Here is a 57,671-nt window from a genome sequence, read left to right on the forward strand (position 1 = left end):
TTATCTAAAATTGAAAATAGATGAAGTCAGATCCGGACCTGGTCGAATGCGAAGTAATAGAAAGCACTAAAACTGCGTACGAAAAGTATCTTAGCGCTCTGTAGCCTGCCATATCATAATCTATCCTCTTAAAAAAGAAAACCAGCAACTCAATCATTAAAAAGAAGGCGACGTACTTGAATGAGGAGAGGTAGTCGGCCGTAAAATGGAGGGACAGATGCCTTACGTAATCAAATGCTTTCGCCAAACTCTCCGATCTAAAAAAAATCCAGGCAAAGCAAACGATGAGGAAAGTCCATGCTGTTTTTAATGGCATCAGAAAATATGAGTTTTTACCCCTTATCAGCCCTACTTTCTTCTGCTTTAAGTAGAAGGATGGGATGAAGTATAGGGCATGTAAAGCCCCCCATACCAAAAAAGTCCAGTTGGCACCATGCCAAAGTCCACTGACCAGAAACACAACAAAAACATTTCTTATCGCCATTTTTGTCGCCACCCTTGACCCTCCCAACGGGTAATAAACATAGTCCCTGAACCAGGTAGAAAGTGAAATATGCCACTTCCTCCAAAATTCAGCTATCGAAGACGAAAAATAGGGGAAGCTAAAGTTCACCATTAGCTTTATACCAAACAGCTTTGCCACACCAATAGCTATGTCGGAATAACCACTAAAGTCGCAGTAAATCTGAAGTGCAAAGAACAGCGCTCCCAAAACAAGCGTTCCTCCAGCAAAACCAGAGTAGTTAGCGAATATTTCATTTACAGGTTCTGACAATGAATCGGCAATCACCACTTTCTTAAACAGCCCGAAAAGAATTTGCCTCAATCCCTCCACCCCACTTCGATAGTCCCATTTCCTTGCGTTCTCAATTTGGGGCAAAAGATTGGAGGCTCTCTCAATGGGGCCAGCCACCAGCTGCGGGAAGAACGATACAAAGGCGGCAAAGTTGATAAAATTCGTTGTAGGTTTTAGTCGTTCGTAATAAATGTCCAATGAGTAGGACATGGTTTGAAAGGTGTAAAATGAAATACCAACTGGCAGCACAATATTCATTGTCCAGGGATCCATGTAGATGCCCATCTGGCTAAATAGTTCAATCCACGAACCGACAAAAAAGTTGTAGTACTTAAAAAAGCCCAGCAGCCCCAGGTTGAATACCATGCTGACAGTGAGCCAAATCTTCCTTGTATGTCGTTGCTGCGATGCGTCAATCCTCAGCCCTGTGATGAAGTCGACGACGGTACTTAAAAAAATCAACGAAAGGAATCTCCAGTCCCACCAGCCGTAAAAAACATAGCTGGCCAACAGCAACAGCATGTTCTGAAGCCTAAGGCTTTTGCCAAACACAAACCAGTACAGCGCAAAAACGACTGGAAGGAATAGAAGAAATTCTATCGAGTTAAATAGCATAAAACGTGGCTATGGCCACATCAGTTTCTTTTCCCTTTTAATACTAACTCAACCATCCATCCGTAGGGATTGAAAGCTCCCTGATGCCATTTTAATTCATGGTCCCAATAGCCAGGACAGGCATCATAGCCCGAAGGAGCAAAACCATAGTTGATTTCTATCAGCACCGGTTCATTTTTTTGATTGAAAACAAAATCGTAAGCCACACATTGTGCCTTCAATTTGTTGGTATAGGCAAATGCAAGCCTGATGCAGCGTTCATCAAATTCCTCTTTTTCATATTTAAAAAAGCCGCTGCCCGATGCCCTGAAGTCATTCTTCCTTACAAACCGCTTGAGGGCAAATGCTTTCTGATCGATCACGATGATTCGAATATCAAAATCATTGGCCGGAAAAAACTCCTGAAAATAAATGTAGCCCCGTTCTTTGCCCATTACCCTGGCGTAAGGGGGCGAAACAAAAAGTCGTGCGAAGCCTTTTGCGACCTCAAACAGGCTGACCTTGCCCATCCGATACTTACGGTACCGCTCCTTTAAACTTCCCCATGCATCATAGGGGCTGAACCCCTTGCCAAATGCCGTATGAATAAGTTTTATGCATTCCGCATGATTTTTGACCAGGCTTACATTCTGCGATCCTGCCCCTCCCCTGAGCTTAAATACCTTCGGAAACGAGGTGCTGCCTGCCCATTCAAGCGCTTTTGCTTTCTCATAGAACACCCAGGTAGGGGCAAATTCTGGAATCCCGAGCGCTTCCAGCAGGTATTTCTGCCCTACTTTATCGTCGAAATGCCAATTGGTATTGAAATCAGGAAAAACAGTTTTTCCACTTTGCTCAAGAGCGAACAAGAGTTGTTTGGCAAAAAGAATGTCCCGGGGGCTGCCCTGCTGGTGGTGCCATAACAAGGCTTCACAGTCGCTTACCTGCTCCACAATATCGCTGGCATAACAGTCGACCGTTTTGTACTCGATACTATTTGCCTGGCAGTAGGCCATCCAGCGTTGGCTGAACGAATCGTTGGTTTGATGTATGGCTAGCTTCATCACATGTTGTATTCCAGTGCCCAGGCTTCGAAGGCTACCATTACCCATAGTGCCTCCACCTCCTGCGGAGAGATGCCCTCTGGGGCAGATACCCAATGGTTAATTACCTTAGCATTAAAAATGCCCCTTTGCTTAATGGACGGCATAATTTTATCATTGAGATACACCTTGAAGCGTGGATCTGAGAAAAAATCTTTTAGAGGAATTCCAAATCCGCCCTTGGGCCGATAAGAAAAGTTTTCGCCGAAAACCTTACCGGATAGCTCTTTCAAAGCAAACTTGGTTTGCTCTCCTTTTGCCGTTTTTCGTACCAATTGATCCTGGGGTATCTTAAAGCTATCCGCTACCAGGTCATTGTCCAGAAAGGGTACCCGGTTCTCGATGCTGTGCGCCATCGACATTTTGTCCTGCCTCATCAGCAAATCAGGCAAATAAGTTAATATTTCATATTTGACTTGTTTATCGAAAGCAGAACCGCTTAAGGCAGCATAGGTTGTTCTTCTGGCAGAAAGCGCTGACTCAAGGTCAAACCCTGGCTTTAATACAGCAGCCTGTTCTAAAGCCATGAAAGAGGATCCCATGATAGCCCTGTAGTCGCCTCCCGAATAGGCCAAAAGATGTTTCCATAAACTTCCTTTGTTTTTCCGAAGGCTCCGAAATAAGGTTTCGGGCTGATAGGGGTGTGTGACAGCAGCGAACCGATCATACCCTCCGAAAACCTCATCAGCTCCCTCACCGCTGAGCAGCACTGTCACATACTTTTTTGCCTCTTGCGACAGCAAGTAAATACCAATCGTGTTTGGGTGGTTGAGTGGTGCTTCGAAATGCCGGGTAGCATGTTCAAAATGCTGCAGGTAGTACGATGGATCCAGCTTAAATTTGTGAGCCTTCAGCCCCAGAAGGTTCACTACCTGATCGACATACGGTTCCTCATTGAAATGGACATTGTCGAAAGTGATAGAAATAGTCTCCAGAAGGTCGTCTTGCTTTATCTCTCTGGTAAAATAGGTAACCAATGATGAATCGATTCCTCCAGACAATTGGCAGCCCAGTTTAACGTCACTTAACAGCTGTCGTTGCACGCTGCACAACAGGGAAGATCGTAAGTCTTCCATCACTAGAGCAGAATCGGTGGAAGGGCTCCTATGGTATTCGTTGATGGAGAAGAACTTTTTGACATAACTTTCCGTCGGTGTATACACCAGGTAGGTTCCCGGCTCCACACCCTGCACACCCTCGTATAATGTTCTGTTGATCGTGTTTCTGAACAATAAATATTCATCGACCAGTGTGCTGTTCAGCCTCGCTTTGAATTCGGGTAATGCCAGGAAGCTCTTAATTTCAGAAGAAAAAGCAACAAGACCACCCGCCTCAAAAATATACATGGGCTTGATGCCAAATCTGTCCCGGGCAATATATAGCTCCTGCTTTCGAAGGTCGATCAACACGATAGCGAACATGCCATTGAGCTTTTTGACCATCTCGTCGAAGCCGTCCCGTAGGTACAGATTTAGAACCACCTCTGTATCCGACATACTTTTGAATGTGAAACCGTCTTTTTGCAGACCGCTTTTAAAATCGAAAGCATTGTAAATTTCGCCGTTGAATGCCAAAATGACCTGGCCGTCGGCACTGCACATAGGCTGATGCCCATTGGCCGAAAGGTCAAGGATACTAAGCCTGTTAAATCCCACGATGCCTTCATAGCTTTCCTCCACCTGCTCCGTTTTTTCATTAGAAAACTCCCGGGAAGTCTTGGAGCGGATGGAAAAAGTGCGAACCCCGCTATCGTCAGGCCCTCTGTGCTTTTGCTTTTGAAGCATAGCCAATACTGTAGAGGTATCGCTAATGTGCTTCCCTGATCTATAAAAATACCCTGCTATACCACACATGCCTGTCTGTTTCCTGTAAAAGTCGCCGGCTAATCGGCTATTTATTATTCAATGCATTCAATAATACTTCCCTGTGCGACTCACACCTGATCAAATTGGTCATCAGTCTTTTCTTTCTGGACGAGTTGAGCGAGGGTATCCAGCCTTTGAACCGCAAGCCCGGCAGTATACGTCCCGCATAGGGCTCAAGCCACGTGAGCATGAGATTGGCCAGTGTGTCGGCATGCTGCACAAATGCTTTTTCCAAATATTCATCGTCCTGAATAAAGGTGTTCAATTTTTCTACGCTGTCCATTAGTTCCGACAATCGGTCTCCGGCCAATGGGTACACTCCAGGCTTGGTTGAGTTTTGCTCCACATAGGCCGTTTCATAGCCCACGGGTTTCCCCTTCTCAAAAAGCAATTGCGGAACCATGCCCAAATTCCACGGAGAGTCAGCTTTGCCAGGCCAATCGAAACAAAAATTGCCCAGGCTATAAAAGATGGGTGCTTCGTTATATACCTCGAAGCCCGAAATAATATGTGTGTGGTGGTTGATCACAGCGCTGGCTCCTGCGTCTACCAAAAACCTGAAAAGCTTTTTCATTCTGGGGCTAGGCAAAGGATAGTGTTCGTGCCCGCCATGAGAGATCACAATGACAAAGTCCGACTTCTCTTTTGCGTACCGAATTTGATTATAAATAGCAATCTCATCCAGGGGATTCACCCCTGCTCCGGCTCCATGTGTGGTCGACCATTCATTCTCAGCAAAGTTGATAATGCCGAAGGTAAGCCCCTTTATTTCCACAAAATGCGGGGTGGATGCTTCCTTCAAGTTACAGCCAGCACCCAACCACTGAATATTCCGTGCTTTTAGTGCGCTGAATGTATTTGTCATTCCTTCCTCTCCATAGTCGAGAAAGTGGTTGTTGGCTGTGACAACCAGCCTTATACCGAGAAAAGTAAGGATATCAGCAGTATCCGGATGGCATTTCAGGTGTGGCCCTGTCTTTACTATTCCCTGAGATGATGTGGTCAACGGGCATTCAAGGTCAGCGATGGTCAGGTCGTTCTTGCTCAGTTCGACACGAATCTCTTCGAAATATAGCTGCCATTCACCCTGATGGTAAGCTTTTTCTATTCTTTCCTGCGGGCAAAAATCACCAGTGAATCCTATTTTAACCATCGTTTTTTGCCATTTGATCAGCCAGCTGATCGGTGAACATAAATTTTACTTCCGGCCATTTTTTCACCACCGCCTTCATCAACCTGCTGAGCTCCCTCAACCCTCTGTCCCGGTTCTTTTCTTCAATGAAGCCAATATAGTTGACCCTGTGGGAGCAGATGACGGCAGGCTTGTGGAAAGCAAAAGCAGTACCGATCTCGGCCAAGCAGCTATCTACCCAGTCTTTAGCCGGATTCATTGTTGGTTCAAAAAAACAGTTGCGTACGTTGTAGCGGGGGCACCCACTTTGGCGCTCACCAAAAAAATGAATCTTGTCCGTATACTGATCAAATAGCCCTGTTGGTACAAGCTGCCTTCTCGTACTCTGCAGCATGTCAATACCCATTTTTGAAAACTCAGCGTCAAGCGCAGGGTCCCAATTGTAGCAGGGAGCGATGAAGGACTTTGAACGAAAGCCAAGTGTTTTCTCAAACATGTCAAGCCCGTCGGCGATGATTTCCCGATGCGTAGCAATGTCATCCCGGTGATCCCAATCGAAAGCTTCCATGAAGCTATAGTCCCCCGCTCCCGAAAATGTGGTACGCTGATCGAAGCAAAAGCGCACCTTGTCGTCTCCGGACTGTAGTCTCTTCATCCACCGCTTGATATTAAGATGTTCCCGGCCGTGAAATTGTGGTCGGAAAATGTCAGACATCATCGCTTGTTGCCATTTGGCAAAAGACTTACCGTGCTGAGGGTATTTCTCAAGCGTCGTGGTGAAGGGCTCGAAGTGATATCGTTCGAAATTGTCCTGCCTTATCTTATCAAAATCAGGGTTGGCCATGATGGAATTGCCAGTTACCTTCACTGCCTCTCCATCGCTGTTTCTCACATCCTGCAGCACATTAAAAAGGAGGTCAAGATCCTGCTCGCTGGCCAGGGCATCGTGCCGGTAAATGCTCGATGATAAGTCCATGCCGGCAGCCTCAAACTTTCTCAATACCTCCATCGATGGCGTCCGGATGGCTCCCCAATCGTCTGACTCAATGACTAAAATCTTGTCTTTCAAACGAACGCCGGCGGCGTTTACCCGGGTAGCGTTTATTCTCGATTTCCATCTTTTCAGTAAAGTGGTGGGATAGCCTGCCATTGCCTTCAAATTATTTTGTTACACCGTCGCCATCCATCAGCTGCCCCAGCTCTGTGGAGGTCATAAATTCAACCTCGGGCCAAACTGAAATTATCTGCCTTGCAAGCTTGCGAAACGCCGCCAGGCCATTTTTTCGATTTGATTCATTTAACCCTCCTGTAAAGTTCACTCTGTGGGTGCTTATGACAGCGGGTTTTTGCCAGCGAAATGCAATTGATATATCATTCAGGCAGGATCCAACCCAATCGATACCGGGAATGCTCGGTTCAAAAAAGCAATTGCGGGTGATGTATGATTGCCCCCATTTGTTTTTCCTGCCTAACCACCGGAAGTTTCGCTTCGTGAGTCCACCACCCAATGGTTCAATTTGAATTTTTGGTGACGAAATGTATTGAATCCCTTCGCTTGCTATAATTTTCTCAAGCGAATTGTTCAATGGGCCATTTGGGGGAACAAAATAGCTTGCCTTATAGCCCCACTGCCGCTGGAACAAATCCAGTCCACTCCGCAAAATCTCACTTTGGCCTTCAATGTCACTTGCCAACTCAAGATCAAACGCAGCCTGATACATCACGTTAAATCGATTTTTGTTGGTATAGCCCCAGACGCCGAGGTCAAATGCCTGCCTTGTCTCCCGGTCGTTTTCCTGCAAGGCCCTCATCCATGCGGCAACATTCAGGTGTTCCCTTCCATGAAACTGAGGAACAAATATTCCCTTGTTAATTCCCTCCTTCCACAAATCCAGTGCGCCACTTAATCCAAAGCGGCTGAACGTAACAGGTAGCGTCTCAAAAAAATACTGGCTGAAACCAGACTCCCGGATTTTTCCAAAATCAGGATTGGCTGTGAGGCTCACCGGCGTGAATACCATTGGCCTTCCATTGCTGTCATTAACACTCAAAAGAACCTCAAAAAGTTCGGATAAATCCGCTGCCGAAGCCAGCGTGTCATTCTGATTATACCTGGCAGAATCGCCTGATTCCATGTCAAGTCCGCCAGCCTTGAGCTTTTCAAGAATATCGAGAGAGGGCATCCTAACACTTCCCCAGTCGTCGGACTCGATAATCACGATCTTCCGGCCGGTACGCCAGCCTGGCAGATTCGATAAGTTTCTCAGAAGTTTCCCTATCAACTTAATTGAACAATGAAATGATGGATATGTGAACGTCTATCAGCAAGGCAAAAATTGGATTCCCCAAAACGCTCATAACGGTGATCGTTTCCAGCGAAATCCGGAGGCTTACTATCAGGAACAGAAAAAGCATGGGATAGCTGGCATATCTAAACCAGAACCGAAACTTGTCGGGCTCAGCCGTTTTCAAATAGAGAAACATGAAAGCAAAGGCAAATATCTGCCCTATACTAAGGAATCTACCACCTGAAGGTACTAGTGATGCGATATTACCAAAAATCAAAATAATCAGCGAAATGGCAAACAAGTCTTTGAGGTAGGGGTAGGCGACCAGGTTCTTAACCCTTCTAAAAAAAATAAACGAGAAAAAAACGACGATTGTCCAAACAATCACTTTTCGATAGTAGATGATATGAAAACTTGCGCCTTGCATTGTTTCATTTACTTTGTCGATGTATACCTCGCCGGTATAACTTTGAACCCTGGGAATTAAAAATTCGGGCGAATAAGCCATGAGCACATTGCGGAGCGCCCCAATGTTTAATTCCGAAATGGCAAATGAAAATACATAAGCATAGTAGAGCAGCGGCCAACCCAGGCGCAAAAACCGGAAACAAAAAAACAAAACCACTGGACCAACAAACGAAAAATGAAAAAGTACTGATATCAATATGAAAATGTAGCCACTTCGCTTTTGGTACAGAATATAGTTAAGCACGCCAAAGGTAAAAACATGGGCTGCTGTCCACATTCTTACGCCATTCATATGCCAAAAGGGAATTATTAAAGCAAATGATAAAAAGATTATCCATAAAAAAGTAGTCATTTGCCCTGGTACAAACCGAAGGATCATCCAAAGATTTCTTGAATAAAAATAACCAAACACCACCCCAAACACTGCAAAAAGCAAGTCGCCACTCTCTGTAAATCGGGACATAAAAAAGATCACTGTAGGCTCATATAAATCCACCTGCGCACCCTCCTCTGTGTAAAACCCCCTGGCAAAACTTTCCCAGCTGCTGGAATAATAATTGTTCTTAAGCCGTTGAACATAGCGGCTCGAATCCATGCCCTCCGGCTTGGCCATAGTGAAGCCGTAAAAAATAACGAAAAGCCAAACCGCATTCACCGACCATCTTTCGTGGTTGTACTTGAATGCGTGCAAAAAACCTAAAAATGGATTCAGCAAAAAAAACAGAAAGGTGTTATCTTTCTCCCGTCTCATCGATAAGGTTTAAAAAAAGCTGCGCTACATTTTCAATTCGGTACTGTTCTCGGTCGGCTACTACATATGAGTTGCTGAAGTCCCGATCAAGAAATGACAAGACATCGGCGGGCCTGAGCTGTCCAGTCACCACATTTAGGATAGGCTTGCCTAAAATAGCATAATCAATGAGTTTGCTAGGCGTTTGCGATGTTCCTATGTTGGTAAAATTAACAACAAAGTCCATTTTTGAAAACTCATGCATCAGTTCGGTTCGGCCCACTACCTGGTGTATCAAAATACTTTTTGAGTTGGCAGTATAGGGCAACACCCATTGAGGTGTGCTGGTGTAAATGTGGAATTCAAACTGATACCTCTCCTCGATAGACAGTAGAAATTCAATCAATTCTTTAGGGTCTCTTTTTCCAGGAATAAACATACCTCCATAGCCAAAAATTACTTTTTCGGATGGCTTGAAATCAGCCATTTGATAGTCTTCAAAACGGAAACCCTGAGGAATAACCCTGATTTTGTGACGAAACTCCGGGTAGTATCCGCCGATGGACCCCTGAGTGGGCACGCTCAGGTAATCTGCTTTTCGGCAAAACCATTTCTCGACCCACCCAAAGTAAAAGGGCGCTTGGAAAGTGTCGTTCTCCTGCCCCATATAGGGGTCGCCACAGTCAGCAACCCAGGTGGCTGCTACCGGATGCTTACTACTTCTGAACCAGGCCACCCCCCAGTGGATCGGATAAGGCACAGCCACAGAAATCAAGAGATCAAAACCTGACTGGCTGGCAAGTGCCTTCCTGACAAGGAAAAGGAGTTGAATATTTGGGTATTCCAATAGCAACGTTGTGAGGCGAACCACCACCCTCGAAACAAGCCTCTTTAATCCCGTTCCTGACACCACAGGTTTGGGCCACGACATTGGCCCCATGTCCTGAAAGCTAAAACCATGCCTCGTGGAAAATTGCTTTACATCGCCCCGGTCATGTGAAATAACTTTTACCTCATGGCCTTGCCTGGCAAACTCTTTGGCTAGCTCAGTTGCCCTGAACGACCGGGGTGAAATCTCCGGGTAGAACCCATTGGAAACGATCAGTATCTTCTGCTTATGCATGCAACCTGATCAGCTGCTCCACAATTCGCCCGGCTGCCTTCCCATCCCACAACTCAGGAATGCCCCCCTTTTTCCAGTTGCCCGCAAACAAACGACCGAGCGCCTCGCCAATGGCTTTTGGCCCGGTCCCTAACAATTCATTGGTGCCTATCGTCACCGTTTCGGGGCGCTCGGTGCTGTCTCTCAGGGTGAGGCAGGGCACCCCCATGACGGTTGTTTCCTCTGTGATGCCTCCAGAGTCGGTAATCACCGCTTTGCTGTGCTGCACCAGATAGTTGAATTCCAGATAACCCAGCGGGTCAATGATGTGCAGGTTTTCAGGCAGGGCACCCAATGACTGAAAAATGGATTTCGTGCGTGGATGGATGGGAAAAATGATCGGTAATCCCCGGGTGTTAGCAATAATTGCCTCTATCAACTGTATCAGCTTCTGCCCTTCATCCACATTGGATGGTCGGTGTAGCGTTAACATGAGGTATTGCTGCTTTTGCAGCCCGACCTCCTCCCATACAGGCGGTTGCCTGAATCTTTGTTTGTTGGCCAGCAGCGTGTCGATCATCACATTGCCTACAAAAAAGATATTGTGTTCGGCAACCCCTGCTTTCAGCAGGTTGCTATTGGCCGTTGTGCTTGTGGTAAAAAAATAATCGGTAATGCTATCCGTCACCATTCTGTTAATTTCTTCGGGCATGGTGAGGTCAAAAGACCTGATGCCAGCCTCCACATGTGCGACCTTAACTCCCTGCTTTTTTGCAACGATAGAACAAGCCAGGGTAGAAGTTACATCGCCTACCACAACGACTAGATCCGTCGGGTGCAGAATCAAATCTTTTTCAAAAGCAATCATGATCGCTGCTGCCTGTTCTGCCTGAGATCCGCCGCCACACCCCAAATTCACATTTGGCTCAGGAATGTTCAACTCCTGAAAGAAGGTGTCACTCATTTTGGTGTCATAGTGCTGTCCGGTATGAATCAACCTGAATTGTATCTTTTTCCTTCCATCCTGATCATTGTTCTTCTGTATTGCCTGTATAATAGGGGCAATCTTTATGAAATTCGGTCTTGCGCCCGCAATAATTGTAAGTTTCATTTACATTCTTTAAGAGTGTAGGTATTCGTTAACCCCATTCTGAAGCCTTGAGACTACTTTGTCTGACGAAATCTCGGCGATTAATATCTTGCGATTATATTCAATTTCAGGCAGGGACAGTGGTTTGAATGCTTCCCTGTTTTCTGCATTCAAATCGCTCTCCACTGAAAAAATAAGGCACCCGATTCTTTGCAGGAAGGAATAAAGGATGCTCTCCTCGCTCAGGTAGACCTTGCATCCCAAATATATCGTCGACAGAATATTTCCTATACCTTGCTGCCGATAGTGATTCATGATAACAATACTGCAAGACGATAGTATCTCGTTATAGCTTTCGATCGTCAAAAACTTTGTCAGGGGATGAAAAATATCCGGAAACTGCTGGTACCCAATTCCACTGATAGCCTTCACATATTGTGGATCTCCGTAACTTAAGGGGGTAATCAGTTTTCTTCCTGTCAAATCAAAGTTCCGTAGCTTTTCAAATACCTCTAAGTGATTATTGGTATAAGATGCGGAATTGCCTATCAATATATTCTCTCCACGAGGCGGCACAACACTTGCTCCCTTACCTTTGCCAATAAAATACTCTATTGGGTAAAAAGTAAAAGGTAAATAGTAAGCTCCATCTGCCAATTTTTGGCGATTTTCCAGGTATTCGAACTCCTCCTTCAATAGGGAAGCACAGCATTTTATCCTTCCAATTGATCTGGCAACATCTTTCAGTTGCTCCTCCACCGATACCTCGGAAATGGCCAGTCTTTTGTACTTTACTCTTCTATAAATTTTCCTCAAGAAATCCGTAAGACTCACTTTTCTTTCTGAGCGCCCCCGCAGATTTGTGGTTAAGCTTCCAAACAAATCGCCAGTATAAATGTGTTGGTTTTGATACAGCTCTGCTCCCAATATGAGCCACACAAATTTTTCAGGTTTATCAAACCTCTCAATCAAAAGTGCTACACTATGAGTAATTCCATGGAGAACCACCAGGGTGTGTTGTTCACATACTTTCAATAACAGCTCGACTTCAGACCCGTCAATAACAACTATTGTGAGGTTTGAGGCCTTCCTGATATATCTTATGTTTTGTGCCCCGGGGGGGACAAGCACATAAAATTTATTTTGCCCGGGAAAGGCCAAATCGAAAGAATGAAAGGCTCCATCTATGAACTTTTCATCCTGGCAAATGTGGGCAATTGAAATATCCTCAATAGCCATTGAATTCAGCGATAGATTTCACGATAAACTCCACTTCTTTGGTTTCCAGCTCATTATAAAAGGGAAGTCTAAGCAGTGTGTCAGCATATTCATCGCTCTTTTCAAGTTTCGCTCCTTTGTACTTCCCTTTAAAAAACGGACTCTGATGCAGGCTTAGGTAGTGGAAAACTGATAAGATACCTTTTTCTTTAAGAAACTGAATAAGGCCTTGCCTATGCTCAAAATCGGGACATAAAATATAAAACATATGCGCATTGTTGCTGGCATAAGTGGGGATGATGGGTGTTGAATAAATATCATTCAATCCGGAAGAGCTAAAAAGCTCCAGATAAAGCTGCCAAAGTGCGTGCCGTTTGTTTTGGATGTCCCTGAGGTGCTCCAGCTGAGCATATAAGAATGCCGCTGTTACTTCGGAAGGAAGAAAAGAAGAACCGATATCGACCCATCCATATTTATTCACTTCTCCCCTGAAAAATGCCGATCGATTGGTGCCTTTTTCCCAGATAATTTCCGATCTGGCAGCAAACCTCTCATCATTTACCACTAGCATACCCCCTTCGCCGGCTATGATGTTCTTGGTCTCATGAAAAGAAAAGGCCGACATATGCCCTATAGAGCCGAGGGGTTGTTTTTCTCCATGCTTGTTCGTGTAAAAAGAATCGATTGCCTGTGCGGCATCCTCAATCACAATCAGGTTGTATTTCGTTGCCAAATCCATTACCGTATCCATGTCACATGAAACCCCTGCGTAATGAACCGGCACAATAACCTTTGTTTTAGGCGTGATGAGCTTCTCGATGTCAGCTTCATTTAATCCCGGGTGATCCGCTCTGGAGTCAGCGAAAACAATGTTTGCTCCCCTCAATGCAAACGCATTGGCGGTTGACACAAAAGTGTAGGATGGGATGATAACCTCATCACCTGGCTGGATGTCGGCAAGTATGGCAGCCATTTCAAGGGCATCTGTGCAGCTGGTCGTTAGCAGGCATTTTTTAAAATGGTATTGGCTCTGGAAAAAGTCGTGGCACTTTTTTGTGAAATCTCCGTTTCCGGAAATTTTCCCAGAATACACCGCCTGATAAATGTAGTGAACTTCCTTACCTGTCAGGTAAGGCTTATTAAAAGGGATAGTTATCGTCATTTAAACCTATATCTGAAGTTTTTCGGAAAGCTCAACGGCTGCCCGTCGGCGCCAGCAATTTTATTAATTTTCAGAAGTCCTTCTCCACAAATAACCGTCGGCAACTCGCCGTCCTTAAATAGCACTTTACCAACGCCTCTGTTTTCAACAAAGTAGGGCTGAGCGACTTCAGCTTCAACTATGATTATTTCCTGATCTCCCAAAGTGGCCCTCGCTCCTTTATATGGATATCCTACTGCGTCAATGAATCGTTTTATCTTATCCGAGGACTCTTGCCAGCAAATTCTGTAATCCTCCTCATCCCGCCAAACTGAGTACGTAGCCTCTTCTTCGTTCTGTTTCAAATGATGCAGCCCCTGTGCGGCTTTTATAGCATTTAGCAGATCCGAGAAAAGAGAAGCATATCCTTCTGACACTAGTTCAATCGCCTCCTGGATCTTGATAGGGTAGTCAATTCTGCTGCGATATTGACTTATTATTTCTCCCCTGTCATAATCGTCTGAACCCAAAAGACATGTTACTCCTATCTCTTTTTCGCCGTTGATCAGTGCAGAAACCAGTGGGTTAAATCCACGGTACTTAGGCAATAGCGAGTCATGGAAAACGATCAGCTCCTGATTATCAGATACCTTCACCATCCACCTCCACCCGATAGCGACAACGTATCTGGAACTCTCCAGCAGCTGCTGGCTGCTCGTCCGTGTCGAAAACCTCAATCCATTGGCTTCACAATAGACTTGAATCTCCCTTGAATAATCGTTGACAACTCCTTTGTCGCTACCAACCACAACACCGTTAATAATGCCGAGGTTGTTCGGATCGATTGCCTTCAGGCACATCAGCCCCTTCAGGCCAATAGCCAGAATGGTAACTTTCTCTTGGAGTGTCGCTTGTGGCTGCATTTTTTCACGCTAGTCGTTGGTAGCCGAGTTCATGCCCAACCTTTTCACACTTACTTGCTATTTTCTCAAAATTCTTTTGTCCAAAAAATTCCACCAGGCTGTCGGGGCTTGATCCCTTCGGCTGAAACTGTTTGTCGACGATATCGCTGATATCGTTCATACGGCCAAAGCCAAGTTGGTTCGAAATGTGGCCAATGACTCCTTCTTTATCGGCATTGAAGTCTTCATACCGGATCAACAGACATCCCGGATGGGAAGTCCAGCCAGGTTGGTCATTGGCTGCAAGCCAGTTGGCTATTAACGTGTCAATGTAATTTGCCTGGCCCTCACTTTTAAAAATATACCGCCAGTTCGGGTGAATCCTGCTTGGGTCAATGTGATCCTCGTCTCCCGGCAAGTTTAGTCTGTTGAGAATGCTCCGTATATTGTCAAAAGGATTTCTGACAATAAATATAAACTTCTCGAGGCTGAAGAACTCACTAACCTTGTCGATAAAAAAAGTGGCGGAAGGTTCTTTGATAATCTCTTTTGAAAAGGGATAACTAAATCGATTCACTAATTGCTTAATCGTCAATTCGTCCTCCAGAAGTTGAGTCCTATAGGGTTCCCAAAGGTATTTCGTATCGATGGTAGCCGATTTTCCAGTATATGCTGCCAACAGCCCGGTTATCGCCGAAGTGCCACTTTTTTGCAGACCAAAGACAAAGGTTGCATTTTTATTTGGCTTCTTAATTTTATTTAAAAGGCTCAGTTTAACTCCCAGGCTATACATTCTTCTTGGTAATCTTAAAATAAAAATAAGGGAAAAGAACAGCGGAGCGGTTAAACGCCCTGGCATATTCCAGATAGACAGATCTGACTCCAGCGCAGTCGATTTTCTCTACACCAAGTTTTCTAAGGGAAAATATAATTATAAAATAGCCCAACCACCTGTGATTGGAAATGGTGATAGTTAAAGGCAGTAATATGAACTTGGCTTTCAGGTGATTGAGAAGTTGCCGGCTTTGCTCTGAGTGGTTAAGTTTCGTCAGGAACAAGTCGACATCCTGGATGGCTACAAGGAAGCCATCCAATCCTTTTTTAGTCTTAATCAATGACGAGTGCGTAGCCGACCCCGGTCGGGTAGTCCTTTGATAGAAAACTTCGTTGTCAAACCCTACCCTGCTTGCTACAGAAAATACCTTGCCTACAAATAGCCCGTCTTCCAGATACGGCACGTCCCGGGGATAATCAACCTCAGCTTCTTTCAAAAAGGAGCGACGGAATAATATTCCCCACGACCTGTCGGGATCTTTTACCCTTGGCCCTCTGGCAGCAAAATACGCATCAACCCCACTCCAAACCTCCTCTGCCTGCGCCTGATATTGCGTTTTCCATTCTGAAACCCCCTCCCTGTCGAAAATTTCAAAGCCCCCAAAAAGCACATCCACCTGCAAAGTGTGCGCCTTGTTATACAGGTTTGCTAACGTATTGGGCCGGACATAATCGTCGGGGTCTATCGGCAGAATATACTCACCAGTTGCTCGTGCTATCGCATTGTTCCTTGCCATGGAAACCCCCTGGTTCTCCTGGTCAATTAAAATAATGTTCGAAAATTCGAGTTGGAGTTTTTCAATGAGCTGCTTTGAGTTGTCGGGAGAACCATCGTTCACCACGATAATCTCATACTCATCTTTGGCCAAATCCTGGTCTTCCAAACTTCGGACACACCTTTCCAGGTATTCCTCCACGTTATAAACAGGCACAATGATACTCAGCTTCATTGATAGAATATGTTCCCTTTGTTGGCTGGAAGTCGCTTTTTGGCTGCATATGCATACTGCCAGGGGTTCAGATAAACTGACAGCAAACGGAAAAACGTACGGGCAATGGCGGTGTTCTTGTTGGCACCGATCGCCAAAAAGAATTTCTTCACACCCTGCTCCCACTTTTCTTTGCCAACAATATCATTTGGTAAATGAGGGTGCGCCATTTGCTGTCGGATAGCAAATGCTTTCACCGACAGTGGTTTGAACAATCGAGCATCGCCAATATTATTGAGGGCCTTTGCATGCATGCGATAACCAACCGTGGGTGTGTGGAAGTAATACAATCGCTCACCAGCCCCGGTCAATTTAAGCCACATGGGGTAGTCTTCCACCAGCCTGTTGCTTTCATCATAGTTTCCTACTTGAGCCAGGGCCGTCCGATTGAAAAAATAGGAGGGTGTGTAATGCATACGATCCGATACCAGCAGCCTCTTCCATTGGTCATTGGCGGAAAATTCCGGATGCATCAGGTTGTCGGGAAACTGTGCCGGTATCACTCTCAGGAAGTTCCCCTTTTGAAAATTGTCGACATACACTTCGACCTGGGAGAAAATAACCCGGGCGTCGGGGTTCTTATTGGCGAACCGCATATTGTCTTCGATGCAATTGGGCATTAAAATGTCATCACCGGCAATAAATTTGATCCAATCAGCCTGAGCTGCCCTAATGCATCGGTTACAATTGGCAGATACACCGGTGTTGTGCGGAACTGTTATTATTTTGGTATCAACAAACCGCCGGCTATTGTCGGGGCTTTCAAGCCATTTTTTTGCCAGCTCCACGCTATTATCAGAAGAAGCATCGTCAGAAATAATCAGCTCCAATTGTTGATAAGATTGCTCTTTCACACTATCAAGTGTGTCGACAATTGTTTTTGCCGAATTAAAAGCAGTAACAGCCACAGTGACTAGCTCAGGTTTCGCCATCTCTAACGTTTTCTAAACCTGGTTGCCACGTTTTGTATCGCACCCCTGATATCCATCAACTGGTTAAGCTTTTGCAAAGAGAACCACCCTACTAAAATTAGAAAGAATCCCCCACTCAGGTAAGCCATGGGGTAGTTCAGGTATTTGGCTGAAAGCGCCGATGCCAGCACAAGCACAAAGAGAATCAGCACTATCTTCCATTGGCTACTATTGAAAGAAAATCCATAAATCCATTTCATAACCACCAGCAGCGTGCAAAAACTCAACAAGTAGGAGCAGCCAAGTGCTACCCCTAATCCTTCCAGACCAAACTGCTGATAAAAGAAAATATTTAGTGCCAGCTGAATGAGAGCGGCAGATGCTTCTGTCACAAGAAATACCCTATTGTTGCCTGAAGCAATAAATATATAGCCCAACACCCACACCGGGGCTTTGAGAAACACGCCTACGACTGCCCACAATAAATAAGGTATGACCGACAAAAACTGCTCACTGAGGAGGAGTTTTATAAAAACAGGAGCTGTCAATATCAGAACAACCAGTAGGGGAGCCAGAATCAGGAGCATGAGCTCCAGTTGCTGGTGAACCACCTGTTTCCATTCCTCTGTCTTTAGATTGATTTTTTCTGCCAAGCGGGGGAAATAGTCGGTGGCCAGGGCCGTAAACACCAGACCCACATAGGTATTGGTGATGGTGAGGCCGGCATTGTACAAACCCACGTCGGCTTCAGACCCCTGCCGATTGATAAACGTGAGAAGTACGAAGGAGATTCCTGAGGTCATGAGCATGCTGGCGGACAGACTGATGCCCAATTTTGCCATGTCGAGGCCCTGAAAGAAGGTTCGCTTGTAGTTCAGGTTGGCTGATTCGATCTTAACTTCCCGATTTTTGAAAAACAGCGCTATCACGAAATTGGCCATGGCTGTGGCTAAGATGGCAGGAACAATCCCCTGAATTCCAAAAAAGTAAAAAAGAGGTACTGCCACCAGCAATCCAGCCAGGCTGCCCAATACATTGGCGCTGGCGAGGGCTTTCAGGCGTCTAAGGCCTCGCAAAAGGGTGTAAATCCCACCACTAACCGCACCAAAGACAAAAGTCACTGAAAGAAGCCTGAAAGCCCAGGCGTAACTGTCGTTTTGAAAGACATATTGGCTCAGGAATGGAGCGCCAAAAAAAGTAAGGCTCCCGCCAAGTAGCGCAGTGAACCAAATCCATCTTTTAAAGACTGTATAGGTGACAGCAATTTTTCCTGGGTCATTGCTCGAGGAAGCAATATCACGCACCGCTGACTGTGGCAAACCAAGATTGGTGATGTTCTGCAGCATTTGAATGGTGGTCATAAAGAGCCCGTTAATACCCATTCCGGCCGGTCCAAGCAGCACCGCTACAAATTTTCCTCTGATGATGGTGATGATGATGTTAAATACCTGAACGCCTCCAAACAGCGAGGTTGATTTAAAAATCGATCTGTAGGAGGATTTATCTGACATTAGTGTTTCTGGTAGCCAAAGTAACAACAGGCGAAACAGCCCTCTGGAGCAACAAGGTTATGCACTAAATTCATTGACAGCTTGTATGACAAAGTCTGCTTCCTCCCCCGCCAATACCTGACTGATCGGCAGGCTCAATACCTGTTCCGCTATTTGCTCACTGACAGGATAACTAAAATGGCCGTATTCCAGGTAGGCCATTTGCTTGTGAGGAGGTGTTGGGTAATGAATAAGGGTTTGGATACCCCTGGCAGTGAGGTGATTTTGCAAGGCTTCCCGTTGCTTTGCTTTGATCACAAAAAGGTGCCATACGTGTCCATTTCTATCGGCGCTTCCCTCCTGCGCCTGCGGGTACGAGGGCAGTTCAATAAGCGGGTTCGTGATGCCAGCCAGGTAGCGATCGGCCACTTCCCGCCTTCGCTCATTCCCGGCGTCGAGCGCTTTCAGTTTCACTAATAAAAAGGCGGCTTGTATTTCGTCGAGACGGCTGTTGATGCCCTTGTACAAGTGTTCGTATTTTCTTCCGCTGCCGTAGTTGGCAATGGCTTTTACCTTTTGTGCCAGGTCTGCGTCGGCTGTAGCTACCGCTCCCCCGTCGCCTAAAGCACCAAGGTTTTTTCCCGGGTAAAAGCTGAAAGCAGCAGCATGCCCGAGTGAGCCGGTCTTTCTGCCTTTCCACTCGGCCCCCACGGCCTGTGCATTGTCTTCAATAATTTTTAGCTGATACTTTTCAGCCAGGCGTTCCAGCTCCTCCGACCAGCACACCCTGCCATAAAGATGAACCACCAAAATAGCTTTGGTTTTGGGTGTGATTAGCCGCTCAATCAAGCCAATGTCCATATTGAAACTGGCCGGATCCGGCTCCACAAATATAGGAACCAGCTTATTGTCGGTCACTGCCAGTGTGGAAGCGATAAAGGTATGAGCAGGTACAATGACCTCGTCGCCATCGTTTAAAACTCCCTGCTCTTTATAAGATTGAAAGATGAGTTTGAGGGCATCCAGCCCGTTGGCTACGCCAATTACATGCTTCGCACCGGTGTAGATCGCAAATTCCTTCTCAAATTTTGTCAGGAAGTCCCCATTTAGAAACCAGCCAGAATCAATCACTTCCGTGACCGCCTGAATCAATTCAGCTCTATGCTCCTGATTGATTTTTAGTAAATCGAGAAACTTAATTTCACTCATGCAGCTTGCCTATTTCCTTATCAGTCAGCGCCCTTATCAGCTTTGCCGGGCTTCCCCCAATAATGGAATAGTCGGGAAAGCTCTTTGTTACAAAACTGTTTACGCCTACAATACAAAACTTGCCCAATTCAACACCAGGCATGATAACCGAGGATGCACCAATCCAACAATCATTGCCAATTATGACAGGAATTCGTTCAATAGGGAATATCCTTTGAAAGGCCTTCGACGCATTTGGCCCGGAGGCCGACATGATGTGCACATTTTGTGCAATGCTAACATTCGCTCCAATCGTCACTTTCTCCAAGTAACCATCGATGGTGGTGTTCATTCCAACGTAACACTCTTTCCCTATCTCGAGAATGAACTCAGGGCTACCAAATATGCTACATCGTTTAGCTATACGGGTGTTGTCCCCAATATCTACATTATTAAAATTGGAAGAAGGATCAATTTCAACGTCTTTTCCCAGAATGATGTTGGAAAATTTCATTTCAGGTTGATTTTTATGTTGTTTAAAAAATAGGTCAAATCAGGCTTTTTTAATGCCTGATGCACCGGAATAAAGAATGTATCTTCGCCGTAAAAGATGCTACATTGAATCCCTTTTTCCCATAATGCTTCCTTGAGTTCGGGCAGGTTAAGCAGACCGTTAACGCTAAAGAGACAAGCTCCTGGCACTATTCCGTCACTGAGAGAAATGCGTTCACTGAATCCCATGCTGGTGAGCCCGTTAATGAGAAAATGATAGTTCTCAATTCGTTGGCTCGCAATGTCAGCGGTTTTTCGCAAGAAGTGGGAAGCCACCTTTTGTATGTAGTTGTGCTCTTGGTTCGGCAGAGGATGCTGAGAAAACTTCTCGTCATCCAGGCCCTCCTTCATTGTCAGGAGCCCCCCTATTTGAACGGGGAATATCTTGGGAAAACTGTAAATGGTGAAGTCTCCCAAAAGCCCCGTGTTTCCAGCTGTATTGTGAGACAAAAAGGAATAGGCACAATCCTCAATAATTGGCAAGCCATGCTCTTGCAGGCCAGCTACGTCCTCCAAAGGGTAGCCAAACTCGTGATTGACAAAAAGCACTTTTGTAGCCTGCTCAATTTTTCTTGACCATTTACAAAACCGCTCGATCTCATTTGTCACGCAACTGCTGATATAGAAATTATTGGTGGTGGTGATAATGGTGACCACATCATCCGGCTGCAAATGATAATGAGAAAGCGCCTGGTGAATGGCGGCTCTTCCCGACATGCAATACTTGTAACGACGAGAGGCGAATCGTTCTCCGAAATACGTTTCAGCATAGTCGTCGGATGGTAATTCATGATTGAGCGCCACATCAGCAGTGCTAAATGGACTTAGCCGGTAAGTTGGAAGAAGGTATTTGTCGGGGTTAGTTATGACCATTCTTTCAAACTGACCAAATATAAGAAGGCTTAATACTCACCTCACAACCAATACTCTCTTTGAAATCACACAAACCGTAGTTAGGCAGAGAGTCTTCAGTCGATGGGCCAATGTCCAATACCTTTTTTCCAGCGTTTCGATAATGCTCAAAAAGCTGACAGGCCAGGAAATTAACGGGTCGCAAGTGAGAGTACTCTACCATATCACCCCAGTAGATCACCTGCATGATGTCGTCCGTTACAGCGAATACAATAGCAGCAGCAACAGCTGCGTCATCTTTTGTCGCCAGAAAAAAATCAGCTTCAATAATTTTGGTGGTGCTGAGCATCTGCTGCCAGGTCATTCGCAAAGGATAGCCTTTGGCTGCCCTGTTGGTCGCTATCACCCTGTAGGCTGCCTCTTGCTCATTTGGTGTGGTGCACACCCTGAGCGCCAGTTTGTTGGCCAGGGCGTTGTTCAGGTTTTTTCTGGCGTTTTTCCGCAATAGACTGGCATAGGGCAGCTCCGTTTCCAGGTCGAGAGCGTAATTGAGATCCATATTTTTCTGGACAAACTCTTTTCTATAAAGCACATTGGTCACTTTCGATAGCACCGAAGGGTCGTAAAGCAGTGGCGGTGGAGTGATAACCAGCTCCGTAAGGAGGTTGCCGGCTATCCAGCTTTTCAAAGCATCGACGGCTTCGTCGAGTTGCTCCAGCGACGGACTACCGGCCATAGAAAACCCTCCAAATGGCGCCGAAAAAGGAGATTTTGCTGTCGCTCCTTTTACGCCGAGAATCAACCCCATGCGTACTTTTGAATCCTTAAATACTAAGAATTTTATGTCGTCTACCTTGTCAGCGTTGAGGGTATTAAAGCCGACGGTATTGAACACGTGAGCAGCGCTGAGCAGCGTGTTGTATTCTTGTCCCGATACCTCAACTATTTCCATGTAATTAAAAGCTTTGGCGCTACAATGATTTATATGCCAGAAACTGATCGTATTCTCTTATATAATCCTCTTCGGTATATAATTCCGAGGCGAGTACCAAACAGATGGCGCCGTTTGAAAAATTGGAAAGCTCCCTCCACAAACCAGGTGGCAAATAAAGACCAATATTGGGTTGATTCAACTGGACAGTCCTTTTCATTCTTTCATCCTGCAACGTCACATCGAAGCTGCCACTTGCAGCAATGATGAGTTGGTGAAGGTCCTTGTGAGCATGCCCCCCTCTGGAAGAAGCACTTGGTAAATCATACAAGTAGTATGTTCTTTTTATTCCGAAGGGAATTTCTTTAAAATTATTGATGGAGGTAATACTCCCCGATGCTGCCTTTATCTTCGGGAGCTCCAGCAAACTACAATCAAAAACAGTTGACTTGTTCACTTTGTCAGTTTTAGAAAAGAGGTGAAGTCTCTCACATAATCACTTTCCTGATACTCGTGGCTGGAGATGTGGAAGCTCAACGCATTAGTGCTGAAATTTTCCATGTGCCTCCAGGTCATCGGGGGCAAATACAAGCCATAATAAGACCGATTTAGCTGGATTTTTTCCGTTTGCCCGTTAGCAGTTGTAATTACCACATCAAAAGACCCCGACAGGGCAATAATCACCTCATGTTGCTCTCTGTAGGCATGTGCTCCCCTGGTCTCTCCCCCAGGCACATCATAGGTCCAAAATACTCTTTTAATATCAAAAGGGATGTAGTGCCCATTTTCCATGAAGGTCAGATTCCCCCGTTCATCGAGAATTTTGGGGAACTCTATGATTTTGTGATTTGAGGCTTCGGAAACATTCATATCCAAAAGTAGTTCGTTTTCAATGCTGGTATCCTGTGAATCAAATTACACACTGCTTCACAACTTCTGCAAGCGACGTTTTGCTCTTATACCCTACCACCCCTTTAAGCACCTTTGTGCAGGCCCAGGTTTTTTCTTCGTCACCCGGCTGCATGGCCATCATGCTCAAAATTGCCTTTTCCTTCCCGGCAAGCAACGAAGCCCATCAATTTCACGGAGTTGCCACTGCTTATATTATCGATGGCATATGAGAGGCTGATGTTGATTTTATCAAGCATCCTATTTTTCTTCCTCCGTTGAGGTAAGGAGCCGAACTCCTGCCTTTAAGTCAATAGTTGATTGAAAGCCTAATTCCGTTTTAAGCTTTCCCACATCGGCCAGGCTATGGCGAATGTCGCCCTCTCTCGCTGGTTGATATTGAAGTACCAGTTCTCTGCCAAAAACAGAAGAGAATATTTCGGCTAAATGGGTGAGGTCACACGGCTCACCGGTTCCAACATTAAAGACATTCAACGATGCAGGAGACAACATAGCCAATTCAATAGCTTTTGCCACCTCTGTCACATACACAAAGTCTCTTGTCTGCTTTCCATCTCCAAAAATGGTTACAGGTTGCTCATTTTGGATCAGGTGTTTGAATTTGGCAATTACACCTGAGTAGGGTGAATCGTTGAGCTGCCTGGGGCCATATACATTAAAAAACCGCAATCCGATGGCCGACACTCCAAACCACTCGTGATACTTACCGGCATACCATTCGTTCAGCAACTTACTGGCTCCATACGGCGATAAAGGATTTGGTGCGTCGCTCTCACTTATTCTTCTTTCTCCCTGGTCGCCATAGATGGCCGAGCTCGAGGCGTACACTACTTTCTTCACCTTGCTCACCCGGGCAAAATCCAGCATATTGAGGAACCCGCTAACATTAACACGATGGCAGTAGGCCGGGTCTCCAAAAGAAGCGGGCACGCTTACCTGAGCGGCCAGGTGGATTATATAGTCTGGTGTAAAGTTTAGCGTTTGCCATGAAGACGAGTCGGAAATGTCGGCGTTGATGAGAATAACGGCCTCACCATGGTGCATGAGGTTGTTGGGCCGGCCAGTGACGAGATTGTCCATCACCATCACTTCGTAGTTGCCTTCGCTCATGAGTTGATCCACCACATGAGAGCCGATAAAACCTGCTCCGCCTGTGACTAATACCTTTGATTTAGTTGACATGAAGTGTTTTTAGGACGTTCAGATGGTTCGGACGATACAGATGTTCGGGCAAATCAGATGTTCGGGCAAATCAGATGTTCGGACAATTCAGACATTCGGATTGTTCGGATGTTCGGATTGTTCGGATGTTCGGATGTTCGGATGTTCGGACGATTCAGATGTTCGGACTTTCGGACAATTCGGACAGTCGGATGGTTCAACCTACGCCAAGGCTTCGGTTGACAAGTCGGACTTTCGGATGGTTCAGACTTTCGGATGGTCGGACTGTCAGCACAATACTAAAAGACTTAAAATATTCTGTGTTAGTTGAGTTCAATGATGGCTGTATCAGTGTTCGTAAGCAAATCAATACTGTTTAATAGTCGCTTGCGAATGAAATCCCAAAGCTTTTGATTGTCGCAATTCCCAATCCGGATCTTAATTAATTTAGGAGGAGCGCCCAGCCTACTTATCAAATCAGAAAAATCAGCATCCTTGGATATAAGAATTATATGGCCGTAGTCTTTTTGGCTATCTGAAATATTTCCTGATCCCCTAGTTGATTAAAGTTGAGCTTATAAGATGATTTAACTGGCAATTCAACATAAGCATCCATCCATTTTGCAATCGCTGGAGAAATGTTGGCATCAAGCCAAATTTCCCATTCAGGCTTCATGAATCACCACAGTGTTTTTCAGCTTGAGCGAGGCATACAAAAGAGCTGCTTTTATATCCGCTTCTTCTAACATTGGGTGCTGCTCTAATATTGCCTCATGAGTCATATCGTCAGACAATAGTACAATGATATCACCCACAGTAAATCTCAAGCCTCTGATAGTAGGTTTCCCACCCATAAGGCCGGGCTTCAGCGTAATCCTTTCAAGGAGCTTATGAGTATCCATTTGATTTATAGTTGTTTCCAAGTTACAAATTTTCGAGATACCAAACTGGTAGCATTTTGTTTGTCTCGAAGAATGAGGTAGTGGATACCCTCCTACTCCTGAGGCTTCGGAGGGCGAGGAAGTTAGCGAATAGAGGGTAGATCGACCCGTGTAACTTGGCGATCAGAGTCCTCATTGAATCATGCCTTTCATAGTTCGAGACTGTAGATTTCGTTTCATTGCGACAGATTGCTGCGGACAATGAAGGATTCCATTCTGGCTTTGAATATGGTTTCACGCTCACTTCAGGGAGATTCTCACGCTCGTATCAAATGCAGGCAATCGATAGCATTCTTTCAACTCGCTCCCGCCAAAAGGCGGACAGGCAGAATGACGTTCTAATAAAAATGATCGTCACTTCGACGATTTATATTTAGATTGATACCATTCGTATACCAACTCCAATCCTTCCCGGAAACGAACCGTGGGTTGATAACCGAGCAGGCTGGTTATTTTGTTGATGCTGGCCTTTGAGTGCTTCACGTCGCCGGGGCGCTCGGGGCCGTATACCGGCTTTATGTCTTTACCTGTCATTTGCTGCAGCATCCCAATCATTTCGTTCAGGGTGATCTGGTCGCCGCAAGCGGTGTTCATTACCTCATGCTGTTTTAGCTCAGGCAGCAGCATCGCCCGGATATTGGCCTGCACAGCGTTCGCTACAAAAGTAAAGTCCCGGGTGGTTTTGCCATCCCCATTAATCGTGGGCTGCTTGTTTTCGATAAACGCCTGGCAAAAGATGGGAATCACCGCAGCGTAGGGATTGTTGGGGTTTTGGTTGGGGCCAAATACGTTGAAATACCTTAAGCCAATGGTGTGGAACCCATAGGTTTTGCTGAACACGTCTGCGTACATTTCATTCACTGCCTTGGTGACGGCATAGGGAGAAAGGGGCTTGCCTTCTCTGCCTTCTACTTTTGGAAGATCGGGGCTGTCGCCATAGGTAGATGAAGAGGCTGCATACACCATTCTTTTTACACCCTTGTTCTCTTTTACTGCCACCAACATGTTCAGATGACCAGCAATGTTTACCTCATTTGAAGTAACAGGGTCTTTGATAGAGCGGGGCACGGAACCCAGGGCTGCCTGATGGGTGACGTAGTCCATTCCATCGACGGCTTTTTGGCAGGTAGAAAGGTCACGGATGTCGCCTTCAACGAATTCGAAATTGGGAAGCGACATGAACTCTTCGATGTTTTCGAAGTAGCCATTGCTCAGGTTGTCGAGCACCCGAACTTGACCTGCTCCGAAGCGAAGGAGGTATTCGGCTAAATTAGAGCCAATGAAGCCGGCACCTCCGGTAATGAGGAATTTCTTGTCGGAGAGAGAGCCGGTATGGAAAGGGGTGTTGAATAATTTAGTATTCAAGAGATATGGATTAAAGGACGGTTCGGACAATTCAGATGCTTCAACCTACGCTACTACCTTCGCTGAAGCTTCGGCAGTTGAAAAAAGCTTCGGTCGACGGGTCGGGTGGTTCAGACAGTTCAGATGTTCGGACAGTCGGATGTTCGGATCGTCCGAGTGTCTGAGAGTCTGAATGTCCGTTTGTCTGAGTATCAAACTTCCAGTTTTTTCTTAAACGCATAAATCTGCGAGGACAACTTCCTATAGCGATCGACAAGGCTATCTGCTTTGCTCTCATCGATTTGATTGATCCTTTTGGCGATGATCAACTGTGTACGCACTTCGCCAGCACTGCCTCCGGAAATATTCAGGAAACGACTAAATTCTTTCGGCGTCTGTCTTTCACACCCTTCAGCAATATTACTGGGTACAGAAATTGAAGACCGTGTCAATTGATCCTTAAGGGCGAAATTTCTGGAATTATCTACTTCTAAACATACTTCAACCGCTAAATCCACTGCTTCCTGCCAGATATTGAGTTTTTCAAAGTTGTGTTTCATGTTACTTGACTTTCGGACGAATCAGATGGTCGGATAATTCGGATATTCGGACGGGTCGGATGTTCACACTATTCAGATGGTTCGGATAATTCAGATATTCGGACAGTTCGGACTTTCGGATTGTCCGAGTGTCTGACTGTCTGTCTGTCCTTTTCTTGTTCACAATCTACCATCAACAATTGCTTTCGGTAAAATTCCTTTTACATCGTATACCACCCCATTGTCGGAGACCAGGGAGCGGATGTCGAGCTGTGCAAATTCTTTGTGAGCTACAGCCAATATGACTGCATCAAATTTTCCTTCCGGAAGCTTGTTCAATATGTCTATGCCATACTCCGCTTTTACCTCATCGCTGTTGGCCTGCGGGTCGAAGACGATGGGCTCGGTGTGGAAAGACTTTAGCTCGTCAATAATATCGATGACCCTGGTATTGCGTACGTCGGGACAGTTTTCCTTGAATGTAAAGCCCAGTACCAGACAGCGAGCATTCGCCACCGGCACACTCTTTTTCACCATGAGTTTAACCGTTTCTGATGCCACATACCCTCCCATGCTGTCGTTCAGCCTGCGGCCCGCCAGAATAATCTCGGGGTGATAGCCCACTTCCTGTGCTTTTTGTGCCAGGTAGTAAGGGTCTACGCCAATACAATGCCCCCCGACAAGCCCTGGCTTGAAGGGTAGGAAATTCCATTTGGTGCCTGCTGCCTGCAATACCTCGTGTGTGTCGATGCCCAGTTTGTTAAAAATCTTGGACAGTTCATTCACAAAAGCGATGTTAATGTCTCGCTGGGAGTTTTCTATCACCTTGGCGGCCTCGGCTACTTTCATGGAGGACGCCTTATAAGTGCCAGCTGTGATTACCTTACTGTACAGCGCATCGATGAACTCAGCCGCCTCCGGTGTGCTACCTGAGGTTACCTTGAGTATTTTTGCCACAGTATGCTCCTTGTCGCCAGGATTGATCCGCTCAGGGCTGTACCCTGCGAAGAAGTCTTTATTGAATGACAACCCAGATGTTCTTTCCAGCACAGGCACGCATTCATCTTCAGTCACGCCCGGGTAAACTGTGGACTCATATACTACCACCGCACCGGGTTTCATCACACTCCCGACTGTTTCGCTGGCTTTGATAAGCGGCGTAAGTACCGGCCGGTTGTGCTTGTCGGTAGGTGTAGGCACAGTGATGATGAATACATTGCAGCTGGCCAGGTCCTCTTTGGAAGCGCTTACTAAAAGGCCTTTGCCAACAGAAAGCTCCTTCGATATTACCTTTTGAAGGTCAGCATCACTTACTTCCAGGGTATGGTCGTGGCCCTGGTTGAGTTCCTTTACCCGTGCCTGATTGATGTCAAAGCCAACGGTAGGGAATTGTTTGGCAAATTCAACGGCCAATGGAAGGCCAACATAGCCCAGGCCAATGAGGCCTATTTTAGAGTTGGAGGGGAAGTTGGTCATGGAATAGTGGATGGCGGATTTGAGAATATTTATTTAAGGTAGTGGTTCTGTTTCTTGGCCGTGCCGACATGCACACCTCCTTTCAGTGTCCTCTGCGAGAGACAACATGTACACCTCCTTTCAGTGTCCTCTGCGAGAGACACCAAAAGGAGGGAACCGGTGTCTGACGGCTTCCGCCAGCGGTCGGACACGGTCTACAGGGATGGCTATGGCCGTACCGACACCTTTCCGACTCCTACTCATCGGCGGCCCAGAGGAGTAGTAAAGGCTTGCGGTCTAGTTCGGATTTTAAGTTATCCATTTCGAACAGGCTGAACATAGTATAATTGATCTTTCTGTGAATAAGTTGTTCCGCTTTGTCCACCAAAAGCGATAAATACTGCGTATCAATATCATCACCTACAATCACCATGTCGATATTGGAACTATTTTTTCCCTCTGCCAGCTCGTTGATCAGGTATACGCTGTGCAGGTTACCCAGCTTATCCACTACCTTCTCCACGAGGATGTCGAGCCCGAGGTAGTTTCGTACCAGCTTGTTGAGTTCGCCGAACAAGGGGTGCTGTTCGTTGGCACAGTACACCTTCTTGTTGCCTTCCAGCTCCGCTCTCAACAAGTTAGCGCCCTCAAGCCTGTTGAGCTCCAGGCGAATGGAATTGGTGCTCTCGCCAAACTCTGTCTCCAGCGACCGCAAATACGATCTACTGCCAGGGCTCAGGAAAAACCTGACGAGCAGTTTGATGCGTGTTTTGGAAGTGATGAGGGTATCGAGCAAGGGGGATGATGGTTCGGACTATTCGGACTATTCAGATGGTTCGGATGTTCGGATTATTCGGATGGTTCGGATGTTCAGACTTTCGGATGATTCGGACTGCCGGATTGTCGGATGTTCAGACTTTCGGACGGGTCGGATTTTCAACCTACGGCGATGCTTAGGTCGACAGGTCGGATCGCCTGAGTGTCTGAACTGTCTGAGTATCGGACAATCTGACTTTCCAGTCTCCGGCACAGCTTCGCCTCCTCAGTCACACATCGTGACATCCGCCAACCATTTTATTTTCATGTTAGGAAGAAAAAAACTTCCTTTATTCCACTCAACGAGCCTGTTGCAAATGCACAGCAGGCACTTCAGCCCGGATCACCTGACCCAGAGACTCTATATGTAATATGATCTTGTTACCTTGCCTCGCAATGCATTCTCCTTCCATGCCTTTAAAAGCACCCCAGTCTATTTTAACAGTTGATCCTTCTTCGAAATCGAAAGAAAGCTCTGACACATTGTTCGAGGCTAGCTCCTGCGTGAAAATGCCAATGGCTTCAATTTCGTTTTGCCTTACAATGGCAGGCTTGCCTTGCCAGTACACAAAGTTAATGACGCCAGGCGTTTGAAGAATAGGCAAACGTTCTTCTTCTGTAGCATTAACAAATACATAGGATCTGAACAGGGGTTCCTGCACCTTCTTTTTCCGATCACTCCACTGCTTGAGGGTAGTAACCGTTGGGCAATAGCTTCTAAAACCGTGCTTCTTGAGGGTTTCCGCCACCTTCTTCTCAGTCCTCGAGCGGGTATATAATACGTACCAATGGATGGTTGCTGGCATAATGAGTAGAAATACTACTCAAAGGTAGGAAGCCAGATGGACATGTCATATTTTTTTTAGCACAATTCGAAGGGGGTGGGAGGATTTTTGATCTGGGGGGAGAAGATAGCAGATTCAGACATTCAGACATTCAGAGAGGAGATGGGAGGCGGGGCTTGATCATCCTACCTACGAGCCCTGAAGGGGCGATAGATCTATGCGTTGGGTGAAGCCCTGCGCACTCATCCGGAGGTGGAATCAGATCCATCTTTTCTCCTAATGGGACTATGTCGGTGAAAAAAAAGCCGATCATAAATCTTTCAGTGTCCTCTGCGAGAGACACCAAAAGGATTGAAAAAGCACCCCAATCCACTTTCACTTTTGCCCCGTCTTCAAAGGTGAAATTCAGTTCTGATACCTCGTGGTTGCTCACTTCCTGCGTAAAAATTCCAATCGCCTCGATTTCGTTCTGTTTGACTATAGCGGGCTTGCCCAACCAATACACAAAATTAATCACACCGGGCGTCTGAAGGATGAGCACCCTTTCCTCTTCAGTGGCCTGGATAAAAACATAGGATCTGAACAAGGGTTCTTGTACTTTCTTTTTCCGATCGCTCCACTGCTTGAGGGTGGTGACGGTGGGGCAGTAGCTTCGGAAGCCATGCTTCTTAAGTGATTCCGCCACTTTCTTCTCAGCCCTCGAACGGGTATATAATACGTACCAATGACTGGTTGCCGGCATAATGAGTAGAAATACTACTCAAAGGTAGGAAGCTGGATGGACATGTCATATTTTTTTTAGCACAATTCGAAGGGGAATAGCAATTTGAGGTTGCTGGTTTGGAATCGGAGAGGTTAGAGGAGTGGCCATGGCTGCACCGACATCTGCATGCAGGCTCCAAGCCAGGGCACCCCTTAGCCGGGCACCCCCAATGGAATCCCGACTGAGTGGCATAACATGAGTGGTATAACAATGGAATGGCGTCGAAATGACCCTATTAAAATAGCGGGGTTGCGATCGCTATACGCTTCTAAGAAAGTCATTTTCCATTTCGGTGTCTGGCGGCTCTTTCTGCTATGGTGTAGGTCTTGCCAACACGATTAATCTATGTAATATCCGCTACCTGAAGCTTTTTTGCCTCCATAGTAATTACCGTAGCCATATCCATATCCATAAATTGAATGCCATTTTGGTTTCTTAAAATCAACACCGTTCAGAACAATTCCAATATTATTGATTAGACCTTTGTTATGGATGTCATTTATATAATCAATGGCGTGGCGGGGAGTGACATCCTGTCTTATGATAAATAATGCCACATCGGCATGTCGACTTATCTCGATAGGATCCGACACGAGACCTACTGGCGGGGTATCTATCACAATATAGTCATAGTGCTCCCTGAACCATCTCATTGCATCATCGAACTCGTGTCCCATCAGCAGTTCATTCGGGTTGGGGGGAATTGGTCCTGCCGCAATCAAATCCAAGCCCTTTATACCCGTTGATTGAATTACGTCTTTATATTTTTTGTCACCGATGAGGAGATGGCTCATCCCCTGGTCATTTGAAATTCCAAAAGAGTCAAAAATTTTCGGCTTACGAAGATCTAAGCCTAATAATAGAACTTTTTGTCCCATTTTGGCAAGCATTATGGCAGTGTTCATAGTTAGAAAGGATTTACCCTCTCCTGACAGAAACGAAGTAACCATCACTACCTTATGATCCTTTCGCTCTAAAAATTTCATCGAAGCTCGCATTTTCCTAAAGCTTTCGGCCACCTGTGATCGGGGATACTTTTCCATCACCAACTCCGTCTCATACCTGCTCAGCGCAATTGAAGCCAGAACTGGCAATTTTGTACTCTTCGTGATTTCATGAACAGACTGAATGCTAATCGAAAAGAAATCCTTGATAACGATCAATATGATTGGTAAAAGCAAACCTAAACTAAATCCAATTGCATAATTCCTTAAGGGAGTTGGAAACGTCTGTCCTCTTAACATTGGCGGATCTACGACTTTGGCATTTGGTACATTAGAAGCCTTCGCTATGCCTGCCTCCGCTTTTTTTTCCTGGAGGTAAATAAACAAATTTTCACTCAACGAGAACCTTCGTTGAATGTTCACAAGTGTTCTTTCGGTAAGTGGTAATTTATTGACCAACCTCTCTGATTCTTTAATCCTCGAAGTAAGATCAGCAACAAGAATTTCGCTACTTCCTTTTAGGTTCTGTACATTCTCAACTATCGATAAAATTACTTTTCGGGTCTGATTCTTTAAAGACAACACTTGAGGGTTGGCATCGGTTGCTCCCATTTCAACCTGAAGTAATTGTGAACTCAATTCAGCCAGGTTTTGTGTCAACGCTTCCAATAGCGGCGAATCTATTCCCGCAGTAGATGGGCTAATAATACCGTGGGGCTGCGTTTCTTGCTTAAGGTAAGCTACTATATAGTTATAATACTCAATCCGAAATCTCTCTTCAGCCCTTTTATTTTCAAGCTCTTCAAGTTTTTGTAATGCGGCAAGTCCTTCCTGGCTAATGTCAACTACTCGATTGTCTGTTCTAAATGTTTGTAACCGGCGCTCTATCAATAGTAAAGAATCTTCTATACTTGCCAACTGTCCGTCTATAAATTCGACGGTTCGAGTTGCCGTCTCATTTTTTTCCTCCAGCTCACGTTGAATGTATATATTTATCAAACTATTGATAAATTGAACCCCTTTTGACGGCAACTCCGTTTGCATGCTAATTGCCAAAATGCTTGCCTCTTTGTTAACATCAGAGATTCGAATCCTACCTCGGTAAGACCTTGCCAACCCCCAACTATTAAAAAGTACAAATTGGTAAGAATCAACCCCAGCTAAATCTATTTGCCTCTCTTCCACCCTGAAAGAGAGTCCATTGAATTCGATTACCGCAGGAAACTGATATCTTTGACGAGCGAGTCCAAGTTCTTCAGAAAACAACACAAAGCCTCCATCTTTTTGCATCTCAACACTGAAAACCAAATTTCGCTCAGGTCTTGCTTCACCTATAAAACTTACTTTAAACGGCATTTTTTCAGGTTCAATTTCTCTTTGTTTTATCCTGCCAATACCGTAATACGCTATATCGAAATTGAGCGATTCGATTGCTCGTTTGAGAAGTGAATAAGAACCTAATAACTCAATTTCATTTTGCTTTGTGGAATTCCCCTGAAAAAATTGAAGCTCCTGTAAAAGTTCTGGGTTAATAGACTTTTTATCTTCCTTTATCAAGATTGTTCCTGCGACCTCAAACCTGGGAGTTGAATACCTGTGAAAAAGAAATACTACTCCAACGCAAATTATTACAGACAGAAAAATTAATTGCCAATAATCCAGGATTTTGTACACCCAATCTTTCACGTCTAAATTTTCCTCTTCAACATAAGCAGGAACTGCGGGCATCTTATTAACTCCCTGTGCGTCCATGAATGATTATTTGGTAAAAAAGTTAAGGATCAAAAAAACGGCGGTAATAGTGGCAGCCACAGCACTGATGGTTTGGAAAGTAGTAATGCCTGTTCCGAGCTCTCGTACCTTTAGGGGCGCCACATACAATTGGTCGCCAGGCTGGATATAATAAAACTCAGAGTTAATCAGGTCACGATTCGTCAAGTCTATTTTGTGGATGCGCTGCCCTTCAGGGTACTGGCGGATAAGCAATGCTTCTTTTCTGTTGGCCTCTATCTGCAGGTCACCAGCTGAGGCAATGGCTTCATAAATGGTCAGCCTGTTTTGAAGCACACCGTACCTCCCCGGTGCCCTGAACTCACCCAGCGCAGTGAACCTTATGCCACCAAGCTTCACCGATATGTAAGGATCTTTGATGTATACCTGAGCCGATTCTTCCACCACTCTTCTTACCTCTGCCAGGGTTTTCCCGGCGACTGAAATTCTTCCGATCACAGGTACCTCAATCATCCCATTGGCATCAACATTAAAGCCCGTGAGGTAGAAAATGTCAGAAGCGTTGTTGATTAGCTGGCCAGCAGCTTGTGTAGCCATACCACCTATGTTGAACATATCATCAGTTGTTCCATCCAGGCTTTTGATTTTTATGTCCAGGTTATCTCCCGGCTGCACCACATAAGTTTTGTAGGGGAAGCTTAGGAGGCTGTCGTTGGGAACCGTTGGGGACTCTTCATTGGCTTCCTGCATGTACACTACCTTCTTATTGGAAATGCATGCGCTAAGGGCTGCACTGAGTAAAAAAAATACGATTATATTGAAAAACTGCCCAGTCGAGGACTTCCTGACACCAAATGTTAGCATTATACCGGAATGAATTACATGTTTTTACCGTCTGCAACCAAAAATGAACTGTCGTTGATCCTTTTGCACCAGTGGCGTATGACAAAGGAAGGCCCGTTTCACTCCCAGGTTCGAAGTTGCAAACTTACAATTAAAATCAAAATTTACCCACTTGACGGCGTCATTAAGGGAGTCTACACAAATGCTCACAAAGGTATAGTTGGCAATATGCATCAAATTTCGGCTTAGACGCAACAATGAAAGGCAAAAAAGTGCAAGTTGGTTTGAGAAAAATGCAAAAAAAGACTTTCCTTCGGAGGAGACATTCAGACATTCAGACATTCAGACATTCAGACATTCAGACATTCAGACAGGAGACGGAAGAGTGGAGACAGGTGTTGGTTCTTAGTCGGCAAGACGAAATCTCCTGAAGATTATGCTTCGCTACCAATCACATCAATCAATGCCTTAATATAACCAAAAGCAAAAGCATGGCCCTGAAGGCCACTGGCGGGGTCATCGTGGTGCGGGATGTGATCCGGCATCACCATGCCGTCGTAGCCGACATTTCGCAATTCCCGGATGATCTCAGCAAAATTCATATCGCCGTTGTCGGGGTATACTTCCTGAAAATTATTCCAGCCTCCTTTGATGTTTCGCAAGTGAATATTGAAAATCTGCTTCCTCTCTCCTACCCAGCGGATAATAGGTAAAATCTCTGTTCTCGGATCTTTCAATCCTTCAGCCGTCGACCCGAGGCACAAGTTAAATCCGTGTGAGGGGCTGTCGTATAGTTGCGCAAATTTCTTGATCCCTTCAAACACATCGGGGCTGTTCCATCTTGTTATCCCTCTGAATCCCACGGGCGCTGGAGGGTCGGCGATGTGGTTGGCCAGGCGCACGTTGTATTCCTCGGCCACTGGCAGCACACGGTCGAGGAAGTAGGTAATCCGCTCATACATGGTATCAATCGAAACATCTCCTGCAACAGTTTTTGGTTTGTCTTGCTTCAGGGCCTCTTCGTAGTTCCATGTGCTGTAAGAGGCATTACCTCTGGTCGGATCAATTGTTCGCCCGGTTCTCAAAATTTCCAGAATGATGGTATTGTAGTTCAACGTACGAACATCTGTTTTACCTGCCACCGAAATCATTTGCTGGATCATCTCGATTTCCCTGTCTCTCGCCGGACTTTTCCCCAGCATAATATTAGGCGTTGAAATCTTGTCAATACCAGCTGAAGAAAGGGGTAGGTGATAGGCGTCGAGACTTATCCCGTATTTTTCGCAGGCTTCCTTTTTAGCCCGAGAGTCATCCAAATCCCATCCAACTCCTTCAATCAACTTCGGCGAGCCTCCATCCATGTGATACACGCCGTGCCGGGCCAGATACTCAAGGTTTTCTTTCCCCGTGCCCCCGTGCTGGCAGCCGACGTGCATGCGCATGGGCCTAGCTTTTGGGGTTGATGTAGTTTCCTCTTTGCCATCGGCTGGCTCACATCCGGTCATTACCGAACCCAACGATCCAGCCACAGCTGAAGCTCCAAGAGAGGATTTGATAAGGGAAGAAATGGCCTTTCTTCGGTTAATATTCTGTGTCATATACTTCGACGTTTCTGATATATCAATTAGATAAGGGGGAAAATACTGGCAGCAATAAGAATGACGATTAACCCGACCAGTCCCATGATGGTAAGCAAGGGAGAAAAAGTTTTGAGTGCTTCCTGTTCGGTAAGGTTACTCATTTTACACACAATCCAGAAGCCGCTGTCATTCATCCAGGGAATGAGTTTCGAGCCGCAGGCAATGGCAAGGCCGAGATACAGTTGATGATATTCCAGAGTACCTGCGTTTGCCATACCTGCCAGTATGCCCGAGGCAGTAATCATTGCTACTGTCGCCGACCCTTGAGCGGTTCGGACAATAGCCGTTATAAAAAAGGCCAGTGGTATCAACGCCATTTGGTAGTCTTTGGTGAGCTCCGCTAGTCGCAGACTGATGCCTGTTTGCTGCAGCATCCCTCCGAAAGCACCACCGGCTGAGGTAATAAGTATGATCACGCCCGCACTCATCAATGCGGTTTGAACTGAGGCAGTTAGTCCTTTTTTGTCGCCTTTTTTCTGCACAGCAAGCAACCAAATGGAAGACAGAGCCCCCAGGGACAATGCTACATTTTTCTCTCCAATAAAATCCAGCACACTAGTCAACCAGGACGATGAAGCTTTACTCACATCGACAAAAGAGCCGATCAGGGCATTTACGCTTATCAACACGATAGGAATAACTATCGGCAGCAAGGAAAACCACAGCGCAGGAAGCTCCCGCTCGTCTTTCTCAGACAGTGTCTTGATCTCATCCAGCGGAGCATCCACAGCATCACGCAGCGGAATTGGCCACTTGCGATTGGCCCAAACGGCATAAAGGTAACCGGCGCTGATGGTCACCAGCCCAACAAGGAAGCCTCCCATCATCATCATGCCAATGGGTATGTTCATTTCGGTGACTAAGAACAGGGGGCCCGGCGTCGGTGGAACTAACGAGTTGGCCATGGCGGCTCCAGCAGCGATGCACAAGATCAGCAGCCCATAATTTTTTCCCACCCGCATCGCCATTGCTTTGGCCAGCGGCACCATGAGATAAAAAACAGTATCAAAAAATACAGGAATGCCAATAAAAAAACTGCTGCCCAGAAATGTCATGGGTGCATATTTGTCGCCAGTGATTTTCAGTGTTGACCGCACAATTTTTTCGGCAGCGCCACTCTCCAGCATGGTTTTGCCTATGATAGAGGCCATGGCGATCAGTATCCCGATTTTACCACAGGTATTTCCAAATTCTGTAGCGATGCGGATACCTTCGCTTTGGTCGGCCAAGCGTTGGGCTGCAGCTTCGGAAACACCTTTTCCTGTTTGATAAAGAAGGATAGCCGCTTCGGGAGTGATAAGTGCTACAACAAAGGCTCCGAGCAGTAGCGCCAGAAACGCATGGAGCCGGAATCCTATGATACTGACAAAGACGACGAGAATGCCAATAGCTAAAATAAACAGAGGATCTTCTGTAAAATACTGTATGTTCAAAGCAGGTAGTTTAGGCGCTTCACTTAAATGCGTAGCTTAATATCTCCTTTTTATGGGACAGGTTCACAAAAGTGAATACAAAAATTATGTATTTACCCTGATTGTCAGGCTGAATGGTATGCGGTCACTCCCAGACTGAACATGGCGGTTATCCTCGGGGACTTTGAAATTTTCCTGCCGTTTAAGGCAAACTACTGGCTTCCTCGTCTAAAATAATATAAACTTATACTTTCAAATATATACTCCTGTTTAATATGACATTCCTACTGAACACCCGCAGGTTGTGGCCTGCTTTTTTTCTGACCTTGCTACTCGTCGGCTGTACCGAAGAGCTGCCTAAAGAAACGCCACTAACGATAAGAGAAGACCAGGCTACTGCCTATAACCGGGCCAAAGAAGTCCGTGAAAACACTTCCCTGGAACTCTATGATGGTATTACCATGAGCCTTTGGGCCTCCGACTCACTGGCTCCTGACCCTATTGCGATGTCGATAGACGATGAGGGCAATGTATATCTCACCAGAACCAATCGTCAGAAACACTCTGAGTTCGATATTCGTGGCCACCAGGACTGGATGACCCGTTCCATTGCATTGCAAACCGCAGAGGAACGCCGGGCCTTTTTACATAAGGAATTCGCACCAGAAAACAGTGCCAGAAATGAATACCTGCCCGACCTCAACAATGATGGCTCTCATGACTGGAAAGACCTGGCTGTGGAGGAAGAAGAAGTATGGAAGCTCACAGACGAAAATGGTGACGGCATTGCCGATGTATCAAAGCGTATCCTGAGCGATTTTCACGACGAAATAACCGACGTAGCCGGAGCACTGCTAGTAAGAAAGAATGATGTTTTTGTTGGTGTTGGCCCTGATATGTGGAGGCTTCAAGACACCAATGGCGATGAAGTGCTGGACAAAAAAGAGTCGATAGCGACAGGGTTCGCTGTACATATCGGCTTCGGCGGGCACGGAATGTCGGGTGCCATTGAAGGACCAGATGGTCGTATCTACTGGGGCATTGGCGACATTGGCGCCAACTTGACCGCCAAAGACGGGAGTACTTATAAATATCCCAACCAGGGTGTGATTGTAAGGTCGGATCCTGACGGGAGTAACTTTGAGGTTTTTGCTGCCGGACTTCGCAACACGCATGAATTTGTTTTCGATGCCTATGGCAACATCATCAGCTCCGACAACGATGGTGACCACCGTGGTGAAAGTGAAAGGCTTGTACATATAGTAGAAGGCCATGACGCTGGCTGGAGAGCCAACTGGCAGTATGGAAAATACACCGACCCCCGAAACAACAAGTACCATGTTTGGATGGACGAAAGACTCTTCCAGCCACGTTGGGAAGGTCAGGCTGCTTATATCATTCCTCCCATCATGAACTATCACAACGGGCCAACGGGAATGGTGTATAACCCTGGCACGGCACTTGGCTCAGCCTGGAAAAACCATTTCTTCCTTGTGGAGTTTGTTGGCAACCCAAGCAGGTCTCCTATCTGGTCGTTTACCCTGAAGCCTAAAGGAGCTACTTTCGAATTGGAGCAGGAGAAGAAACTAGCTTTGGGCATCTTACCAACTGGTATCCGGTTTGGGCCGGATGGCGCACTCTACGCCGCCGACTGGATCAATGGATGGGACACAAAGAACTATGGCAGAGTATGGAAAATAGATGTAACCAGCGACAAGAACGACCTGGCAGCCGCTCGTAAAGAAACCAAAGAGCTGATGGTGCTTGACTACGAAAATCAAAGCGAAGACAGGCTGTATGAACTACTTTCTCACGCCGACATGCGTATTCGTCAAAAGGCGCAGTTCGAACTGGTAAATCGGGGGAAAAAAGGAGCGCAACTATTTAAGAAGGCCATCGATCAAACCGACAACCAACTAGCAAGAGTTCATGGTGTTTGGGGTCTTGGGCAATTGGGAAGACAACGCCTCGACCATGCAGCGCCGATTGTTGGGTTGCTTGGTGACAGCGACCCTGAAATCGTTGCTCAGGCTGCCAAAATGCTTGGAGATTTAAAGTACGCTGAAGCTGCCCCTCAGCTTGTAAAACTTTTGAGCAATGACTATCCCAGAGCGAGGTTCTATGCCGCTGAAGCATTGGGCAGAATCAAGTACGAACAGGCTATTCCTGACCTAATCAAAATGATTGAGGCCAACAACGATGAAGATATTTACATCAGACATGCAGGCGTACTCGCTCTTAGCCGGATAGGCAAGCAAGAGCCAGTGGTGGCGTTGGCAAGCAGCTCAAGCAGGGCTTTGCGCATTGCCGCTGTGTTGGTACTAAGAAGGCTTGGCAGCGAAAAAGTAGCCACCTTCCTCAAAGATCAGGATGAGTACATTGTAACGGAAGCAGCACGGGCTATCAACGACGACTGGTCGATTGAATCTGCACTGCCAGCTTTGGCAGCAACTCTGGCCGAGACTAGATTTACCTCCGAGCCTTTGCTTAGAAGGGCCATTAACGCCGCCTTGAGAGTGGGTGGAGACAAAGAGCTGGACATGGTCATTGCCTTTGCACTCAGAGATGGCGTGGCGCCGGAACTAAAAGCAGAAGCACTTGCGACGCTGGGCACCTGGGCCAATCCATCGGTGATGGACAGAGTAGACGGCCGCTATCGTGGAGAAATCAAAAGAGACGCTGCACTTGCTCAGGCAAAAGCGAAAGCGAATGCTGGTAAGTTTCTTCAGAGCTCTAACAGTGCCGTGGTGATGGCCGCTGCCAATATGCTGGCAGAATTACAAGTATCTGACTTTAATGACAAGCTGGCCACTATGATGACAAGCCACCCGCTTCCCGAAGTGAGATCTGCTATGCTCACCAGCCTGGGCAAGCTTAATTACAGCGACATGGAAGGACTCGTGAAGAAAGGTATGAACGACAAAGAAGGCGAAGTGAGGACAACAGCCCTCAGCCTTTTGAGTGGAATGGAAATTTCTACAGAAAATCTACCCGGCATCGTCACTCCTATTTTTGCTAAAGGTTCTTTGAAAGAACAACAGGAAATGTTGACAGTGCTGGGTAAAATGTCCGCTGAAAAGAGCGAGGCAATCTTGTCAGGGCTCATCGACCAGCTTACTGCCAAGAAACTGGACAAGAGCCTGACGCTTGATCTCATAGAGGCATCCGAGGCAAATGGTTCAGCGGCACTCGCCGCCAAGCTTGAGCCGTTAAAGTCTGATGATGCAAATACCGTGGCCGCATTCCAGGAAACGCTTTATGGCGGTGATTCTCGTTTGGGTGGAAGAACATTCTACACCCACCCAGCTGCACAATGTACCCGCTGTCACGTGATCAGAGGCGAAGGCACTACAGTCGGCCCACAGCTTGGCGGAATAGGCAGTGTGCTGACAAGGGAGCAAATCCTTCAAGCATTGATCGAGCCTGGTGCAAGACTGGCACCTGGGTTTGGTTCCGTGTCTCTGACGTTGAAAGACGGACAAAAAGTGTCTGGCATTTTGATGGAAGAAACCGACAAAGAGTTGGTGCTAAAAACCTCAGAAGCCGAGCCACTTCACATTCCCACAGCGAGAATAAGCGAACGCAAAAACTCACCGAGCAGCATGCCACCCATGGGAGGCATTATGACAAAGAGAGAGATCAGGGATGTGGTGGAGTTTTTGGCGAATTTGAAATAGATAATTTTAAGTTTCACTTAAAACAGAAATCCCCTGTCGAAATATGGTTCGATAGGGGATTTTTCATTTAAGGCACCTTGCAAAATTTCGTCAACGCACCACACTCATGTTGGAAGAATAGCCTGGCGAATCCGTGACATCGGTTTCAGATCAGGAATTTCCCAACTCACCCTTGCTTCTCTGCTCATTAGTAATTCTTTTGTATAGAACCCGAGCAGAAAATCCTTATGGATAATGTTGGTGGAGGCTAATTCACCAAGGAAATTTTCAAAACCAATATCTTCTACAAATTCTAGGTGATATTGCATAATGGCCTGAATGTAAAACTCAGTAGTCGTTTCGTGGTACCCTTCCTCTTCTGTATTCTTACCGCCATTGCTGACATTGTATTTTTTTATTCCGTCTTTGATGAGCTTTCTGGCTTCTACTACCGGATGATGATAGATATACCATGTGGCCATTACGAAGTGAGCTAAGTGGCTCCAATCAGCCGGTGGCAATGTGCAAGTTTCAAATCCTTTTACCAGTTGTTGTGCTTCCCTGTAGGTCATATCTATTTTGATCTGATATTAATATCCTCCTTGTATGTGCTCATCACAATCGTAGTACTTGTCCGAGTCACAGCCGGGCTTCCTTTGATCTTATTAGAAAGCAACTCCTCCAGCTCGCCTGTATCTTTCACCAGCACCTTCAACAGCAAGTCATAGTCTCCAGCAATATGGTGGCACTCCAATACCTCCGGCAACTCGGTAAGGTACAGTCTGGCTTTTGAGGCTCCTGCATGCTCCAGCCACACCTGCACAAAAGCAAGCAGTTTAAGCCCCAACATCTCGCTATTGAACCTTACGGTATACTGCTCAATCACGCCCGACTTATCAAGCTTGCGCAGCCGCTCCGTCACCGCCGGCAGCGACAAATGAATCTTCCGGGCAATGTCTGCACCAGATATTCTGGAGTTGGTGGCCAACTCGTCAAGTATCTTAAAATCTGTATTGTCCATTGCTGTTGTTCGTTACAAAGTTAATTTTCAATTTACTATATAAGTATTTTCGTAACAAATAACAGCTATTATTAAAAATATAGTCAATAGTACTTAACTATATTTAGCAGTGAGTTCTTGTGCTAGCTCAAAAGACTAACTTTATTTTGTACGAAACCATTATTGTATTGCTTTGGATTCTCCACGCTGCGATCCACTTTTCATTTGTAAAAAGGCCGCTTTAAACATAGATTTAGGGTTCAACACTTTTACCTACTCGTTTATGAAATCCTTATTGCTTACCTGCCTCAGTACCCTAGTTTCGCTCTTCGCTTTTTCGCAGATGATTCCGCTTCCGGAGCATCCCAGACCCGACTTTGAAAGAGCCGATTGGAAAAATCTCAATGGCATATGGGAATTCAAGTTTGATGCAAACAATGAAGGCTTGAACGCAAACTGGAGTGCGGGTAGTACCGCATTTGATAAAACCATCCTTGTTCCATTTCCATGGGGCTCCACCCTCTCCGGCGTAAAAGACGAAACGGACATCGCCTGGTATAAAAGAGAAATCACTATCGACCCAAGTTGGGAGGGCAAAAAAACCTTCGTGACCATTGGTGCCTCCGACTGGGAGACCACTGTTTGGCTTGATGGGCAAAAGCTTGGCAGTCATCAGGGTGGCTATACTCCATTTTCGTTTGACCTAACACCTTATGTCAAGTACGGGGAAACTCAAAAGCTCGTCATCAGAGTAGATGATATCCGCCGAGACTTTACGTTGTATGGCAAGCAAGGCTATGGCAATGCCAGAGGTCTATGGCAAACCGTTTACCTGGAGGCCAGAGGGAACAACTACCTGGAAGCCGTTCATTTCACCCCCGACATTGACAACAGCAAAGTGGACGTAACAGCCTATTTGCCAGAGGAAGCAGCGAAGGATCTCAAAGTAACGGTCACAATTAAAGGTACACCAACGCCGATCTCACAGGAAGCGACTATCACAAAAGGAAAAAACAAGGTGCGGTTCAGTATTAATATACCGAACGCTCACCTTTGGAGCCTTGAGGATCCCTTCCTTTACACTGCTGAAGCAACGCTGGGAGATGACGCAGTGAGCACATACTTTGGTATGCGCAAAATTTCCGTAGTGAACCTCCCGGGTACCGACTATCCATACATTGCTCTTAACAACAACCCAATCTACGTTCAGCTTACTTTGGATCAATCTTATCACCCCGATGGCTTCTATACTTTCCCTTCTGACCAGTTTATGCGGGAAGAAATTGAGCGAAGCAAATCCATTGGACTGAACGGCATCCGTGTCCATATCAAAGCCGAGGTGCCCCGCAAATTGTACTGGGCCGATAAGCTAGGCCTGCTGGTGATGGCCGACTTACCTAATAGCTGGGGCGAGCCGGAAGAGAAAATGCAAGCTGAAGCAGAATTCACTCTTCGGGAAATGATCAAAAGAGACTACAACCATCCAGCGATTTTTTCATGGATTGTTTTCAACGAAACATGGGGCCTGAGAACCGCTGTGGAGGTCAATGGCAAAAAGGAGAACAAGTACCTGCCCAGAACACAAAACTGGGTCGCCTCCATGTATTACCTGACCAAGTCGCTGGACGGAAGTCGATTGGTAGAAGACAACTCCATCTGCTGCGGAGCAGGTCACACAGAAACGGACATCAACTCCTGGCATAGCTACCTTCCCGGCTGGGAATGGGAGGCTTTTATGGCCAATCTGGAGAAAAATACCTATCCGGGCAGCACTTACGACTTTGAAGACGGTTTCAAGCAAAGCAATCAGCCCAATATCAATTCGGAGTGCGGCAATGTGTGGGGCTACGATGGCAGCACCGGAGACGTGGACTGGACGTGGGACTACCACCGCATGATGAACACCTTCCGCAAATACCCATTTATGTCAGGCTGGCTGTATACCGAGCACCATGATGTGATCAACGAGTGGAACGGCTACTGGCGCTTCGACAGGACGGAAAAGAAAACCGGGCTAGGCGACATAGTTGCAGGAATGACCACTAACGACTTTCATTCCCTGGTTTACCTTTCTACTGGCAATGAAATCAGCAAAACGGTAAAGGGCGGAGAAACAATCAGCGTGCCACTTTACCTTTCTTCAATGAGCAGTGCGGAAATGGGCAGCCAGCTAAAGATAGTGTACGAGCTGACTCACACCAACTACCTCGGCGAAACGTCAACCATCAAACAAGGCAGCCAATTGACAGACTATAAGCCATATATTCAATCGACACCAACCCCAATAGAAGTGACAATGCCTTCAATAGCTGGCTTGTCTATCCTCAAGTTGAGACTGGAAGACATGAGTGGCAAAGTGGTGCACCGCAATTTTACGACCTTTGAAGTAACTGGAACCGACAAGGTGGCAAAAACGGAGGTGATCAGTGTTGCTCCGGCTTCTTTCACCAAAGCGGAGTGGAGCGAAAAACAATGGACTGTACTGGATGGGTTAAAGGTAAATGGTGCCGGAAAGGGCAGCTTCGAATACACTTTTGACCTGAGCGGTGCTGAAACAACGAAAGCAAAAGAAGCTTACTTTTTGGTAGAAATATCTGCCAAGGAGCTTTTCGCCAAGGACAAGGAAAAATTCGAGGCGGGTAAAGACTATATGCTGGGTGCCAGAGCTGAGCCGAGCGCCAACCCCAACTCCTACCCTATGACAGACGAGACCATGTTCCCGTCTACCGTCTCTATTTGGGTAAACGGCACCAAAGTGCAAACTACTACCCTTATCGATGATCCAGCCGATCACAGAGGCATTTTGAGTTGGCACCATCAGTTGCAGGATAAAAAACTGAGAGAAGCAGGCTCTTATGGCTACCTCACTAAAGTGCCTGTTTCAAAGAGAATGCTAAAAGATGCTGCAACTACGGGAAAGCTAATCGTTGAAATAAGAACAGAAGGCGAGGGTGGAGTGGCCGTTTATGGCAAGTCATTTGGGAGGTATGCAGTGGATCCGTCAATTGTTTTGACGTATTGAGGGCTGAAACGATATTTTAACACAACTTGAATGTGTGGTCGAATTAATCATTTCCTGTCTTTACTAGGATTCCTTGGATGAAAGGATTTTAGGATTTTCGAGTAAGGTCAGGAAATGCTTCGATAGTTACTGCTTAGCCTTAACATCTGGGTGTTTGGTATTATAGATTCTCTTATATTGAAGGCTGCGGCTACCAAAATTGATTAAGAGACCAACAGGTAAATTGTAAGCTTCCAGGTAGTTTCTGCATTGGTTAAGATGATTATCGTTCAAGTCGATCACCGCTTTCAACTCAACCATGATCTTATCTTCAACGAAAAAGTCCACTCTGCGAGTCCCAATATCAATTCCTTCATAATAGATGGTCATTTCCATCTCTCTTGCATACCCAAGACCTTGCTTTTCCATTTCGATTGCAAGTGCTCTTTGGTATATTACCTCTTGAAAACCGTTTCCTAGAAAGGTATGTACCTTCATTGCGCACCCAATTATCCGATGTGTGAGTTCTTCGTAAATCATGGCTTCTGATAAAGTTTGGATTCAAATAATTTCAGGTAACTAAAATACTAATCTTATCATCTTTCAATCCTATAAATCCAAGTAGAGACAAAATGGAAGGCCAAATAATTGACATTGAGAACAAAAGAATTTACCCCGGCAGACTCACCATAGAAGCAGGAGTCATAAAAAGCGTTGACGAGTTAAAAGACGCTCCGCCAAGGTTCATTCTTCCCGGCTTTGTAGATGCGCATGTGCACATTGAAAGCTCAATGCTGGTGCCGTCCGAATTTGCGAAGCTGGCCGTAACACATGGCACAGTCGCCACAGTATCCGATCCCCACGAGATTGGCAATGTGCTGGGCGTGGCGGGCGTTGAGTTCATGATTGAAAATGCCAAAACCGTTCCCCTGAAGTTCAACTTCGGAGCCCCCTCCTGCGTGCCTGCCACTCCGTTTGAAACAGCTGGATCCATTATTACGGCTAAGGATATTGATTATCTGCTTTCTAAACCTGAGATCAAATACCTTGCTGAAATGATGAACTGGCCGGGGGTGCTGCATCGGGATGCACTGGTGATGGACAAAGTCAAAGTAGCGCAGAAGCATGGCAAACCTGTAGACGGCCATGCTCCAGGACTCAAAGGAGAGCAAGCCGCCAACTACGTCGCCGCCGGTATCAGCACCGACCATGAGTGCTTCACTATCGAAGAAGCCCTGGACAAACTGAAACACGGCATGAAAATCCTTATCCGGGAAGGTAGTGCAGCCAAAAACTTTGAGGCGTTAATCCCGCTAATGAAGGATCACGCCAGCCAGCTGATGTTCTGCTCCGACGATAAGCACCCTGACAACCTCATCGAAGGGCATATCAATCAACTCGTCGTGCGAGCCCTGAAAAAAGGGCATGACCTTTTCGATGTGCTGGCAGCAGCATGCATCAACCCTGTCAAACACTACGGGCTAAATGTAGGTTTGCTGGAAGAAGGCGACCCTGCGGATTTTATTGTGGTAGGCAGCATCGAAAACTTTGGTGTTCTGGAAACCTGGATCGACGGGCAAAAAGTAGCCGAACATGGAAAGGCCCTTTTCGGCACCAAACCTTGCACGCCCATCAATCAGTTCAATTGTCAGCCAAAGAAACCAAATGACTTCCACCTCAAAGTAGGTGGTTCGCAGGTAAGAGTCATCGATGCCCTCGACGGCCAGTTAATCACAAAAGAAAGCTGGTTTGATTCAAGCCTGCTGGATTCAGACTCACAAACTTCTGTCGAACATGATGTCTTGAAATTTGCCGTCATCAACCGTTACAGCGATCAGCCACCAGCCATCGCCTACATCCGTAACTTTGGATTGAAGCAAGGCGCCGTTGCCTCCACCGTCGGGCACGACTCGCACAATGTCCTGGCCATCGGCGTATCCAACGAAGCTATCTGCGAAGCAGTCAACCTATTGGTTGAGAACAAAGGCGGAGTAGCTGCTATTGGAAAGGGAAAGCAAAAGGTGCTACCATTACCGGTGGCCGGATTGATGGCGGTCGAAGACGGCTATACCGTGGGAAGGAAATACCAGGAAATAGACCTGCTGGCCAAGGAATTGGGCTCTACACTCAACGCCCCATTCATGACCCTGTCGTTTATGGCGTTGCTGGTAATCCCTGCATTGAAGCTAAGCGATAAAGGTCTCTTCGATGGCGGGAGTTTCAATTTCGTGGAGCTGTTTCAGTAACAATATCTTACTTAACCCATTGACTATTAGCTGTATTCTTTGGAAATTCCTAAAAAAGACACCCATGAACTCTACTGCTACATTGTTCGCCCTCGCTATTGTATCCTTTGCTCTGGTCTCTTGTTCAGAAGAACCTAAAGGCCCCGTCGACAATCGACCCGTTATCAAGTTTCAAGGCACTGTTGTCGATAGTAACACCGGAGATCCTGTGAGTGGTTTGGAAATCAAGTATTACAGTGAGCTTGGCTGCAGCGCCATCCTCAAGGATATCACCACTGAGTCGGGTAACGATGGCGGCTTTTCCATTTCTTACAGAAAAGACATCGACAGTCTCATTACTGTATCGCAGTTGGTGGATGTGGACACATCCCACATCTACCACGGTATCAACCTGTATGAACCATATTTTCTCGTAACTAAAAGGACGCAGGGGCCTAGAGAAATTATTCTGAGCCGGGACGGCAACCTGAGGCCGAATCAGGAAACTGTATTGATACAAGTTGTAAAGGCTGGGGTGCTTGAGTTTGAATTTGAGTACCAGGAATTCAAGCACCCAAAAAGCATCATGGAAATTAGCATTTACCTTAAATCGGCGCCCGACGAGCCTTACCAGCAACGGTACTATTACAGCGATGGAGAGTTCACCGACACCGACGGCCTTCCCGACGTTATTGCAACGCTTCCTGCCGACCAACCACTTATTATCCGGTGGCAAGCAAAAGAGGGAGTTGATTTTGCGTTCCCCGAAAATTTTGAGGTCGTTAGCGAAGGCGAAGAGGAGCTTACGCTAGTTTTTGAAGAAACAAGAGCAATTGCCACCTTAAACTTCTAAGAATGTTAACACTGGCATAAGGTCAATAACCATTGAAGCAACTACCTTTGCAGCCAAAAATATTCCCCGCTTGTCAAAACAAGAACCGTTGAAGAAAAAGCTGCTCTTCATTGTCAACCCAACTGCCGGCACACGCACGCACAAGTTTGAGGAAGCCCTGATCAAAAAGTGGCTTGACCATGGGCGATTCAGCTACGAAATGCACGTGACCACCCATGCTGGCAACGGCACCGAAACAATTGTCAGCAGAATTAACGAGTTCGATGGTTTCATCGCAGTGGGCGGCGACGGCACAGTCAACGAGGTTTTTAAAGGCGTGCTCGACAGCAAAAAGTGGTTTGGAGTGATTCCTTCTGGCTCGGGTAACGGGCTGGCCCGCACGTTACACATCCCGATGAACATAGAAGGTGCTTTCCAAATCCTTAACAAAGGGAAAGTGAGAGCAATCGACTACGTAAAAATCAACGACGACAGCTTCGTTAACGTGGCGGGCATAGGCTTCGACGCCAAAGTCGCTCATAAATTCAAAAATTTGAAAGTGAGGGGACTCAAGTCATACGCAAAAGTCACGCTGCAAGAGTTCGGCAAGTCAAAAGACCGTCCGGTCAAAATCTCCTTCAAAGGCAAAACCATCAAAGAGAAAGCCATGATGGTAAGCTTTGCTAACAGCACGCAGTTTGGCAACAACGCCTTCATCGCCCCCAAAGCAGAACTCGACGATGGCAAAGTCAATATAGTCGTGCTTAAGAAATTTCAATGGTTGGACGTACCGTTTCTGGTTTGGCAGCTTTTCAGTAAGTCGATCCATCAATCGAGACTTCAAAAAGAGTATGCAGTGAAGAAAGCGACTATAGAGTCAAAAAAAGGCATCTACCTCCACATCGACGGCGAAGCAAGGGCCAAAGTAAACAAGGTGAAACTGAAAGTCGTGCGCAAAGGGGTAAAAGTCATTGCATAAATCATCCGATCCTTCTACCTTCCACTATAAATCTAAATCCTTTCGATATGTCGCAAGAAGAACAAGGCAAAGTGGAGTCCCTGCTTTCCGAACTCGGTAAGAAAATTGACCAGTTGATCGTTGAAGGCAAAAAGAAAAAGGATGGTTTGACTGACGAAATAGAAGAGAAAATAGCGGAGCTCAAAGGCCAGAAAGAAAAGCTGGAAGAAGAGTTTGAGTCTTTCAAAACTAAAAATGAGCCCAAATGGATCGAAGTAAGGGAACACCTTGAAAAGGCCATTGGTGAACTGCGAGCCGCTGCGGAAGCTGCTTTTAAGAAAATGAAGAGTTAGCACGAAAGTTATTTGTTGGCTGTTATTAGTTAATCGTGGTTTGCAACTGGTACTTTTGCACCCTGATTCAAATTTCAATTAACTGCTGCAGGCTCAATGAATATTATTTCTGTCGAAAATTTAGCTAAATCCTTTACCGATAAGCCCCTATTTACCAACCTAACCTTTGGCCTTAGTCAAGGCGAAAAAGCAGCCATCATCGGGGTGAATGGGTGTGGCAAATCGACGCTTCTTAAGACCATTGCCGGCTGGGAAGCGCCAGACGGCGGTAAAGTGTCCACCCGAAAAGACTTCAAGGTTTCTTACCTGCCACAGCAGCCGGAGTTTGATCCACAAACATCCATTTTAGATACCCTCTTCGAAGCCAACTCCCCAATGATTCGGGCCATTCGTGATTACGAAGAGGCCATGTACCAGGCGGAGCACCACGGGAAAGATTTTCCAGAAGGTGTGCTTGAGAAAATGGATGAACTGCAAGCCTGGGACTTTGAAGCTTTTGTGCGCCAGGTAATCGGGCAAATGGGATTACTGGATGTAGATATACTCATGGGCACCCTCTCGGGCGGGCAAAAAAAGCGGGTGGCACTGGCCAAAATACTGATCGAACAGCCTGATGTGTTGCTGCTCGACGAACCTACCAACCATCTCGACCTGTCAACCGTGGAATGGTTAGAAAAGCACCTCGCCACGCAAAACACTACCCTCCTGCTCATTACCCACGACCGGTACTTTCTGGACAATGTCTGTAACCTCATCTTTGAGTTGGATGGCGGACAAATGAACCGCTACCAGGGCAACTACGCCTATTTCCTTGAGAAAAAAGCTGAACGGCAGGCACTCGAATCAACGGTTGTCGACAAGGCCCGCAACCTGATGAAAAAGGAGCTGGACTGGATCAGAAAACAGCCCAGAGCCAGGGGCACGAAAGCCAAGTACAGAGTGGAGGCGTTTGAAGGAATCAAAGAAACAGCATCGAAAAAACTTGGCCAGGATAAAGTGGAGCTTCATGCCGAAGGCCGCCGACTGGGTGGTAAAATCATGGAGCTGAAGGATGTATCCCACGCCTACGACGATGTCACTATTCTCAATAAGTTCAATTACACCTTCAAGAAGAACGACAGGATCGGTATTGTCGGCAAAAACGGTGCTGGTAAAACAACTTTTCTTAACATCCTCACCGGCAAGCAGTTGCCAAATACTGGCACTACCGACAAAGGTGTCAATACCATGTTTGGGTACTATACCCAGGAAGATTTTACGTTCGACGATAGCCAGAAAGTAATTGAGGCTGTAAAAGAAGTGGCTGAGGTGCATCCGGGGCCTGACGGCACAATCATTACTGCGTCGCAACTGCTTACGAGGTTTCTTTTCCCGCCTGAAAAGCAATATCAAATCATTGGAAAACTAAGTGGTGGTGAAAAGCGAAGATTGCAGCTCCTGCTCATCCTTGCCAAAAATCCGAACTTCTTAATCCTCGATGAGCCTACCAATGACCTCGACATCACAACGCTGAATGTGTTGGAAGACTTTCTCGAAGGCTTTCCCGGCTGCCTCATGGTGGTGTCTCACGACCGGTACTTCCTCGACCGCACCACCGACCACTTGTTTGTGTTCGAAGGCGGCGGAGTCATCCACGACTTCCCGGGCAACTACACCGACTTCCGTGAGCAACAAGCAGAGAAAGCGGCCAAGCTGGAAAAGCCTGCTCCTAAAGAAAAACCGAAAGAGGTAGCCAAGCCAACCGAAAAAAAAGCGCTCTCATATAAAGAGAAAAGAGAACTGGAAGGCATTGAAGCCGAGCTGAAGGAGTTAGAAGAAAAGAAGAAAGGGTTCATCCTTCAACTAAACAGTGGAAATGGGTCACACGAGGAGCTTACCGAATGGGCGTCAAAAATAGAAGAAATTGATACCTTGCTGGAAGAAAAGGAGCTCAGGTGGCTTGAGCTCTCTGAGCTAAACGCATAATACATGCTGCAAACAGGCAAGAAAGAGGCTGAAATAATCAAAAAAGCTATTGCTCATTGGAAGGATTCCGGCCTTATCGATGAAAAAACTTCTGACAAGCTCGCTAACGATGTGCAGCCCGTTGGCTTCGACTGGCAAAAACTGGCCTTCTACGCCTTCCTGTTTGCTATTGGCTCCATCATTGTCAGTGTTTTTCTTTTGCTGGCGGACGAATGGATTCTCCAATTCATAGAAGACCTGATAGATGCGCCTCACTGGGTAAAAAGCCTGCTTTTTGCTGCCTTAGCCTTTGGTTTGTATGCATTTGGCTACAGACGTAAAACCAGTAAACCAGATCAGATTTACAGTAACGAAACACTCTTCATTCTGGGCGTGATAAGTACTGCTGTCTCCGCTACCTTTCTTGGCCTGCAGTTTGACACCGGATCCGGGCATTTCTCCCTGCTTATTCTTTTGCTCACGGCCATCTATGCCGTGGTGGCCTACAGTCTTTGGTCGCAGGTCATCTGGCTTTTCTTTCTAGTGGCCTTTGGTGCATGGTTTGGGACAGAAACAGGTTACGTCACTAACTGGGAAGGTTTGTTCTGGGGCATGAACTACCCGCTGCGGTATACGGTATTCAGTTTCCTAATAGTAGGTGGCTCTTTTCTGATCGGGCGCACAAAATTATCCCCATTTCAGCCTATCACGTACGGATTTGGCCTATTTCAGCTATTTACCTCTCTTTGGTTTCTGTCCATTTTTGGCAACCACACCGATTTTAATATCTGGAGCCAGGTTAGCCAGGTGGAGTTGTGGGCTTGGGCAGTACTCATGGCAGCGGTTAGTGTAGGGGCTATCATTTATGGATTAAAGAATGACGATTTTCTTAGCAGGGACTTTGGTATTGTTTTTTTACTCATCAACCTGCTATCACGCTATGTAGAGTACGGATGGGACACGCTGCACAAAGCCGTTTTTTTCATGATTCTTGCTGTGGCTTTCTGGCTGCTTGGGAAAAAAGCAGAGACCATCTGGAACCTCGGCAGAAAAAAGAAATAGCCGCCCGGTAAGTTTGACCCCACCAGACGGCTACAATATTCCCAGGCCCTGTTTCTTACTTCAAAAGGAGTCCAATGGTAAATCCTGCTGACACCGCAATTGGAAAGTCTCTTCCACCGGCAGCGTGACTGTAGCTGTATCTTCCCTCGCCACCGCTGTTGAACCCATAGCCCAGGCCGACATGGTAGTCGAGGCTCATAATGTCTGCCAGCACGTATTGACGGCCGTAGTTCAGCAGAATAGCCACAGCAGAATAATCTTCCCTGTTCCTCGACTCATTACCAGTAAATTCGTCGTACACAATATTGTCCTGTGTAAAAAAGCTCATAGCCACCTCAGGCCTGATGTATTTTCCACTTAGCAAGTGCGATCCTTTCATACCGTCAGCTACAAAATCTGGGTTTAGCTTAAACTTAGGCCCCACTCTGAAAAGCACGCCACTTGGGTCAATTTCGTTTGGATCCAGGCCTAGGCCGATAATCCCTACTTTGGCTTCCCATGACACCCAGTCTTTGATATATCTTTCATATCCAAAGGTGGTGTTGCCTGTCAATGGAGAGAAAAACTCCATTTTGATGATACTCTTTTTCTGCGATTCGAAATCCGTAACAATTTGCTGCGCATTGGCCGCTCCTGACACCAGGAGAAGGGCCGAGACTAAAAAATTCTTCATGGTCATTCTATTTGTTGATTAAATAATCCGTTTTCTAAAAAGTAATCTACCGAATACAAAGTGCGTGCCAAAACAAAAAAACCGGGTCAGTTTCCCGATCCGGCTCTTCCACTTTAATACTGGGTTAAATTACTTGGCCGCTACAAGGGTTACGTCAAGTACAAATTCGTCGTAAATCACTTTGTCTCCTATCTCTGCAAAAAAGCTTTTGGAGCCATACTTTACATTAAATTTAGACCTGTCCACAGTAATCTTAGAGGTGGCAGTTACTTTGCTTCCATTGACAGCTAACTCTGCAGGAAAAGTGATTTTCTCAGTTGTTCCTTTGATAGTAATGTCGCCGGTCACATCGTATTTGTTGTTACCTGTCGATTTCACGCTGGTAATTTTGAAAGATGCGGTGGGGTAAGTGGCTACTCCAAAAAAGTCGTCAGACTTAAGGTGCCCTTCCAATTTGCCTTTGTATTCACCTTCGAGATCTGTGTCTACAATTGAGTTCATGTCGATAGTGAACGAACCGCCTGCAAATTTGTCGCCGTCGAACTGAAGGTCACCCTGAGAAAGGTTGATGGTGCCTGTATGACTTCCTGCCAGCTTCTCGCCGGTCCAGATTACCTTGCTTTCTACTGTGTTTACTTTGTAAACAGCCTTTGTGTCAGCTGCTGGGTTGGTTAAAAGAAGAACCAATGAAGTGAAAATCGTGCTTAACATAAGTTTTTAGTTATTTGATGATACAAATGTATGTACATATATGTATATACACGAACATAGCTAAAAATGTTTCATCGTTATTGAAAATATTTTCAAAAGTGGGGGTTGGCTGGCTTGGGCCTATATTCTGGACAGCACTTTTTTGATCAGGCCGTCTACAACCTTCAGGGGGTTCTTTGAAAAGGTACCTTTTGCTCTGTTCACAACAATCGCATTAAGGCTGATCATGTTATGTCCCATCATACGAGACAAACCATAGTAGCCTGCGGTTTCCATTTCAAAATTGGTGATCCAAAAATCGCCCTCGTGAAAGTACATCAGCTGATCCACCAAATTAGGATGCTTGATGGGCAGGCGAAGTGCTCTCCCTTGCGGCGCATAAAACCCGGGTGCGGTAACCGTATTTCCCTTGACCATGTCAAAGGCGTATTTTTCGATCAATTTTTCGGATCCGCTGATGATATACGGCATGAACTCCAAAGAGATGGCCTCTTTCAGCTTGGCCGCTATCTTTGTTTCCCTGGCCGACTGATGGTAAGGATAAAAAAAGCCAAGTGTGTCAAAGCCGATGGCGTTCTCTGAGACAACATAACTTCCCAATTTGATATCCTCCTGCATGGCGCCAGAAGTGCCTATACGAATAATATTAAGACTCTTGAGTTTCTTCTTTGGCTCCCGTTTGGCCAGGTCAATATTGACCAGCGCATCGAGTTCGGTCAATAGTATCTCAACGTTGTCGGTGCCAATGCCAGAGCTGATAACTGTCACTCTCTTTTTGTTGAGATAGCCAGTGTGAGTAATGAACTCCCGCTTGTTCATCTCAAACTCTATTGAGTCGAAATATTGACTTACCTGATGCACCCGGCCTGGGTCTCCTACTGCTATGATGGTATCAGCAATGTGCTCAGGCCTGAGGCTGAGATGGTAGACACTACCATCGGAATTGAGGATAAGCTCTGACTCAGGAATTTTTGCCATCAGCGCTCGTCGGTTGCACCTTGCGGTTCTTCTTTCTTCCTGTACAGTCCTCTGTAAGGATTATAACCATTCATCTCCTTCTGGTAGTAGCCGGTGCCATCATACGGTCTTTTATCGGAATGAGATTTGCATTCTTCGGAACAAGCACCTTCCATTTCCCATCCACATTTCTCACAGATTGGGACATGGCGATTGCATTCAGCATTGGCGCAGTTCACCATGCGGTCGCTATGTGTGCCACATACGTAGCAGGTTGACACTACCTTCGGATTAACCTTATTCACCTCTACCGCCACCCGGTTATCAAACACATAGCACTTTCCTTCGAAGTCCTCACCCTGCGTAGCCTCTTCCATGCCGTATTTGATAATGCCCCCATGAAGCTGGTAGACGTTTTCAAAGCCCTGCTCCAGCAAAAAGGCGCTGGCCTTTTCACACTTAATACCACCGGTGCAATAGGTGACAATTTTTTTATCTTTCAAAGCCTTCAACTCTTCCACTTTTTCAGGGAAGTCACGGAAGTTTTCGATATCAAGCGTGATGGCATCTTTGAACTTACCCAGGGAGTGCTCATAGTTGGACCTGACATCCAAAATGACGACATCATCTGTCTTATTCTTCAGAATTTCCTTGAACTCAGCAGGCTCCACATAAGTGCCTGTGCGCTGATTAGGATCGATATGACTCAGGCTTGAGTGAACAATCTCCGGCTTCACACGCACATGCAGCTTTGCAAAGGCATTGGCATCGTTGTGATCCACCTTGAAGTCGGTATGGGCGAACCTGGGGTCGGCCTTTAGGTCGTCTATGTAGCGCTGGCAATCTTCTCTGCCCCCACTAATGGTTCCGTTGATGCCTTCGTGGGCGATGATGATTCTTCCCTTCAGGTTGTTTTCGATACAGTAAAGGTGATGCTGCTCTCTGAACGCCTCCGGATGCTCGATCCTGGCATAGCAGTAATAAAGAAGTATGCTGTAATTTTTCATTTTTATAACTCTGCCTTGCTTCAACAAGGTGTTATTTGTTTTTGCTATCGGCTGTTGACCTTTAGCTATTAGTTTTAACTTACTTAACGGCTTGCGCCGGGTTTCCAAATACTGTTTCTCCGTCTTTCACGCTGGCAATAACAACTGAACCTGCCCCAATCCTGGCTTTTTTACCAATTTTCACGCCTGCCACAATTGTTACTCCGCTTCCGACAAATGCTTCATCTGCTATCTCCACATTGGAATTGATAATGCTACCAATGCCTATCTGTACATAGTCGCCCAGTTTGGACATGGACCCAACCACAGCATTTGAGTGAATCACACAATGCTGCCCAATGGTTGCTCCGCCTTCCACAATAGCGCCTGAGTTGATCATATTGCCATGCCCAAGGGATACCGACACGCCCAGCACGGCTCTTTTATGCACGGCATTCACTGGCTGCACTTGCCTCCTTTCGTTGAGCATTTTCACCATCGACTTCCTGTAGGCATTGTCATCGCTGGCCACAAAGGCGTCACATTTCTTCCCAATCAACTTCAGAAAACCATCATCATCTGGCCTGCCCAGAATAGAGATACTATTGAGCTCTGTGCCATGCCTGGAAGCATCCTCCTCCAAAAACCCATATATCGTCACGCCATTGCTTTCGAAAATCTCCATCGCATGGTGCCCCATGGGGCCTGTTCCGAATATGATTACCGGGTTGATCATTTTTATCTATTAGTTGCTTTGAGTTTTGAGAGTGCAAAGGTAGGGCTATTGGCCTTATCATCAAACACCTGAGTTACCTTCCAAAAGCTTCAATTTACTAATTTTTGACAGCCACGGGTGTTGGAAAGAAGCAAGAAAAATAAGCATGGGGTAAAAAGCCAGTCGATACCTCGAAAGAGAGCCGTAGTTAGGCGTTGAGAGTGTGATCATGCTGGAGGTGAAGAGGATGTAAGCCAACAACGGCATCCAAATAAAGACCGGAAGTCTTTTGCGAAGCCCCGAATTCGTAAAAAAGAGCGTCAGCAGCAACACCGGCTCAAGCAGAAGAAGAATTTCCGAAGTAGCATTGACCTCCCAGAGAAATGGGCCAAACATCCCTGCGACAGCACCCAACATAGCCTGCAACACAATCTGTGGCCACTGCCACAACGTACCCAGGCCCAAAACAACATGCTCCGGCATCGACTGAGCCACAATCGCCGCATGGTTGTCGGTGAATGCCTTCACCACATATCCAGGATTGAAACTTGTGTCGGCATAGCTAAAAGCAACGACAAGCGATACAATTGAGATGACACCGGCAATGCCCAGCGCCCAGCGCAATGCAGGCTTTTGCATATACTTTTGAAGAACCTTGAAGAGCATTGTGCCGAACAAGAATGGAAGCAGGCTGAGCAAAACGAAAATACGCAGCTTTGCCAGCACCACCATGGCCAACACCAGCAAAGCCACATGCAAAAGCCAGCTGGAACGATTTCCACTAAAAAAAGGCACAACTGCGCCAAACAATATGCTGATCCCGGCAAGCATAAGTGTTTCTTTTGAAAGCCCGCTGCCCCATATAGCTATGCTTGGCCAAAGGAAGAAAATGAGAATTACCGGCCACCGGATATCAACACCTGTCAGGTATACTCTTTTGACGAGGTAAACGACCGACAAAAAGCTGATGAAAGTAAAAAATACACTACTGAGCCAGATACTACTACCAAGCACCATGTATAAAACCACAATGATCTTCACAAAGAAAAAGGTTCGGTTTTGGGGAGTTGCCTTGGCTGCCGGATCGGCTTCCTGCGCCAGGAAATCCCAAACCGAATAGCCCGACCGAATATCCTCCA

The 57,671-nt window shown here is 46.2% G+C and carries 54 protein-coding genes (1 of these 54 only partly in view); 8 read left to right on the forward strand and 46 right to left on the reverse strand.

Going from position 1 to position 57,671, the window contains the following annotated elements; translation table 11 throughout:
• Nucleotides 1-4 precede the first annotated feature (4 nt).
• The 37 genes from GC130_RS13025 to GC130_RS13195 all read right to left on the reverse strand — a co-directional run bounded on the left by GC130_RS13025 (nt 5) and on the right by GC130_RS13195 (nt 37,474).
• A complete protein-coding gene (locus GC130_RS13025; protein ID WP_151998759.1) occupies nt 5-1,411 on the reverse strand; it encodes an MBOAT family protein in 1,407 nt (468 codons plus the stop codon).
• Nucleotides 1,412-1,431: 20 nt separating this feature from the next.
• Nucleotides 1,432-2,454, reverse strand: a complete 1,023-nt coding sequence (locus GC130_RS13030; RefSeq protein ID WP_151998760.1) for a RimK family alpha-L-glutamate ligase — start codon at nt 2,452-2,454, stop codon at nt 1,432-1,434.
• Nucleotides 2,454-4,346 (reverse strand): asparagine synthase (glutamine-hydrolyzing), encoded by a 1,893-nt coding sequence (gene asnB, locus GC130_RS13035; RefSeq protein ID WP_151998761.1) that lies wholly within the window; start codon nt 4,344-4,346, stop codon nt 2,454-2,456. The genes GC130_RS13030 and asnB overlap by 1 nt, the downstream gene beginning before the upstream one ends.
• A 37-nt stretch (nt 4,347-4,383) precedes the next feature.
• Entirely contained in the window at nt 4,384-5,511 is a 1,128-nt protein-coding gene (locus tag GC130_RS13040; protein ID WP_151998762.1) for a CapA family protein, read from the reverse strand.
• Nucleotides 5,504-6,640: a hypothetical protein gene (locus GC130_RS13045; protein ID WP_151998763.1), complete on the reverse strand. Its 1,137-nt coding sequence runs from the start codon at nt 6,638-6,640 to the stop codon at nt 5,504-5,506. Before GC130_RS13045 ends, GC130_RS13040 begins: the two co-directional genes overlap by 8 nt.
• A gap of 10 nt (nt 6,641-6,650) precedes the next feature.
• Nucleotides 6,651-7,772, reverse strand: a complete 1,122-nt coding sequence (locus GC130_RS13050; protein ID WP_151998764.1) for a polysaccharide (de)acetylase — start codon at nt 7,770-7,772, stop codon at nt 6,651-6,653.
• A gap of 1 nt (nt 7,773) precedes the next feature.
• Entirely contained in the window at nt 7,774-8,997 is a 1,224-nt protein-coding gene (locus GC130_RS13055; protein ID WP_151998765.1) for an EpsG family protein, read from the reverse strand.
• The gene (locus GC130_RS13060) at nt 8,978-10,099 is read right to left on the reverse strand and encodes a glycosyltransferase (protein WP_151998766.1); all 1,122 of its coding nucleotides are present in this window, start codon (nt 10,097-10,099) and stop codon (nt 8,978-8,980) included. The genes GC130_RS13055 and GC130_RS13060 overlap by 20 nt, the downstream gene beginning before the upstream one ends.
• On the reverse strand, nt 10,092-11,189 hold the full coding sequence (wecB, locus tag GC130_RS13065) for a non-hydrolyzing UDP-N-acetylglucosamine 2-epimerase (RefSeq protein WP_151998767.1): 1,098 nt from the start codon (nt 11,187-11,189) through the stop codon (nt 10,092-10,094). Before wecB ends, GC130_RS13060 begins: the two co-directional genes overlap by 8 nt.
• A 9-nt stretch (nt 11,190-11,198) precedes the next feature.
• Nucleotides 11,199-12,407 (reverse strand): TDP-N-acetylfucosamine:lipid II N-acetylfucosaminyltransferase, encoded by a 1,209-nt coding sequence (locus GC130_RS13070; RefSeq protein WP_151998768.1) that lies wholly within the window; start codon nt 12,405-12,407, stop codon nt 11,199-11,201.
• Entirely contained in the window at nt 12,397-13,548 is a 1,152-nt protein-coding gene (gene rffA / locus GC130_RS13075; protein WP_151998769.1) for a dTDP-4-amino-4,6-dideoxygalactose transaminase, read from the reverse strand. The genes GC130_RS13070 and rffA overlap by 11 nt, the downstream gene beginning before the upstream one ends.
• Complete coding sequence (locus GC130_RS13080; protein WP_151998770.1) at nt 13,545-14,450, reverse strand: methionyl-tRNA formyltransferase; 906 nt, start codon at nt 14,448-14,450, stop codon at nt 13,545-13,547. The genes rffA and GC130_RS13080 overlap by 4 nt, the downstream gene beginning before the upstream one ends.
• Nucleotides 14,451-14,454: 4 nt before the next feature.
• Nucleotides 14,455-15,108: a sulfotransferase gene (locus GC130_RS13085; protein ID WP_193217850.1), complete on the reverse strand. Its 654-nt coding sequence runs from the start codon at nt 15,106-15,108 to the stop codon at nt 14,455-14,457.
• Nucleotides 15,109-15,214: 106 nt separating this feature from the next.
• Complete coding sequence (locus GC130_RS13090) at nt 15,215-16,213, reverse strand: glycosyltransferase family 2 protein (protein ID WP_151998772.1); 999 nt, start codon at nt 16,211-16,213, stop codon at nt 15,215-15,217.
• Nucleotides 16,210-17,184: a glycosyltransferase gene (locus GC130_RS13095; protein ID WP_151998773.1), complete on the reverse strand. Its 975-nt coding sequence runs from the start codon at nt 17,182-17,184 to the stop codon at nt 16,210-16,212. Before GC130_RS13095 ends, GC130_RS13090 begins: the two co-directional genes overlap by 4 nt.
• Nucleotides 17,185-17,186: 2 nt before the next feature.
• Entirely contained in the window at nt 17,187-18,674 is a 1,488-nt protein-coding gene (locus tag GC130_RS13100; RefSeq protein WP_151998774.1) for an O-antigen translocase, read from the reverse strand.
• Nucleotides 18,675-18,731: 57 nt separating this feature from the next.
• Nucleotides 18,732-19,862, reverse strand: a complete 1,131-nt coding sequence (locus GC130_RS13105) for a DegT/DnrJ/EryC1/StrS aminotransferase family protein (protein WP_151998775.1) — start codon at nt 19,860-19,862, stop codon at nt 18,732-18,734.
• Nucleotides 19,855-20,355 (reverse strand): DapH/DapD/GlmU-related protein, encoded by a 501-nt coding sequence (locus GC130_RS13110; protein ID WP_151998776.1) that lies wholly within the window; start codon nt 20,353-20,355, stop codon nt 19,855-19,857. Before GC130_RS13110 ends, GC130_RS13105 begins: the two co-directional genes overlap by 8 nt.
• Nucleotides 20,352-21,266 carry a DegT/DnrJ/EryC1/StrS family aminotransferase gene (locus GC130_RS13115; protein WP_151998777.1) on the reverse strand — a complete coding sequence of 305 codons (915 nt, stop codon included), beginning with the start codon at nt 21,264-21,266 and terminating at the stop codon, nt 20,352-20,354. Before GC130_RS13115 ends, GC130_RS13110 begins: the two co-directional genes overlap by 4 nt.
• Nucleotides 21,267-21,270: 4 nt before the next feature.
• Complete coding sequence (locus tag GC130_RS13120) at nt 21,271-22,197, reverse strand: hypothetical protein (RefSeq protein ID WP_151998778.1); 927 nt, start codon at nt 22,195-22,197, stop codon at nt 21,271-21,273.
• A 19-nt stretch (nt 22,198-22,216) separates the two neighbouring features.
• Entirely contained in the window at nt 22,217-22,633 is a 417-nt protein-coding gene (locus GC130_RS13125) for an FdtA/QdtA family cupin domain-containing protein (protein WP_151998779.1), read from the reverse strand.
• Nucleotides 22,630-23,046 (reverse strand): FdtA/QdtA family cupin domain-containing protein, encoded by a 417-nt coding sequence (locus GC130_RS13130; RefSeq protein ID WP_151998780.1) that lies wholly within the window; start codon nt 23,044-23,046, stop codon nt 22,630-22,632. The genes GC130_RS13125 and GC130_RS13130 overlap by 4 nt, the downstream gene beginning before the upstream one ends.
• 140 nt (nt 23,047-23,186) lie before the next feature.
• Complete coding sequence (locus tag GC130_RS28605; RefSeq protein ID WP_193217851.1) at nt 23,187-23,324, reverse strand: hypothetical protein; 138 nt, start codon at nt 23,322-23,324, stop codon at nt 23,187-23,189.
• 1 nt (nt 23,325) lies between these two features.
• Nucleotides 23,326-24,267 carry an NAD-dependent epimerase/dehydratase family protein gene (locus GC130_RS13140; RefSeq protein ID WP_151998781.1) on the reverse strand — a complete coding sequence of 314 codons (942 nt, stop codon included), beginning with the start codon at nt 24,265-24,267 and terminating at the stop codon, nt 23,326-23,328.
• A 302-nt stretch (nt 24,268-24,569) separates the two neighbouring features.
• Nucleotides 24,570-24,722: a hypothetical protein gene (locus GC130_RS29255; protein WP_370455782.1), complete on the reverse strand. Its 153-nt coding sequence runs from the start codon at nt 24,720-24,722 to the stop codon at nt 24,570-24,572.
• A gap of 32 nt (nt 24,723-24,754) precedes the next feature.
• Entirely contained in the window at nt 24,755-24,922 is a 168-nt protein-coding gene (locus GC130_RS28610) for a hypothetical protein (protein ID WP_193217852.1), read from the reverse strand.
• Nucleotides 24,912-25,148: a DUF433 domain-containing protein gene (locus GC130_RS13145; RefSeq protein WP_151998782.1), complete on the reverse strand. Its 237-nt coding sequence runs from the start codon at nt 25,146-25,148 to the stop codon at nt 24,912-24,914. The genes GC130_RS28610 and GC130_RS13145 overlap by 11 nt, the downstream gene beginning before the upstream one ends.
• Nucleotides 25,149-25,541: 393 nt before the next feature.
• Nucleotides 25,542-26,552, reverse strand: a complete 1,011-nt coding sequence (locus tag GC130_RS13150; protein WP_151998783.1) for an SDR family oxidoreductase — start codon at nt 26,550-26,552, stop codon at nt 25,542-25,544.
• 191 nt (nt 26,553-26,743) lie between these two features.
• Entirely contained in the window at nt 26,744-27,091 is a 348-nt protein-coding gene (locus GC130_RS13155; RefSeq protein ID WP_151998784.1) for a four helix bundle protein, read from the reverse strand.
• 159 nt (nt 27,092-27,250) lie between these two features.
• On the reverse strand, nt 27,251-28,546 hold the full coding sequence (locus tag GC130_RS13160) for a nucleotide sugar dehydrogenase (RefSeq protein WP_151998785.1): 1,296 nt from the start codon (nt 28,544-28,546) through the stop codon (nt 27,251-27,253).
• A gap of 235 nt (nt 28,547-28,781) precedes the next feature.
• Nucleotides 28,782-29,321: an ArsR family transcriptional regulator gene (locus GC130_RS13165; RefSeq protein ID WP_151998786.1), complete on the reverse strand. Its 540-nt coding sequence runs from the start codon at nt 29,319-29,321 to the stop codon at nt 28,782-28,784.
• Nucleotides 29,322-29,640: 319 nt separating this feature from the next.
• Nucleotides 29,641-30,147, reverse strand: coding sequence for a UpxY family transcription antiterminator (locus GC130_RS13170; RefSeq protein WP_151998787.1), 507 nt, complete (start codon nt 30,145-30,147; stop codon nt 29,641-29,643).
• 130 nt (nt 30,148-30,277) lie between these two features.
• Nucleotides 30,278-30,868 (reverse strand): transcription termination/antitermination protein NusG, encoded by a 591-nt coding sequence (locus GC130_RS13175; protein ID WP_151998788.1) that lies wholly within the window; start codon nt 30,866-30,868, stop codon nt 30,278-30,280.
• A 359-nt stretch (nt 30,869-31,227) separates the two neighbouring features.
• Complete coding sequence (locus tag GC130_RS13180) at nt 31,228-33,585, reverse strand: exopolysaccharide transport family protein (RefSeq protein ID WP_151998789.1); 2,358 nt, start codon at nt 33,583-33,585, stop codon at nt 31,228-31,230.
• Nucleotides 33,586-33,591: 6 nt separating this feature from the next.
• The gene (locus tag GC130_RS13185; RefSeq protein ID WP_151998790.1) at nt 33,592-34,428 is read right to left on the reverse strand and encodes a polysaccharide biosynthesis/export family protein; all 837 of its coding nucleotides are present in this window, start codon (nt 34,426-34,428) and stop codon (nt 33,592-33,594) included.
• 413 nt (nt 34,429-34,841) lie between these two features.
• Nucleotides 34,842-36,005, reverse strand: coding sequence for a mannonate dehydratase (locus GC130_RS13190; RefSeq protein ID WP_226940467.1), 1,164 nt, complete (start codon nt 36,003-36,005; stop codon nt 34,842-34,844).
• 26 nt (nt 36,006-36,031) lie between these two features.
• The gene (locus GC130_RS13195) at nt 36,032-37,474 is read right to left on the reverse strand and encodes an SLC13 family permease (protein WP_201568340.1); all 1,443 of its coding nucleotides are present in this window, start codon (nt 37,472-37,474) and stop codon (nt 36,032-36,034) included.
• Nucleotides 37,475-37,734: 260 nt separating this feature from the next.
• Between GC130_RS13195 and GC130_RS13200 the strand changes: the two genes are divergently transcribed.
• Nucleotides 37,735-41,136, forward strand: coding sequence for a HEAT repeat domain-containing protein (locus tag GC130_RS13200; protein WP_151998792.1), 3,402 nt, complete (start codon nt 37,735-37,737; stop codon nt 41,134-41,136).
• A gap of 104 nt (nt 41,137-41,240) precedes the next feature.
• On the opposite strand, the gene GC130_RS13205 is transcribed toward GC130_RS13200, so the two are convergent.
• Nucleotides 41,241-41,687: a hypothetical protein gene (locus tag GC130_RS13205; protein ID WP_151998793.1), complete on the reverse strand. Its 447-nt coding sequence runs from the start codon at nt 41,685-41,687 to the stop codon at nt 41,241-41,243.
• 2 nt (nt 41,688-41,689) lie between these two features.
• Nucleotides 41,690-42,136 (reverse strand): Lrp/AsnC family transcriptional regulator, encoded by a 447-nt coding sequence (locus tag GC130_RS13210; protein ID WP_151998794.1) that lies wholly within the window; start codon nt 42,134-42,136, stop codon nt 41,690-41,692.
• A 262-nt stretch (nt 42,137-42,398) separates the two neighbouring features.
• Between GC130_RS13210 and GC130_RS13215 the strand changes: the two genes are divergently transcribed.
• Nucleotides 42,399-45,137, forward strand: a complete 2,739-nt coding sequence (locus GC130_RS13215) for a glycoside hydrolase family 2 protein (protein ID WP_151998795.1) — start codon at nt 42,399-42,401, stop codon at nt 45,135-45,137.
• Between the two features lie 126 nt (nt 45,138-45,263).
• Here GC130_RS13215 and GC130_RS13220 read toward each other — a convergent pair whose 3' ends face one another.
• On the reverse strand, nt 45,264-45,656 hold the full coding sequence (locus GC130_RS13220; protein WP_151998796.1) for a GxxExxY protein: 393 nt from the start codon (nt 45,654-45,656) through the stop codon (nt 45,264-45,266).
• A gap of 92 nt (nt 45,657-45,748) precedes the next feature.
• Between GC130_RS13220 and ade the strand changes: the two genes are divergently transcribed.
• The 6 genes from ade to GC130_RS13250 all read left to right on the forward strand — a co-directional run bounded on the left by ade (nt 45,749) and on the right by GC130_RS13250 (nt 52,490).
• Entirely contained in the window at nt 45,749-47,362 is a 1,614-nt protein-coding gene (gene ade, locus GC130_RS13225; RefSeq protein ID WP_151998797.1) for an adenine deaminase, read from the forward strand.
• A 64-nt stretch (nt 47,363-47,426) separates the two neighbouring features.
• On the forward strand, nt 47,427-48,194 hold the full coding sequence (locus GC130_RS13230; protein WP_151998798.1) for a hypothetical protein: 768 nt from the start codon (nt 47,427-47,429) through the stop codon (nt 48,192-48,194).
• Nucleotides 48,195-48,264: 70 nt separating this feature from the next.
• Nucleotides 48,265-49,152, forward strand: a complete 888-nt coding sequence (locus tag GC130_RS13235; protein WP_193217854.1) for a diacylglycerol kinase family protein — start codon at nt 48,265-48,267, stop codon at nt 49,150-49,152.
• A gap of 47 nt (nt 49,153-49,199) precedes the next feature.
• Nucleotides 49,200-49,484, forward strand: a complete 285-nt coding sequence (locus tag GC130_RS13240) for a hypothetical protein (protein WP_151998800.1) — start codon at nt 49,200-49,202, stop codon at nt 49,482-49,484.
• Nucleotides 49,485-49,580: 96 nt separating this feature from the next.
• The gene (locus tag GC130_RS13245; protein ID WP_151998801.1) at nt 49,581-51,449 is read left to right on the forward strand and encodes an ABC-F family ATP-binding cassette domain-containing protein; all 1,869 of its coding nucleotides are present in this window, start codon (nt 49,581-49,583) and stop codon (nt 51,447-51,449) included.
• A 3-nt stretch (nt 51,450-51,452) separates the two neighbouring features.
• Nucleotides 51,453-52,490 carry a DUF2157 domain-containing protein gene (locus GC130_RS13250; RefSeq protein WP_151998802.1) on the forward strand — a complete coding sequence of 346 codons (1,038 nt, stop codon included), beginning with the start codon at nt 51,453-51,455 and terminating at the stop codon, nt 52,488-52,490.
• A 55-nt stretch (nt 52,491-52,545) separates the two neighbouring features.
• Here the strand turns inward: GC130_RS13250 and GC130_RS13255 are convergent, their stop codons facing one another.
• From GC130_RS13255 to GC130_RS13280, 6 genes are all read right to left on the reverse strand, one after another.
• Nucleotides 52,546-53,163 carry a hypothetical protein gene (locus tag GC130_RS13255; RefSeq protein ID WP_151998803.1) on the reverse strand — a complete coding sequence of 206 codons (618 nt, stop codon included), beginning with the start codon at nt 53,161-53,163 and terminating at the stop codon, nt 52,546-52,548.
• 129 nt (nt 53,164-53,292) lie between these two features.
• Nucleotides 53,293-53,874, reverse strand: a complete 582-nt coding sequence (locus GC130_RS13260; RefSeq protein WP_151998804.1) for a YceI family protein — start codon at nt 53,872-53,874, stop codon at nt 53,293-53,295.
• Nucleotides 53,875-53,994: 120 nt separating this feature from the next.
• Nucleotides 53,995-54,852 (reverse strand): nucleoside phosphorylase, encoded by an 858-nt coding sequence (locus GC130_RS13265; RefSeq protein WP_151998805.1) that lies wholly within the window; start codon nt 54,850-54,852, stop codon nt 53,995-53,997.
• Nucleotides 54,852-55,838: a rhodanese-related sulfurtransferase gene (locus GC130_RS13270; RefSeq protein WP_151998806.1), complete on the reverse strand. Its 987-nt coding sequence runs from the start codon at nt 55,836-55,838 to the stop codon at nt 54,852-54,854. The genes GC130_RS13265 and GC130_RS13270 overlap by 1 nt, the downstream gene beginning before the upstream one ends.
• A gap of 79 nt (nt 55,839-55,917) precedes the next feature.
• Nucleotides 55,918-56,553: a NeuD/PglB/VioB family sugar acetyltransferase gene (locus GC130_RS13275; protein WP_151998807.1), complete on the reverse strand. Its 636-nt coding sequence runs from the start codon at nt 56,551-56,553 to the stop codon at nt 55,918-55,920.
• Nucleotides 56,554-56,613: 60 nt separating this feature from the next.
• Nucleotides 56,614-57,671, reverse strand: the 3' portion of a protein-coding gene (locus tag GC130_RS13280) for a hypothetical protein (RefSeq protein ID WP_151998808.1). It continues 196 nt past the right edge of the window; only the last 1,058 of its 1,254 coding nucleotides appear in the window; the start codon falls outside the window, past its right edge; the stop codon is at nt 56,614-56,616.

Source organism: Imperialibacter sp. EC-SDR9 (genome assembly GCF_902498805.1).
In the GTDB taxonomy this organism is placed as follows: Bacteria; Bacteroidota; Bacteroidia; order Cytophagales; family Cyclobacteriaceae; genus Imperialibacter.

Coding starts and splice junctions, on each gene's coding strand:
- GC130_RS13140 (WP_151998781.1), bottom strand. CDS start 24,267: ATGTCAACTAAATCAAAGGTATTAGTCACAGGCGGAGCAGGTTTTATC.
- GC130_RS13120 (WP_151998778.1), bottom strand. CDS start 22,197: ATGGAAATAGTTGAGGTATCGGGACAAGAATACAACACGCTGCTCAGC.
- GC130_RS13145 (WP_151998782.1), bottom strand. CDS start 25,148: ATGGATACTCATAAGCTCCTTGAAAGGATTACGCTGAAGCCCGGCCTT.
- GC130_RS13030 (WP_151998760.1), bottom strand. CDS start 2,454: ATGAAGCTAGCCATACATCAAACCAACGATTCGTTCAGCCAACGCTGG.
- GC130_RS13090 (WP_151998772.1), bottom strand. CDS start 16,213: ATGAAGCTGAGTATCATTGTGCCTGTTTATAACGTGGAGGAATACCTG.
- GC130_RS13270 (WP_151998806.1), bottom strand. CDS start 55,838: ATGAAAAATTACAGCATACTTCTTTATTACTGCTATGCCAGGATCGAG.
- GC130_RS13275 (WP_151998807.1), bottom strand. CDS start 56,553: ATGATCAACCCGGTAATCATATTCGGAACAGGCCCCATGGGGCACCAT.
- GC130_RS28610 (WP_193217852.1), bottom strand. CDS start 24,922: ATGAAGCCTGAATGGGAAATTTGGCTTGATGCCAACATTTCTCCAGCG.
- GC130_RS13215 (WP_151998795.1), top strand. CDS start 42,399: ATGAAATCCTTATTGCTTACCTGCCTCAGTACCCTAGTTTCGCTCTTC.
- GC130_RS13245 (WP_151998801.1), top strand. CDS start 49,581: ATGAATATTATTTCTGTCGAAAATTTAGCTAAATCCTTTACCGATAAG.
- GC130_RS13055 (WP_151998765.1), bottom strand. CDS start 8,997: ATGAGACGGGAGAAAGATAACACCTTTCTGTTTTTTTTGCTGAATCCA.
- GC130_RS13045 (WP_151998763.1), bottom strand. CDS start 6,640: ATGGCAGGCTATCCCACCACTTTACTGAAAAGATGGAAATCGAGAATA.
- GC130_RS13080 (WP_151998770.1), bottom strand. CDS start 14,450: ATGCAGCCACAAGCGACACTCCAAGAGAAAGTTACCATTCTGGCTATT.
- GC130_RS13115 (WP_151998777.1), bottom strand. CDS start 21,266: ATGGTCATAACTAACCCCGACAAATACCTTCTTCCAACTTACCGGCTA.
- asnB (WP_151998761.1), bottom strand. CDS start 4,346: ATGTGTGGTATAGCAGGGTATTTTTATAGATCAGGGAAGCACATTAGC.
- GC130_RS13130 (WP_151998780.1), bottom strand. CDS start 23,046: ATGAATGTTTCCGAAGCCTCAAATCACAAAATCATAGAGTTCCCCAAA.
- GC130_RS13255 (WP_151998803.1), bottom strand. CDS start 53,163: ATGAAGAATTTTTTAGTCTCGGCCCTTCTCCTGGTGTCAGGAGCGGCC.
- rffA (WP_151998769.1), bottom strand. CDS start 13,548: ATGACGATAACTATCCCTTTTAATAAGCCTTACCTGACAGGTAAGGAA.
- GC130_RS13070 (WP_151998768.1), bottom strand. CDS start 12,407: ATGGCTATTGAGGATATTTCAATTGCCCACATTTGCCAGGATGAAAAG.
- GC130_RS13210 (WP_151998794.1), bottom strand. CDS start 42,136: ATGGACAATACAGATTTTAAGATACTTGACGAGTTGGCCACCAACTCC.
- wecB (WP_151998767.1), bottom strand. CDS start 11,189: ATGAAACTTACAATTATTGCGGGCGCAAGACCGAATTTCATAAAGATT.
- ade (WP_151998797.1), top strand. CDS start 45,749: ATGGAAGGCCAAATAATTGACATTGAGAACAAAAGAATTTACCCCGGC.
- GC130_RS28605 (WP_193217851.1), bottom strand. CDS start 23,324: ATGCTTGATAAAATCAACATCAGCCTCTCATATGCCATCGATAATATA.
- GC130_RS13230 (WP_151998798.1), top strand. CDS start 47,427: ATGAACTCTACTGCTACATTGTTCGCCCTCGCTATTGTATCCTTTGCT.
- GC130_RS13180 (WP_151998789.1), bottom strand. CDS start 33,585: ATGGACGCACAGGGAGTTAATAAGATGCCCGCAGTTCCTGCTTATGTT.
- GC130_RS13025 (WP_151998759.1), bottom strand. CDS start 1,411: ATGCTATTTAACTCGATAGAATTTCTTCTATTCCTTCCAGTCGTTTTT.
- GC130_RS13260 (WP_151998804.1), bottom strand. CDS start 53,874: ATGTTAAGCACGATTTTCACTTCATTGGTTCTTCTTTTAACCAACCCA.
- GC130_RS13190 (WP_226940467.1), bottom strand. CDS start 36,005: ATGACACAGAATATTAACCGAAGAAAGGCCATTTCTTCCCTTATCAAA.
- GC130_RS13110 (WP_151998776.1), bottom strand. CDS start 20,355: ATGAAATTTTCCAACATCATTCTGGGAAAAGACGTTGAAATTGATCCT.
- GC130_RS13170 (WP_151998787.1), bottom strand. CDS start 30,147: ATGCCAGCAACCATCCATTGGTACGTATTATATACCCGCTCGAGGACT.
- GC130_RS13200 (WP_151998792.1), top strand. CDS start 37,735: ATGACATTCCTACTGAACACCCGCAGGTTGTGGCCTGCTTTTTTTCTG.
- GC130_RS13250 (WP_151998802.1), top strand. CDS start 51,453: ATGCTGCAAACAGGCAAGAAAGAGGCTGAAATAATCAAAAAAGCTATT.
- GC130_RS13060 (WP_151998766.1), bottom strand. CDS start 10,099: ATGCATAAGCAGAAGATACTGATCGTTTCCAATGGGTTCTACCCGGAG.
- GC130_RS13175 (WP_151998788.1), bottom strand. CDS start 30,868: ATGCCGGCAACCAGTCATTGGTACGTATTATATACCCGTTCGAGGGCT.
- GC130_RS13100 (WP_151998774.1), bottom strand. CDS start 18,674: ATGTCAGATAAATCCTCCTACAGATCGATTTTTAAATCAACCTCGCTG.
- GC130_RS13155 (WP_151998784.1), bottom strand. CDS start 27,091: ATGAAACACAACTTTGAAAAACTCAATATCTGGCAGGAAGCAGTGGAT.
- GC130_RS13240 (WP_151998800.1), top strand. CDS start 49,200: ATGTCGCAAGAAGAACAAGGCAAAGTGGAGTCCCTGCTTTCCGAACTC.
- GC130_RS13205 (WP_151998793.1), bottom strand. CDS start 41,687: ATGACCTACAGGGAAGCACAACAACTGGTAAAAGGATTTGAAACTTGC.
- GC130_RS13040 (WP_151998762.1), bottom strand. CDS start 5,511: ATGGTTAAAATAGGATTCACTGGTGATTTTTGCCCGCAGGAAAGAATA.
- GC130_RS13265 (WP_151998805.1), bottom strand. CDS start 54,852: ATGGCAAAAATTCCTGAGTCAGAGCTTATCCTCAATTCCGATGGTAGT.
- GC130_RS13220 (WP_151998796.1), bottom strand. CDS start 45,656: ATGATTTACGAAGAACTCACACATCGGATAATTGGGTGCGCAATGAAG.
- GC130_RS13105 (WP_151998775.1), bottom strand. CDS start 19,862: ATGAGTGAAATTAAGTTTCTCGATTTACTAAAAATCAATCAGGAGCAT.
- GC130_RS13160 (WP_151998785.1), bottom strand. CDS start 28,546: ATGACCAACTTCCCCTCCAACTCTAAAATAGGCCTCATTGGCCTGGGC.
- GC130_RS13095 (WP_151998773.1), bottom strand. CDS start 17,184: ATGGCGAAACCTGAGCTAGTCACTGTGGCTGTTACTGCTTTTAATTCG.
- GC130_RS13185 (WP_151998790.1), bottom strand. CDS start 34,428: ATGCTAACATTTGGTGTCAGGAAGTCCTCGACTGGGCAGTTTTTCAAT.